The following is a 57,671-nucleotide window of genomic DNA, read 5'->3' as shown; positions in this document are numbered from 1 at the left end:
TCCGGCATGACACAAAAAAGATCGCAGCCTCCGGCAGCTCCAGGTTCGATGTACGCCGCATATCACGGTCAAACACAATCCCGGGCAGGAGCTGCCGAAGGCTGCGATCTTTTGATCTATGCCTTGACCGGCTCCAGCGCCAACTCCACCGTCTCAGGCCGTTTGAGCACCGAATACGTCACCGCCGTCAGCAAACTCCCGGCCACGATCGCCAACAGATACAACAGCGCATGGTTGATCGCATTCGGAATCAGCATCACGAACAACCCACCGTGGGGCGCCATGAGTTTGCAACCGAAGTACATCGACAATGCACCGGTCAGCGCGCCGCCGGCGATGCTCGCCGGAATCACCCGCAGCGGGTCTTTGGCGGCAAACGGAATGGCGCCCTCGGAGATAAAGCACAACCCCAATACCAGCGCCGCTTTACCGGCCTCGCGTTCAGTCTGGGCGAACTTGCGCCGGGCAATGAACGTGGCGATGCCCAGGCCAATCGGCGGCACCATACCAGCAGCCATGGTCGCGGCCATCGGTGCATAACTTTGCGACGCCAGCAGCCCCACCGAAAACGCGTAAGCCGCTTTGTTGATCGGCCCGCCGAGGTCGACGCACATCATGCCGCCCAGCAGCACACCGAGCAGAATGGCGTTGGTGGTGCCCATGCTGTCGAGGAAGTGCGTGAGCCCCGCGAGCATCCCGGCCACCGGTTTGCCGACCACGTAGATCATCACCAGACCGGTGAACAGGCTCGCCAGCAATGGGATGATCAGGATCGGTTTCAGCGCCTCAAGGCTCTGCGGCAAGCGCGCATAACGATTGATCGCCTGCGCCGCATAGCCGGCGATGAAACCGGCAATGATCCCGCCGATGAAACCGGCGCCCAGGGTGCTCGCCAGCAAACCACCGATCATCCCCGGCGCCAGGCCCGGGCGGTCAGCGATCGAGTAGGCGATGTAGCCCGCCAGCAGCGGCACCATCAGTTTGAACGCGGTCTCGCCGCCGATCTGCATCAGCGCGGCCGCGAGCGTACCCTCCTCCTTGAACGCGGTGATGCCGAACACGAAGGACAAGGCGATCATCAGGCCGCCCGCCACCACCATCGGCAACATGTACGACACGCCGGTCAGCAGGTGTTTGTAGAGGCCGGTTTTCTCTTGCTTGGCCGGGCCTTTGGCGCCGGTCGAAGCGCTTTCCTGCTTGCCTTCGGCCAAGGCTTTGTTCAGCGTCGCTTCGGCTTGTTTCAGGGCGATACCCGTGCCACAGCGGTAGATTTTCTTGCCGGCGAACCGCTCGGTGGCGACTTCGATGTCTGCCGCCAACAGCACCACGTCGGCATCGGCAATCGCCGCTGCGCTGAGTGGATTACGCGCGCCGACCGAGCCTTGGGTTTCCACTTGCAGGTCGTAGCCCAGACGCTTGGCCGCTTGCTGCAAGGCTTCGGCGGCCATGAAGGTATGAGCGACGCCGGTCGGGCACGCGGTGACAGCCACCAGGCGTGGCGCATTTTTAACCACGGCAGCCGGCTCGGCGGCGGCTTCGGGCGCGACGTAAACCTCGGCCTCCTCCACCCCGCGACGCAGCACCGCTTCGACATCTTGCAGGGCCTGGGCCGGGGTGCTCTGGAAGACGCGTTTGCCGACGAACCGCGACATATCCACCGGCGCGCTGGTGACTAGCAACACCCACTCGGCGGCCTCGAGGGTCGCGGCCGACAGTTGGCGTTCCGGATGGGCCGCATCAACGACTTCGACACTGGTGCTCCAGCCTTGACGCTGGGCCGCTGCATCGAGCAGACGAGCACACAGCACACTGGTGACCATGCCGTTCGGGCAGGCCGTAACAATGGCTAATTTCATTGCAAACCCTCTTATTGTTCTGTCAGGGGGCGCAGGCGCACGCCCTGTTCGAGGTGCGCCAGTTGCGTGGCGTCACCGATGCCGAAACCGATCTGGGTCACGGCCATGGCGGCAATCGCGGTGGCGGTGCGCAAGGTCTGTTCGGGCGTGTCGGCACTGAGCAAACCGTGGAGCATGCCCGCCAGCAACGAATCCCCCGCACCGACGGTGCTGACCACACTGACCTTGGGCGGCGTGGCGTGCATGGCCGAGCCGACACTGAACCAGTTCACCCCGTCGGCACCGTCGGAAATCACCACGTGCTCAATGCCATGCGCATGCAAACGGCTCGCCGCCTCGGCTTGAGCGCCCACGGAAGCCACCTCGCAATCCAGCGCTTGGGCCAGTTCTTCGGTGTTGGGTTTGATCAGCCACGGGCCGGCCGCCAGACCTGCGCGCAAGGCTTCACCGCTGGTGTCGAGCGCCACTTTCAAACCGCGCTTTTTCAAGCGCTGGATCAGCTCCCGCAACCATTGAGGGTTGACGCCACGGGGCAAACTGCCGGCCACGACGACCGCGTCATGCCCGGGAGCAATCTGGTCGAGACGATCGAGCAAAGCCTGCTGCGCCGCTTCACTGACCCTCGGCCCCGGGCCGTTGATATCGGTGATGCGCCCATCGCTTTCCGCCAGTTTGATATTGCTGCGGGTCTCGCCGGGGACACGGACAAACGCGTCGGTAAAACCGCGTTTGGCGAACAGGGTTTCGAACGCCTGAAGGTTATCTTCCCCGAGAAAACCGCTGACGGTCAGCTGATGCCCGAGGTCAGCCAGTACCTGCGCCACGTTCACCCCTTTGCCGGCGGCGTGGGTGTGCATTTCATCACTGCGATTGACCTGACCGGGTGCAAGTACCGGCAACTGAACGGTGAGGTCCAGCGCCGGGTTAAGGGTCAGGGTTAAGATTTTGGCCATTACAGGGCCTCCACTAATGCACGAACGTCGTTCGCGCTGCCCACGGCCAGGGCCTGTTGGGCAAGGGTTTGAGTCTGGGTCAGGTTGAGTTCACGAATGCGCGCCTTGACCTCGGCAATGCTGCGGCCCGACACGCTCAACTCATCCACACCCAGGCCCACCAGCACCGGCACCGCCAGCGGATCGGCCGCCAGTTCACCGCACACGCCGACCCACTTGCCATGAGCATGAGCCGCACGCACGGTGATGTCGATCAGTTGCAGCACCGCCGGATGCAAGCCGTCGGCCTGGGCCGACAAGGTCGGATGACCACGGTCGATGGCCAGGGTGTATTGCGTCAGGTCGTTGGTGCCGACGCTGAAGAAATCCACTTCCTTGGCCAGAAAAGGCGCCAGCAAGGCGGCCGATGGCACTTCAATCATGATCCCCAGTTGCAGGTCCGCCACCGGGATTTCCAGGCGCAGGCGTTCGGTCATGTCCCGGGCCTGACGCCACTCATCGACGCTGCCGACCATCGGGAACATGATCCGCAATGGACGGTTGTCCGCCGCACGCAGCAAGGCGCGCAACTGCGCTTCCATGACCTGCGGACGTTGCAGGGTCAGGCGAATGCCACGCACGCCGAGGAACGGGTTTTCTTCTTTCGCGATCGGCCAGTACGGCAGCGGTTTGTCACCACCGACGTCAAGGGTGCGCACCACCAGCGGTCGACCGGCCAGGCCATCGAGCACACGACGGTATTCAACTTCCTGAGTCGCCTCGTCCGGCGCTTGCGAGTGGGCCATGAAAATCAGTTCGGTGCGCAGCAGGCCAATGCCTTCGGCGCCCTGCTCCACCGCACTGGTGACGCCGGCGCTTTCGCCGATATTGGCGAACACTTCCACTGCGTGGCCATCGGTGGTCAACGCCGGTTGATGGCGTTGTTCGGCGGCGGCTTTCAAGCGCAGTTCGCGGGTGTCGCGTTCTTCGGTGGCGCGCCGCAAGGTGGCGGCATCGGCGTCCACGTGCAGGCGACCACGTTGACCATCGATCAACAGCGGCGTGCCCGGTTTCAACAGCAACACCGCGGCACCTGCGCCCACTAGCGCCGGAATGCCCAAGGCCCGGGCGACAATCGCGCTGTGGGCCGTGGCGCCACCGCGAGCGGTGAGGATGCCGGCGACGCGCGCCGGATCAAGACGCGCCACGTCGGACGGGCCGACTTCGTCCATCACCAGAATGTACGGCTGCTCTGGCTCGGCCGGCGTTTCGACGCCACTCAATTGCGCCAGCACCCGACGGCCAATGTCACGCAAATCGGCGGCACGTTCGGCGAGCAAGGCGTCCTGCAACGATTCCTGCTGTTTGGCGGCGGCTTCAATCACTGTCATCCACGCCGCTTCGGCGCTTTCGCCTTGCTTGAGGCGGGTGTCGACTTCGTCGGTCAGTTCCGGGTCGTCGAGCATTTCCTGATGGGTGATGAAAATCTCGCGAATCGCTTTGGCCTTGCTGCGCTCGATCAGGCCTTCGATGTCGCGACGCACATCCGCCAACGCTTGCTTGAGGCGTTCGCGCTCGATGGCGGCAGACTCACCGCGCAGCGGGTAATCGATGACTTGCAACACTTGAATATGTGCCGGGCCGATGGCAATTCCCGGGGCAGCAGCAATCGCCTGAATCAGACTGCCGGAGGCCGGTGCAAGCAGCACTTCGGCGACATCGATGATTACTTCACGCTGTTGGCTCACGACCGGCAGCGGCTCGACTTCTTCACCGAGGCCTTCTTCGATGGCCGCCAGCAAGGCTGGCAAAGCATCGGCGGCGATGGTTGGCTCAGCGATGAACTCCAGCACCTGACCGCGACGGGCGCCGAGGCTGAGCAGTTTGCTCAAACTCTTCACCGACACCGCGCTGTCGTGGCCATCGACGATGCGCACGCGGACTTCGCCTTCAAAACTTTTCGCCAATTGCGCGAGGATCTTCGCCGGGCGCGCATGCAAACCGTGGGCGTTGGCCAAGGCAATGCGTGCACTTGGCCAATCCGCCGGCACTTCACCGCCGAGGACTTCCAGCACCGCGCGGCTGCTGGTGGCACGGCCCAATTCATGACCACGGCCTTCGATCAGCAACGCGCAAAGGCGTTCAAGCAGCGCCTGATGGGCTTCACCGAGGCTGGCCAGGCAAAACAGACCGCTCAACGGCTGACCGAGGTAGCGTATGGGTTTGTCCGGAGTAACAAACGCCAGGCCCGGACGCTTCACCGTTTGTTCGCTGTGCAGCCACCACAGGCCATCGCCCAGCGGCAGTGCTTCGACCTGCTGCAAGACGCCGGCAAAACCGTTGCTCACGCAATCGGCCTGACGCAGCAAACGGGCGCCGCGCCAGACCAGTTCTTCAAAGTCATCGGCAGAAACACTGAGGCCGATCATCTGTGCGTCCAGCGCCAATTCCTGTGGCGCGCCTTGCAGCAGTTTCAGCAAGGCTTCGGCGGAACTGGCGCGGCGCAGGGCCTGGCCCAGATCGGTTTCACCGAGGGCGCGGGTCAGCAGTTGCAGCAGGCGCAGGTGTTCATCGGATTTGGCGGCGATACCAATCGCCAGATAAACGATCTGGCCATCGCCCCAATCCACGCCGTCAGGAAACTGCATCAGGCGCACGCCAGTGGCGAATACCTGATCGCGGGTTTGCGGGGTGCCGTGGGGGATGGCGATGCCTTGGCCGAGAAAGGTCGAGCCCTGGGCTTCCCGGGCCTGCAAGCCCGCGAGGTAACCATCCGCCACCAGGCCATCGGTCACAAGTCGGTCAGCGAGTAATTGCAGGGCGGTGGCTTTATCCATAGCCGACTGGCCCATGGATATCTGCTCTATGGTGAGCTCGAGCATGCTTTCTCCTTTTTGGCGCCATCTGACGCCAGGTATTGTTTTGATTGATTCAGCTTAGGCCCTTGAAAGCGCCTTTTCAGGGGGTAGTTTTGGCAGTTTCGCGGCAGAACCGACCAAAGCGACCTACAACGTAGAAAATACGCCTGCTGAAACGTTTAATCTAGAATGTTAGGCACGTTACTCGATAATGTCTCATCCTTGAAGTCCAATTGTCGGACGAGCTGCGACAATGGTCGCCTACCTGAATCGGGTAGGATTGGCGAAAATGTCGGGGCAAGCTCGAAAAAACAAGGAAAACCGGGTTGAAACTCAGTGATATTGCACAGTTGGCCGGCGTCTCCGTGACCACCGCCAGTTATGTCATCAATGGCAAGGCCGAACAGCAGCGCATCAGCAGCGCCACTGTCGAACGCGTGCGTGCCGTGGTCGAACAGCATGGCTTCACACCCAACCCTCAGGCCGCCGGGCTGCGCAGTCGACATACTCGCACCTTGGGCTTCATTCTGCCGGACCTGGAAAACCCCAGTTACGCACGGATCGCCAAACTGCTGGAACAAGGCGCCCGGGCTCGCGGCTATCAGTTGTTGATCGCCAGTTCCGACGATGCGCCGGACAGTGAACGGCAATTGCTGCAACTGTTCCGCGCCCGGCGCTGCGACGCATTGATCGTCGCCAGTTGCCTGCCGGCCGGCGATGACAGTTATCGTCAGTTGCAGGCCAAAGGCATTCCAATCATCGCCATCGACCGGGTGATGGAGCCCGAGCACTTTTGCTCGGTGATCAGCGACGACCGCGAAGCGAGTCTACTGCTGACCTGCAGCCTGCTGGATCCATTGCCCAAACAGATCGCGCTGATCGGTGCCCGTCCCGAGTTGAGTATCAGCCAGGAACGGGCCGCTGGTTTCAAGGAAGCGCTGAACGGTTTCACAGGCGAGGCGCTGATCGAACACGGCGAGTCGTTCAGCCGCGAGTGCGGCAAACAATTGATGGAAGCGTTGCTTCAGCGCCTGGGCCATTTGCCGGACGCGCTGGTGACCACTTCCTATGTGCTGCTGCAAGGCGTGTTCGATGCCTTGCACGACTTCCCGCTGAAGAATCGCCCGCTGCGCCTGGGCACCTTCGGTGATACGCAGTTGCTGGACTTCCTGCCGCTGCCGGTCAACGCCATGTCCCAGCAACATCAACTGATCGCCGACAAGGCACTGCAACTGGCGTTGGCAGCCATTGAACAGGCCGAGTACCAACCCGGCGTGCAGGCCATCGCGCGGACTTTCAAGCAGCGTATTCTTCAGGACTGAGCCGTGGAACTGATCGACACCCACACTCATCTGGATTTCCCGGATTTCGATGGGGATCGTCAGGCGCTGCTGGCCGAGTGCCGCGCCCTTGGCGTGCGGCGGATCGTGGTGCTGGGGGTTTATCAGGCCAATTGGCAGCGGGTCTGGAACCTGGTGCAGAGCGATCCCGATCTGCACGCGGCGTTTGGTTTGCACCCGGTCTATCTGGATGATCATCGCCCTGAGGATTTGACCGAACTCGGTGACTGGCTGACGCGTCTGGCGGGCCATCGACAGCTATGCGCGGTGGGTGAGATCGGGCTGGATTACTTCATCGAAACCCTGGATCGTGAGCGCCAGCAAGCATTGTTCGACGCCCAACTGCAACTGGCGGCGGACTTCAATCTGCCGGCGCTGATTCATGTGCGACGCAGCCATGCGACGGTGATTGCTACGCTCAAACGATTTCGCTTGAAACGCGCGGGGATCATTCATGCCTTCGCCGGTAGCCAGGAAGAGGCGCGCGAATACATCAAGCTCGGTTTCAAACTTGGCCTCGGCGGCGCCGCGACCTGGCCGCAAGCCCTGCGCATGCACCGGGTGCTCGCCGGTTTACCCCTTGAATCGGTGGTACTGGAAACCGACTCACCGGACATGGCCCCCGCCATGTTTCCCGGCCAACGCAATAGCCCGGCCCACTTGCCAGCGATTTGCGAAGCGCTGGCCGCCCTCATGACAGTCAGCCCCGAACGATTGGCTGCCGCCAGCACTGCCAATGCGTGTGAGTTGTTCAACTGGTAATCAGTCGCCACACACATTCCCTGTGGGAGCGGTGCGGTATCAAACCCGGAACGCGCTGATCAATTGCTTGAGTTCCACCACCTGCGCCGATAACGCTCGGCTGGCATTTTCAGTCTGGTGCGCGCCGTCGGCGGTACGCTCGCCGGCGCGATTGATCTCGACGATGTTCTGGTCGATGTCGTGAGCCACGGCGGTTTGCTGCTCTACTGCGGCAGCGATCTGCTGGTTCTGGTCGACGATCATGCCGACGGCGCCGAGGATGTTTTCCAGCGCCTGCTGGACCTTTTCCGATTGCCCGACCGTGCCGCTGGCCATCTGATGGCTGGTGCCCATCGCCTTGACCGCCGCCCCGACACCGCCGTGCAGCTTGGCGATCATCAGCTCGATTTCTTCGGTCGATTGCTGGGTGCGCTTGGCCAGGGTCCGGACCTCGTCCGCCACCACCGCAAAACCACGGCCCTGCTCGCCCGCGCGCGCGGCTTCGATGGCCGCGTTGAGGGCCAGCAGATTGGTTTGCTCGGCAATGCTTTTGATCACTTCCAGCACACGGCTGATGGACTGGCTGTCGCTGGCCAGTTGATTGATCACCCGCACCGACTGATCGATCTCACTGGCCAGTGCAGCGATGCTGCCCTGCTGGGACTCCACCAGGCCGCGCCCGCTGATGGTTTCGTCGTTGACGCTGTGGGCGCTGCTGACGGCCGCCGCGGCACTGCGCGCCACCTCCAGAGACGTGGCTGACATCTGGTTCATCGCGGTGGCGACCTGCTCGATCTGCGTACGCTGCCCCGCCACTGCCTGATTGCTCTGGGCGGACACGTTTTCAACCTGGCCGGCCTGGCGTTCGACCTCACTGACGGTTTGGCCCACGCGCTCGATCAGGTCATGGATCTTCTTCACAGTGCCGGTGAACACCTCGCCCAACTCGCCCAGTTCATCGCGGCTGTTGGCGCTGAACGTCACGGTCATGTCACCGGCCGCCACCTTGTCCATCACCGCGCCAAGACGCTTGAGGGTGGTGCGGGTCGAGGCGTAGAAACCGCCATAGAGGTAAAAAATCAACACAAACACCAGTGCCAGCGCTACTGCCTGCAGGATCATGTGAGTGCGGTGCTGCTCCAGCCGCTGCTGCAACTGGGTACCGAGAAATTTCAGAGTGGCTTCGTTGAGTTGGTAGGTCTGGTCGATCAGGCCCGTAACCTGATCGTAAAAGGTCTGCCACGGTGCATCGAGGGTGTCAGCCATCACCACTTGCTCTTCGAACAGTTCACTGGCCTTTTTCAGAGAAGCCTTACTGCTTTCGGCCTGAGCGACCAGGGTTTCGTGCGCCGCTTTACTGGAACCCAGAGCATCCTTCAACTTCAGTCCGTACTCAGCCTGAAGCTTTTCGATCTGCGCCAGCAACTCATCGAAACGAGTGCTCGACGCCGAATTGAGAAAGCCCTGCCCCAACGAGTAAGAACCCATCGCCCGGCCCTCACCGAGCATTTGGGTGACGGCCGGCGTGACGTTGGTAATGAGTTCGCTCAACTGACGCATGTCGCTCTGGCTGTCGCGGCTCAGGCCGGCCTGACTGGCGATGATCTGGCTGAAAATCTGCGCATTGCCGAGCAACTTGCCGATCAGCGCACTTTTGCTTTGCAGGGAATTTTCCGCTTGCTGAGCCTTGAACGCGGCGATCATTTCATCGCGTTTGCCATCGAAAAAACTGATTTGTTCCGGGTCAGTGGTCATCGCCGCCAGCCCTTGCAAACGGGTCAGAACGCTTTGCTCCAAGGCACTGATAGTCGATTCAACATTGCCTGCCTTGCCGGACTGGCCAAGGGTGACGTTGATCTGCACCAGGTTGTTCAGGGTTTCCAGATCCCGACGCAGGCTCAGGCCACTGCCCAGCAGGTCGAGGCTTTGCAGTTCGATCCGAGTGCCTTGAAATTCGCGATAGGCATCGCGCACCAGATAGAAGTTGGTCACCAGCATTGGCACGAGGAACAGCACGCTGATCAGGCTGAACTTCATGCCGAAGCTCAGGCGATTCATCAGCGCGACGGCGGGATAGAGCAAGCGCTTCACTGTGAAGTCTCCCTTTGAATTCTTATTTTTATGGCGGGCGCGCAGATACAGCAGATAGCCACTATTGGCGCTGTCTCTGTATAGCCTAAATCGACGGAGGATTTTGTAACTTAAGGTTAACGACAGGAAGCCGTTGTTGGAGCGCATGAGCCCCCTATGGCGAGGGAGCTTGTCGGAACGCCGCACCGTCCCGCTCGGCTGAGAAACAGTCGTAACCGGACATAGTCTGTCTGGATGGGCGCAGGGGGCCGCTTCGCGACCCAGCGGGAGCAAGCTCCCTCGCCACATGTGTTGTGGCTTAGGACAAAACAGTCCACAACGCAAACCCGGCATACCAAAGCACCGCCGCGCGCAGCTGCAGTTCCCAGATCCGGTCGAGGCTGTTGATGCCATCCGGCCCGACCACCGGTGCAGGAATTTCACCGGCCACCAGCCCGACCTTCTCGATCAATTGGGCGGCGCTGATGTTCCAGTTCAGCAGCTCATGCAGCATCACCCGGCTGACCGCGACAAAGTTGCCGACCAGCGCAAAGCTCACCGCCAGCAGTCGCACCGGCATCCAATCGAACGCATGACGCAGCTGTGCCGCTCGCTCGACCACCGCCGGGTTCTGCCCGTGCTCTTCGGCCAATGCCAGCAGTCGATAGCTCAACGCGGCAACCGGGCCCAGCAGGAAGTACCAGAAGATCACCGCAAAAAAGCTTTGATACGCCTGCCACAGCAGATGCCCTTCAACTCGCTCCAGCAGTTGCTCGCCGCTGTCAGCGCAAATATTCAGATCACGTTTGGCCACATGGGCGGCGGCTTGCAGGTCTTCCCGGCGCCAGGCATCGCGAAACGGTCCGAGGCCGGCCAGTAGATCACCACGGCCCAGACTGTAAATCACCACCAGCAGGTGAACCGGTAACGCCAGCAAACCGTAGGCCACCGGCTCCAGCACCACCAATAGCAAACCCAGCAGCGCCACCGGCAACAACACCAGCACAACCAGTATCAGCCATGGACGGTTTGTCATGCGTGGGTTGGCTTCAAGCTTGTTCAGCTCGCGTACCCAACCGCCATCACGTTGAACCCGATGGCGCAGGGCCGAAAACTTCTCGATCCACACCGCCAACAGCAGCACCAGAAAACTCATCGTTGCTCCTTTTTTTCCAGAGTGGCGTTTGTCAAAGCCGCTCGATAGCGTGCCCAGTCGAACGCCGGTCCCGGATCAGTCTTGCGCCCGGGTGCAATGTCGCTATGCCCGCAGATGCGTTGTGCGGTGATGCCTGTGAAGGCGCTTTGCAGCTGTCGCGTCAGGGCCGTCAACGCTTGATATTGGGCGTCGGTGAACGGCAGATCATCCGTGCCTTCGAGCTCGATGCCCACGGAAAAATCGTTACAGGTGTCCCGCCCATCGAAACACGAGACGCCGGCGTGCCAGGCGCGCTCAAGACAAGAGACAAACTGAGTGACAGTGCCGTCACGTTCAATCAGAAAGTGCGCAGACACCCGCAGGTCGGCGATCCCTGCAAAGTAGGGATGTTCCGTGACATCCAGGCGATTCTGGAAAAATTCCTGCACCTTGCCGGTCAGAAACTGCGCGGGCGGCAGACTGATGTTGTGAATCACCAGCAGGGAAATTTCGCCCTCGGGGCGCGCATTGAAGTTGGGCGAAGGGCATATGCGCACGCCCTGACACCAACCGCTCGCGGGGTCCAACTGCATACAGGTTCCTTCAACGAAGACTGTGTTGGCGCCCAGTATGCCGCGATAGACCCTCCGCGCGCGATCACTTGCCGTGATTGAGCCGTCGCAAGTTGCCCAGCACCGACTCCAGCGCCCGATCGAACAGCAAGGTGTCGTCCAGCGTTCGCACCGTGCCATGCCGGAACTCCAGAGCCAGACCGGTACGGCTGTGCTCCAGCACTTTCATCCCGGTACGGTTGACGAAGATGTGCTTGCCAGTGGCTTTAATGATCGCCGCCAGCTTGCAGCGCAGGGTGTTTTCCTCGTCTTCCTGAAACTCGACCCAGCAGCCAAGGCGCAGCTGATCAACCTGAAGCAGCGCAACATCGCCCTCCGGCACACGTAGCGAAGCCCTTTCGACCGGGCCTTCGTCAGCGGTGCGAAGCACGATTTCCTGCCGCACTTCGATCATCTTCGGCCCGTTAACAGGCTGGTTCTTCTGAGCCGGTCGTTCGAACAGCTGAACGTGCAAAGCTTCCAGCTCGCTGAAAAACTCACGGGTGGCAAAGGGATCGTATGCCGAGCGGCTCAAGCCATCGCGCAACGACTTGAGCAACCCCGGCACCAGCGACAACAAGCGCAGGCTCGCGTCGGGTTCGTCATGGCGCTGCACGCTCCAGATCAGTTGTGCCATGGTCTGCACATCGGCATGCCATTCGGCGGACTGATCACCGTGCTTGAGGCCGGTCAGCAACAACACTTTGCTCCAGGCCGCGTGGACAAACGCCACCACGCTGTGCGGCAGCACTTTGCCCATCAACGCCAGGTTCAGCACCTGCTCGACACGCTGGCGCGCCAGTTCGGTCCTGGCGCGGCCTTCTTCGGCGTCGCGGGTGCGCTGCTCGAGCAATTCGCTACGACGGCGCTCATCGCTGGTGAAGGCGAGGAAATCCGCCAGCAGTTCGGAAAAGATCGTCGGGTCATCGACAAAATCGTTCAACAAGCGCGCCACCACTTGCTCGATGCGCAGGTACAGGCTATCGCGCTGATGGTCATCGCACTCGCCCCAGCCCATGGCTGCAGCGGCGATTTCGTTGAGTAAACGCCGGGCGGGATGGCTGCCGCGGCTGAAAAAACTCTTGTCGAGCACCGCAACTTTCAGCATCGGGATCTGCAAACGGCCGATCAGTGCCTTGAGCGAGTCCGGCAGGTTGCGGTCATCGAGGATACATTCGAAGAGCATGGCAATCAGATTGATCACGTCTTCGTCGGCTACCCCCACCACACGCGACTTGCCACTTTTGACGCTGACCCGGGTCAGCAGTTGTTCGAGCTGGTTACGCAAATCGAAGTCGTCCTGAGCCGCCAGCGCCGGGACGTATTGCTGCAAGTGCGAAAGCAGACGCAGCAAGTCGCGAGTAGAAATGGGCTGGGGCTGTGCACTGACTTCCAGGGTCGGCGCAACGCTGCCACGCACGTGCAACAGCAATTCCTGCAATGCGGCGAAGACCTCCAGCACGCTATTGTCGATCGGCGTATTGCCAGTTCGCACGCCTGTCTCGTCGGGAGAACCCCGAACACACGCCGCCGCCCGATCAATGGCGCGTCGCGCCGGTGCGGGCTTGAGGTCGGGCAGCACGCCGGTGGCAATCAGCAATTGATTGGCTTCGGCGTACAGCTGGTCAGCATTGCTGAGCACATACCGTTCGAACAGTTTGAGGATGATCAGCTTGACCTTGATCTCCATGCCCAGGTTGCGCCCGGCCTGCAAGAAATACTCGCAGAGCAGCGTCGGCCCCATGGGGTTGTGCTGTTCGACCAGCATCTTGCCCAACAGTGTGCTGAGTCGGGCGGTGAGCTGGTCGAGGGCGAAACCGTCGCGGCTCAGTACTTTGCCGACCATCGCCTCTACCGCTACGTTGCGCTCTGTGTCGTCATCAGGCATCGACGCCAAGGCATCGAAAGCCAATGCCCTGGGCAAGGCAGTTCGAGAAATGTCGTACTGCATGAGGTTGACGAAAGCTTCGAAGAATTGCTCGAGAAAACCGCGCTCGATGCTTTTGCGCTTTAGACGCAAATCGCGCATCGCCTCGAAGAAGATGTTTTGCTCGACATCGTTTCGGGCCCGGTCGGCCATTTCGAACAGGGTGTCGTCGGCGTTGTCGAACAGCGCCTGCAAACCTTGCTTGAGCTGTTGAGCGGCCTTGTCGCGAACCTGAAGCAGAATCACAGGCAGGCGGGCGAGCGGCGAGTGAGTCGCCTGATCGGTAGTCGCCCTGTGCAAAGGCACTACATTCCCGTCGTTGTGCATCCAGGCCTCCTGAAAGGGTGATTCTTCATTTCGGTGCGGTCAGAAAGTCCGAGCACGCAAGCCATACAGCAGGCGCTCAACGGGGACTGTCATCACCCGTTGTCATTCAAAAACCGGGAACCCAAAGCTACGTCAAAGCTATGACGTCAAATGCAAGGCGAATTATCTGCAAAAGACGCTCCTTGTGCCAGCAGACTGCGCCCTTCCATCAGAAATAGACGCTTATGAGAGCCCTTACTGGCTGAGGGAATCGATCAAATGCAGGATGGCTAACGATGGAATGGCCGTTGATGCCTTGGGTTGCCTCGCACCATGGCCCTATAATCGGGCCACTTTGTTTGTGGAGCCCGTTATGCCGAATCTACGTCTCGCCGATTTGACCGCCGAAATCGAAGCCAACGTGCGCCGTGCGTTGCTCGAGGACATCGGCAGCGGCGACATCACCGCGCAACTGATCCCGGCCGAACGCCTGGCCAAAGCGACCATCATCACCCGCGATGCGGCTGTCATAGCGGGCACCGCGTGGGTCGACGCGGTTTTTCGGCAATTGGACCCGCGGGTTGCCGTTCATTGGCAGGTGCGCGACGGCGAGCGGGTGAAACCCAATCAGGCGTTGTTCCACCTCGAAGGCCCCGCGCGCTCGCTGCTGACGGGTGAACGCAGCGCTCTGAATTTTTTGCAAATGCTGTCCGGCGTGGCCACTCGTGCGCAGTACCTGGCCGATTTCGTCGCCAAGACTCAGGTCAAGCTGCTCGACACCCGCAAAACCCTGCCGGGGCTGCGCCTGGCCCAGAAATACGCCGTGACCTGCGGCGGTTGCCACAACCACCGCATCGGCCTGTATGACGCCTTCCTGATCAAGGAAAACCATATCGCCGCCTGCGGTGGCATTCCTGAGGCTATCGCGGCTGCACACAAGATCGCCCCGGGCAAACCGGTGGAGATCGAAGTGGAAAGCCTGGCGGAACTGAAGGAAGCACTGGCGGCGGGTGCCGACATCATCATGCTCGATGAACTGAGTCTGGCTGACATGCGCGAAGCTGTGCGTTTGAACGCCGGCAAAGCAAAACTGGAGGCCAGCGGCGGTATCAACGAAAGCACGTTGCTGCCAATCGCCGAAACCGGGGTGGATTATATTTCGATTGGTGCGATGACCAAGGATGTGAAGGCTGTGGACCTGTCGATGCGACTGAGTATCTGAAGACTGCGCGCAATAAAAAACGCCAGCCCGGTTGAGGCTGGCGTTTTTGTTTCACACCACTAGATTGTTCATCTCGCAGTACTCTTCCCACTCGACGCCCAATACCTCGGCCGCCTCCTTGTGCAGTTCCAGACGCTTGGCCTCGAACTCCTCCGGCGTGCTCGTGTACTTGAGCGTCAACTCCCACGGCTGCAAGCCCTGCGCTTCCGCCTCATCCTCGAACGCCCACTGGATTTGGTCTTTCTGATCGTCGGCGGGCAAGTCCTTGATCTCTTCCAGCAACTGGGGGGCGTCCAGCACGTACTTTTTCAGGGCTTCTTCGTGTCTGGCTTCTTGGGTCAACTCTTTAACGGTCATGGCGTTCTCGCTGATCTGGGGAATGGAAGATGGATCTGGATCATCAAGGATCTCTCTGACGCAGAAAAACCGTTTGAAGCCCGGTTTGTCTGGCCTTCAGAACCATTCGGGATCATCTGAAAACTGCTGGGCGATGCTCATGCAGACAACGAATATAGGACGTTTTGTCGACGATTTACACGGGTCTTTACATCTATCCCATAAAAAGCCACGTGCATCACACACATAAGGTGCAGGAAGTCTTGGAAACATGAAATAAGCGAGGAAAGTGGTGCCCGAGACAGGAATCGAACCTGCGACCTTCGCGTTACGAGTGCGCTGCTCTACCGGCTGAGCTACACGGGCGGTGGGCTAAACCTAGCACTGGCTATGGAGTCAGGCAACTTCGCGCACCGCAAAATCAAAAGATCTTTCTGTATACAAAAAAAATGCCCCGCCGTTTTTACGGCGGGGCATTTCTATAACGTTGAAGCGGTCAGGCGGAGGGGGTGATTAAACGCCCGATGCCTTGGCTGCGGCTACGTCTTTGATGGACAGCTTGATACGGCCGCGGTTGTCCACGTCCAGCACCAGTACTTCCACTTCCTGGCCTTCTTTCAGGATGTCGGTCACTTTTTCAACGCGAGCATCGCTCAGCATCGAGATGTGAACCAGACCGTCCTTGCCCGGCAGGATGTTGACGAATGCGCCGAAGTCGACGATGCGTTCAACCTTACCGACGTAGATCTTGCCGATTTCAGCTTCTGCGGTGATGCCCAGAACGCGCTGACGTGCCGCTTCAGCCGCTTCCTTGGTTTCGCCGAAGATCTTGATCGAACCGTCGTCTTCGATATCGATCGAAGCCTTGGTTTCTTCACAGATCGCACGAATGGTCGCGCCGCCTTTACCGATGACATCACGGATTTTGTCGGTGTCGATTTTCATCGCGATCATGGTCGGAGCGTTTTCCGACAGCTCGGTACGCGACTGGCCAATGATCTGGTTCATCTGACCGAGGATATTCAGGCGCGCTTCAAGGGCTTGGCCCAGAGCGATTTCCATGATTTCTTCGGTGATGCCCTTGATCTTGATGTCCATCTGCAGCGCGGTAACACCTTTGGCGGTACCGGCTACTTTGAAGTCCATGTCGCCCAGGTGATCTTCGTCGCCCAGAATGTCGGTCAGAACAGCGAATTTCTCGCCCTCTTTAACCAGACCCATGGCGATACCGGCAACCGGTGCCTTCATCGGAACGCCGGCATCCATCAGCGCCAGGGAAGCACCGCAGACCGAAGCCATGGAGCTCGAACCGTTGGACTCGGTGATTTCCGATACAACACGGATGGTGTACGGGAACACGTCAGCAGCAGGCAGCATGGCCTGAACCGAACGACGGGCCAAACGGCCGTGACCGATTTCGCGACGACCAGCGCCACCCATGCGACCACACTCACCTACCGAGAACGGAGGGAAGTTGTAGTGCAGCATGAACGGGTCTTTTTTCTCGCCTTCCAGGGTGTCCAGCAGCTGTGCGTCACGGGCAGTACCCAGAGTGGCGACTACCAGGGCCTGGGTTTCGCCACGGGTGAACAGCGCCGAACCGTGGGTCTTCGGCAGAACGCCGACTTCGATGTTCAGCGGACGTACGGTCTTGGTGTCGCGACCGTCGATACGTGGCTTGCCGTTAACGATGTTTTCGCGAACGGTGCGGTATTCGATTTCACCGAAAGCCGCTTTGACTTCAGCGGAAGTCGGCTGACCTTCTTCACCGGACAGGTTGGCAACAACCTGGTCTTTCAGCTCGCCCAGACGTGCATAACGGTCGGCTTTGACGGTGATGGTGTAAGCCTGGGAGATCGCTTCGCCGAACTCGGCGCGGATAGCACCCAACAGAGCGGTGGCTTCTGGCTGCGGAGCCCAGGTCCAGGTTGGCTTGGCAGCTTCAGCGGCCAGTTCCTTGACGGCGTTGATCACCACCTGGAACTCGTCGTGAGCAAACAGTACAGCGCCCAGCATCTGGTCTTCGGTCAGCTCTTTGGCTTCCGATTCAACCATCAACACGGCTTCCGAAGTACCGGCAACGACCATGTCCAGGCTCGAAGCTTTCAGCTGTTCGTAAGTCGGGTTCAGCAGGTAGCCGGTGCTTTCATGGAACGCAACGCGGGCAGCGCCGATCGGGCCATCGAAAGGAATACCGGAGATGGCCAGGGCAGCCGAGGTACCGATCATCGCAGCGATGTCCGGATCGGTTTTTTTGCTGGTGGAGACGACGGTGCAGACAACCTGCACTTCGTTCATGAAGCCTTCTGGGAACAGCGGACGGATCGGACGGTCGATCAGTCGGGAAGTCAGGGTTTCTTTCTCGGAAGGACGGCCTTCACGCTTGAAGAAACCGCCAGGGATCTTACCGGCAGCGTAAGTCTTTTCCTGGTAGTGAACGGACAGAGGGAAGAAGCCCTTGCCTGGATCGGCTTGTTTGGCACCGACAACGGTCACCAATACGCTGACGTCGTCGTCAACGGTGACCAATACTGCGCCGGAGGCCTGACGGGCGATACGGCCAGTCTCGAGGGTAACGGTCGACTGACCGAACTGGAATTTTTTGATTACCGGGTTCACGGTGTCCTACCTTCTTTTGTGGCTCTTGGGGAACTTGTCTTCTTGCGAAATTCTTGGGCAATGTCGGGAATCGGCCCAACGCCTGTCCAGGGTAAAACCTATATCCAGATAAAACTTGAGGCTGGGAGCCTGCCATGCGCCAGCGGGAAAACCCACTGACGCACGACAGACAACCAACCTCTAGCGCAATCGCTTATTAGCGACGCAGACCCAGGCGACCGATCAGAGCCTGATAACGACCCAGATCCTTGCCTTTCAGGTAGTCCAGCAGCTTACGGCGCTGGTTTACCATGCGGATCAGACCACGACGGGAGTGGTGATCTTTACCGTTGGCCTTGAAGTGACCTTGCAGTTTGTTGATGTTGTGGGTCAGCAGTGCAACTTGCACTTCTGGCGAACCAGTGTCACCAACAGCTTGCTGGTAGTCAGCTACGATTTGAGCTTTTTCTTGAACGTCGAGAGCCATGAGGCAATCCTTTTATCAGGAAACTGTTTCATAGAAACAGCTTCAACAGGCCAGGGACAAATCCCTGTATCTAAAAATGAGTAGTGACCGTGCCTGTTAACAGCCACCCTCGTTCGGTCATTCTGACCGAATCAGTCGACGCGGCGCGATGCGCCCGTCTTCGCTCACTTCACCGATACCGATGAAGCGACCGTTGTGATCCTGTACCCGTACCATGCCAAACTTCGGTGCATCCGGGGCGCGTACCGGTTGGCCGTTAAGCCAGTAGAACGCGCTGTGCTCCGAGAAATGCAACAGTGGCCAGTCCAGCAGGCCGCTGTCCGATGGCATCAGGAAGCGATCGACCGCTTCGTTGCCGCCTTCGGCATGTACCGCTTCAAGCTCTTCCAGAGTGACGGTCTGTGCAAGCGTAAAAGGCCCGGCCTGGGTACGTCGCAATTCAGCCACGTAAGCGCCACAACCGAGTTGCTCACCGATATCCTCCACCAGGGTGCGGATATAGGTGCCTTTGCTGCAATCCACCGCAAGCCGCGCAGTATCACCCTCAAAGGCCAGTAATTCCAAGCGCGCAATAGTAACAGAACGCGGTTCGCGCTCCACTACTTCGCCTGCACGGGCCAACTTGTACAGCGGCTGGCCATCACGCTTGAGCGCCGAGTACATCGGCGGTATCTGACTGATTTGCCCACGAAATTTCGGCAGCACAGCTTCGATATCGGCGCGACCAACGGTCACCGGACGCTCCAGCAAAACATCACCCTCGGCATCGGCCGTGGTGGTGGTCTTGCCCAGTTGCGCCAGGGTTTCGTAACCCTTGTCGGAATCGAGCAGGTATTGCGAGAACTTGGTGGCCTCACCGAAGCACAACGGCAGCACGCCGGTGGCCAACGGATCGAGACTGCCGGTGTGCCCGGCCTTCTCGGCATTGAGCAACCAGCGAACCTTCTGCAATGCCGCGTTGGAGGTGAACCCCAGCGGCTTGTCGAGCAGGATGATGCCGCTGACGTTACGACGGATACGTTTGACCTGAGCCACCGATTACTCCTTGGCGTCTTCGGGTTCAGCCGCTACCGGATGCTGATTGTCTTCAGCCACCGCACGCTCGATCAGGGCCGACAGGTGCGCGCCACGCACGACGCTTTCGTCGTAATGGAAGTGCAACTGCGGAACGCTGCGCAACTTCATTTCGCGAGCCAACTGCATACGCAGGAAACCGGCAGCTGCGTTGAGCACCTTGATGCTTTGCGCGATGTCGTCGCGGCTGTCCTGGCCCATCACGGTGATGAAGATCTTGGCGTGACCGACGTCACGGCTGACTTCAACAGCGGTAATGGTGACCAGGCCGACGCGCGGGTCTTTGACTTCACGACGGATCAGCTGTGCCAGCTCACGCTGCATCTGATCGCCGATACGTTGGGTACGGCTATATTCTTTTGCCATGTCTTGTTACCTGTTACTGCCCCACGGTGAAACCCGTGTGGTCTGAAAGCGGCAAACGCCCGGCCTGACAAAAGCCAGACCGGGCGTTGCGTTTAGAGTCCGACTGATGCGCCGCGCAGTTGCATGCGGCTGGCCATCACGGCTCTTGAAGTGCGCGAGTTAGAGGCTGCGAGCAACCTGAACCTTCTCGAAGACTTCGATCTTGTCACCGACTTTGACGTCGTTGTAGCTCTTCACGCCGATACCGCATTCCATGCCGGCACGTACTTCGGAAGCGTCATCCTTGAAGCGGCGCAGGGATTCCAGCTCGCCTTCGAAGATAACGATGTCTTCACGCAGTACACGGATTGGACGGTTACGGTGAACAACACCTTCGATAACCATGCAACCGGCGATCGCGCCAAACTTCGGCGAACGGAACACGTCACGCACTTCAGCGGTACCCAGGATGTTCTCGCGAACATCGCTGCCCAGCATACCGGTGAGGGCTTTCTTGACGTCTTCGATGATGTCGTAGATCACGTTGTAGTAACGCATATCCAGACCTTCCTGCTCGACGATCTTGCGAGCGCCAGCATCGGCACGCACGTTGAAGCCGAACAGTACAGCGTTGGAGGCCAGCGCCAGGTTGGCGTCGGACTCGGTGATACCACCGACACCGCCACCGACCACACGCACTTGCACTTCGTCGTTACCCAGGCCATTCAAGGCACCGTTCAACGCTTCCAGCGAACCACGGACATCGGATTTGAGGACGATGTTGAGCGTCTTCTTCTCTTCCTGACCCATGTTCTCGAAGATGTTTTCAAGCTTGCCGGCGTGAGCACGGGCCAGTTTGACTTCGCGGAACTTGCCTTGACGGAACAGAGCCACTTCACGGGCTTTCTTCTCGTCGGCAACAACGCTCATCTCGTCGCCAGCGTCCGGGGTACCGTCCAGGCCGAGAATCTCGACAGGGATGGAAGGACCGGCTTCCTTGATTGGCTTGCCGTTCTCGTCGAGCATGGCGCGAACGCGACCATAGTTCGAACCGACCAGCACCATGTCGCCTTGGCGCAGGGTACCGTCTTGAACCAGAACGGTTGCAACCGGGCCACGACCTTTGTCAAGACGCGATTCAACCACAACGCCACGGCCAGGAGCCGAAGGGGTCGCTTTCAGTTCGAGAACTTCAGCTTGCAGCAGAACAGCTTCGAGCAACTCGTCCACGCCAGTACCGACTTTCGCCGAAACCGATACGAACGGGGTGTCGCCGCCCCACTCTTCCGAAGTCACGCCGTGAACCGACAGTTCGCTACGGATGCGATCAAGATCGGCGCCCGGCTTGTCGATTTTGTTCACTGCAACAACCAGCGGAACACCAGCAGCCTTGGCGTGCTGAACGGCTTCAACGGTCTGCGGCATTACGCCGTCATCCGCTGCAACCACCAGGATCACGATGTCGGTCGCCTTGGCACCACGGGCACGCATGGCGGTAAACGCGGCGTGACCAGGGGTGTCGAGGAAAGTGACCATACCGCGATCAGTTTCAACGTGGTACGCACCGATGTGCTGGGTGATACCGCCGGCTTCGCCAGCCGCTACCTTGGCACGACGGATGTAGTCGAGCAGCGAGGTCTTACCGTGGTCAACGTGGCCCATTACGGTCACAACCGGTGCACGGGAGAACGCTTCACCTTCAAACTTCAGAGACTCGGCCAGGGAATCTTCCAGGGCGGTGTCGCTGACCAGGGTCACTTTGTGGCCCAGCTCTTCGGCAACCAGTTGGGCAGTTTCCTGATCCAGTACCTGGTTGATGGTCGCTGGAGTACCCAGTTTGAACATGAACTTGATGATTTCAGCAGCCTTGACCGACATCTGCTGGGCGAGATCGCCAACAGTGATGGTCTCGCCGATCTTCACTTCGCGCACAACAGGGCCGGTTGGGCTCTGGAAACCGTGGGCGTTGCGTTTCTTCAGCTTGGCCTTGCCGCGACCACCACGACGGAAGCCATCGCTTTCTTCGTCGGTAGTACGTGGCGCAACACGTGGAGCAGGCGCTTTTTCCTTGACCGAAGCACGATGCGGAGCGTTCTTGCGCTCGCCATCGCCACTGCCACGACGATTGCTATCGTCGGCACGTGGTTTGTCCGGACGACGCTGTTCGTCGCGTTTGCGAGTGTCAGCCGCTGGTGCTGGCGCAGCTGCAACTACCGGCGCGCTTTCACGCACTGGTTGGGCAACTGCAGCAGGCGCTGCAACGGCGTCGTTAGTAGCGGTTTGCGCAGCAGCAGGCTGGCGACGCGCTTCTTCTTCGGCGCGACGCTTGGCTTCTTCTTCAGCCTTCTGACGTGCAGCATTTTCTACTGCGCGACGTTCTTCCAGTTCGCGTTTGCGCTCGGCTTCGATTTCTTCCGGGCTGCGTTGCACGAAGACTTTCTTCTTGCGTACTTCAACGCTGATGCTCTTGCTACCAGCAACACGCAGGGTGCTGGTGGTTTTGCGCTGCAATGTAATCTTGCGCGGTTCTTCCACTTTCGCCTTGTGGCTGCTCTTCAAGTGAGTCAGCAAAGATTGCTTCTCACTATCGCTCACACCTTCATCGGCGGCGGTGTGCGGCAGACCTGCCTCACGCATCTGCTGCAACAGGCGCTCTACCGGTGTTTTGACCTCATCGGCCAGTTGTTTCACCGTGACTTGCGTCATGCACTTCTCTCCTCAGGCCGCGCCTAATTACTCGAACCAATGGGCTCGGGCGGCCATGATCAACTTGCCGGCACGATCATCGTCAATGCCGTCGATGTCGAGCAGGTCGTCAATAGACTGCTCGGCCAGGTCTTCGCGGGTAATTACGCCGCGCACCGCCAGTTCCATCGCCAAATCCTTGTCCATACCCTCAAGCGAGAGCAGGTCTTCGGCCGGATGGGCGTCTGCCAGCTTTTCCTCAGTAGCGATGGCTTTAGTCAACAAACGATCCTTGGCCCGAGCGCGAAGCTCGTTGACGGTGTCTTCGTCAAAGCCATCGATGTTGAGCATTTCTTCCAACGGTACGTAGGCAATCTCTTCCAGGCTGGTGAAGCCTTCATCTACCAGCACCTGTGCCAGATCTTCGTCGACTTCCAGCTCGTCGATGAAGTTGCGCAGGATGTCGCCAGTTTCTGCTTGCTGCTTAGCCTGGATGTCCGATTCGGTCATCACGTTCAGGGTCCAGCCAGTCAACTGGCTAGCCAGACGCACGTTCTGACCACCGCGACCGATGGCCTGAGCAAGATTGTCTGCGCCAACGGCGATGTCCATTGCATGGGCATCTTCATCGACGATAATTGCCGCCACTTCAGCCGGCGACATTGCATTGATCACGAACTGCGCCGGGTTATCGTCCCACAGGACGATGTCCACACGCTCACCGCCCAACTCGCCGGACACTGCCTGGACGCGCGAACCGCGCATACCGATACAAGCGCCTTGCGGGTCAATGCGCTTGTCCTTGGAGCGGACCGCGATCTTGGCGCGCGAACCCGGGTCGCGGGACGCAGCCATTACTTCGATCAGGCCTTCAGCGATTTCCGGCACTTCGATGCGGAACAACTCGATCAGCATTTCCGGCGCGGTACGCGACAGGATCAGCTGAGGGCCGCGGTTCTCGGTGCGGATTTCCTTGAGCAGCGCACGCAGACGCACGCCAACCCGGAAAGTTTCGCGAGAAATGATGTCTTCACGGGCCAGCAACGCTTCAGCGTTGTTGCCCAGGTCAACGATCACGTTGTCGCGGGTGACTTTCTTCACGGTGCCGGAGATGATTTCCCCCAGGCGCTCGCGATAGGCGTCAACGACTTGAGCACGCTCGGCTTCGCGAACTTTCTGCACGATGACTTGCTTGGCAGTCTGTGCAGCAATGCGGCCGAACTCGATGGACTCGATCTTCTCTTCGACAACGTCACCAACCTTGGCACCAGGATGCGTTTCTGCAACCTTGCTCGGCCAGGTTTCGATGGCCGGATCGTCCAGGTCTGCTTCTTCGACAACCGTCCAGCGACGGAATGTCTCGTAAGCACCGGTGTGGCGATTGATTTCCACACGCAGATCGACTTCGTCCTCAAAACGCTTTTTGGTCGCAGTGGCCAGAGCCAGCTCCAGCGCTTCAAAAATTACGTTTGCCGGTACGCCCTTTTCATTGGATACCGACTCAACAACCAGCAGTACTTCTTTGCTCATCGTACGCCTCGCCTTTCGCAAGCCATTGGATCCGCGGGATCCGCGTCTCAGTCAAAACTGGGAATAATGTTGGCCTTGTCGATCATATCGATCGGCAACAGGAACTCATGGTCTTCAACCTGCACCACGACGTCCTGCTCTTCTACACCGCGCAGAAGGCCCTGAAAGTTGCGCCGACCTTCAAAAGGCGAGCGCAGCTTGATCTTCACTTGTTCACCGGCAAATTTTGCAAACTGCTCAATAGTGAACAGTGGGCGTTCCATGCCAGGCGAGGAAACTTCGAGGGTGTATTCAACGGCGATCGGATCTTCAACATCCAGTACACCGCTGATCTGACGGCTGACAATGGCACAATCGTCCACCAGCACGCCGCCCTCTTTATCAATATAAACGCGCAACATTGAGTGGCGACCTTGAGCCGAAAACTCAATACCCCAGCATTCATAGCCTAGGGCCACGACCACCGGGGCCAGCAAGGCCTGCAACTCTTCTAGCTTGCTCGACACCTGAACCCCCTCGTGCATGTATGTGCATGCTGTGCAAAATAAAAAAAATGGGCGAAACGCCCATCCTTGAAACGCCGTTGAATAGCGGCGTTGAAAGTGTCCAGCTAACAAAAAGCCCCTGAAAAGGGGCTCCTTAAACTGGTTGCGGGGGCCGGATTTGAACCGACGACCTTCGGGTTATGAGCCCGACGAGCTACCAGACTGCTCCACCCCGCGACAAAGCTGGGGCGGAAGTATACGACCGATCCCTGACAGGGTCAATGTAACCTTCCACCTACAAGAAAGCCCGCAACAGCGGGCTCTCCTGATAATTGGTACCGAGAAGGGGACTCGAACCCCTACACCCTATGGGCACAACCACCTCAAGGTTGCGTGTCTACCAATTCCACCACCTCGGCAATACTACGTTTGAAACTCTTCTTACTTCTGCTCTTGAGCTGGAGGCACGTCAGTCGCTGGAGTAGCCGACTTTTGCTCTTGAAGCACCGGGACATCATCAGAAGCCGGTTGTTGCTTTGGAACTTCCAACACTGCCGGGTTTGGCAAACCTACTTGAGTCAGCTCATGAGCCTTCTCTTTAGCAAAGTAACCTAACCCCAAGCTGGTTATGAAGAAACCGGCGGCAAGTATAGCAGTAAACTTACTAAGAAAGGTAGAGGAACCTTGGCTTCCGAACACAGTATTTGAAGCACCTGCTCCGAAAGACGCGCCAGCATCCGCACCTTTACCCTGCTGCAGCAAAACCAGAGCAACTACGCCCAATGCACCCAGCAGATGAAAAACGACTACGACTGTTTCCAGCATTTTTTCAGTTTCCCGCGGCGCGACAAATCGCACCGAACTCATCTGCATTCAGGGAAGCCCCACCAATGAGCCCCCCATCGATATCCGGCATGCCGAACAGTTCGACCGCATTGGCCGCCTTCACGCTGCCGCCGTATAGAAGCCGCACACCTTGTGCGACTTCAGAATTCTCTGCCGCCAACTGAGCGCGAATGGCTGCGTGCACATCCTGCGCCTGTTGCGGCGAAGCAGTCAGCCCGGTGCCAATGGCCCAGACCGGCTCGTAAGCAATTACTGCCTTTGCAAAGACACCTACACCCAGCTTCTCAATGATACTGCCAAGCTGACGCCCGACAATCTCAAGAGTTTTTCCAGCTTCGCGCTCTTCAAGGGTCTCCCCCACGCACAACACAGGAATCAAGCCGCACGCCTGTGCCGCCGCGAACTTGCGAATCAGCATTCCGCCCTGCTCGCCCATAATCTGGCGGCGCTCGGAGTGCCCGACAAGCACCAGGGAACAACCCGCATCCACCAATTGACTCGGCGCAATCTCACCTGTCAACGCACCTTGCATGGATTCAATCGCAGAGTTCTGCGCGCCGACCGAAATCGACTGGCCTTTCAAGCCATCAATCACTTGATTGATATACAAGCAAGGCGGGAACACCGCGATATCAACATCGCCTGGCAAGGCCAGATGACGAAGGCCGTTGATCAGCTCAGCGACGCTGGCGCGGGTACCGTGCATCTTCCAGTTACCAGCTACCATAGGGCGACGCATGCTGTACCTCGTCGGTCAAAGTGGGCGCAGATGTTACCCAACACAATCATGGCTGGCAAGCCGAAATCAGGCAGAAACTTCAGTTACCAGTTTTGCCAGCTCTTCGGCGTAACCGCGAACCTGTATTTCGTCCTCGCCCTCGACCATGACTCGCACCAGCGGCTCTGTCCCGGACTTGCGCAACAGCACACGCCCGCGACCGGCCATCGCCTGGGTGACACGGTCACTGGCCGCCTTGACTGTCGGATGTTCGATCGGATTCGCACCACCGCCAAACCGGACATTGATCAGCACCTGAGGACACTTGCGCAGCGCCTGACGGGACTGAGCCAGGCTCTCTACGCGCCTCTTCAACGCCATTAGAACCTGCAATGCAGCAATGATCGCATCACCAGTGGTGGTGTGACTGAAGCAGACAATGTGCCCCGAGTTTTCCCCACCCACCAGCCAATCGCGCTCCAGCAACTCGGAGATCACATAACGGTCGCCAACGTTGGCGCGCACAAAAGGAATCGCCAGATCTGCCAGGGCCAATTCCAGCCCCAGATTACTCATCAGCGTACCGACCACGCCGCCCTGCAACTTGCCGCGCTCTTGCAGATCGCGAGCAATGATAAACAACAACTCGTCGCCATCGACGACAGCGCCCGTGTGATCGACCATCTGAACCCGGTCACCATCACCGTCAAAGGCAATACCCAAATCGGCGTGCTCGGCCAATACGGCCGCTTGCAGCGGCCCCATATGGGTTGAACCGCAATTCTCATTGATGTTCAGGCCATTGGGATGAGCAGAAAGCACAACGACATCGGCTCCCAGCTCACGGAACACGCTAGGCGCCACTTTATAGGCCGCACCGTGGGCGCAGTCGATCACGATCTTCAGCCCGGCAAAACTGGTGCCGGTCGGGACGCTGCTCTTGCAGAATTCGATATATCGACCTGAGGCATCATTGATTCGCGACACCTTGCCGATCTTGCTCGACTCAACCACGGTCATCGGGGTGTCGAGCAACTCTTCGATCATCAGCTCGACTTCATCCGGGAGCTTGGTACCCTTCCCGGAGAAAAATTTGATGCCGTTATCGTCATGAGGATTGTGCGAAGCGCTGATCACGATACCGGCTTCGGCATGAAAGGTACGTGTCAGATAGGCGATGGCCGGCGTCGGCATCGGCCCCAAGAGCATCACATCGGCACCCGCCGAAGTCAGCCCGGCCTCAAGCGCCGACTCGAACATGTAACCGGAGATCCGGGTGTCCTTGCCCACGAGCACCTTACAGGCACCCATGCTGCGGAATGCCATACCTGCCGCCCAACCAAGCTTGAGCATGAAATCAGGAGTAATCGGGTATTCACCGACCCGACCACGAATGCCGTCGGTGCCAAAGTATTTCTTGCTCATAAGTACTCCATCATTCTTATTCGGCTGATTCTACTGCTGCGATCATTCGCACTACGTCGACCGTTTCAGCCACATCATGGACGCGCAATATACGCGCCCCCTTGATTGAAGCCAGTGCCGCGAGCGCCAAACCGCCATGCAGGCGCTCTCCCACCGGCCGATTCAAGGCCTGCCCGATCATGCTCTTTCGCGAAACCCCAACCAACAGGGGCCGCCCCAAGGCATGCAAGACCTCTATATGCTTGAACAGGCTCAGGTTGTGCTGCAAGGTTTTCGCGAAGCCGAAGCCCGGATCGAGGATGATCCGCTCAGCGGGGATACCCACCGACGCGCACTGAACCATGCGTTCAGCGAGAAACTCGCCGACCTCTTTCGTTACATCCTGGTAGTGCGGATTGTCCTGCATGTCGCCCGGCTCGCCGAGCATATGCATCAGACACACCGGCAAGCCGGTGGCCGCTGCTGCATCCAAGGCTCCGTCTCGGCGTAACGAACGCACATCATTGATCAAGCCCGCCCCCAGCCTTGCGGTTTCACGCATGACCGCCGGCGTGGAGGTATCGACCGAGATAATCACATCGAGTTCACGACTGATACGCTCAACGATAGGCGCTACACGCTCGAGCTCTTCAAGCGGTGAAACCGCCCTGGCACCCGGCCGGGTCGATTCGCCACCAACGTCGATCAGCGTCGCGCCAGCCGCCACCATCGCCTCGGCGTGGCGCAGCGCCGCATCCAGCTGGCTGTATTGGCCGCCATCGGAAAAAGAATCGGGAGTGACATTGAGAATGCCCATGACATGCGTCTGGGCCAAATCAAGAACCCGGTTGCCGCAAGGCAACCGGATCGAGGACTGAACAGAAGTCATTTCAAACCTTATACGTCAGCAGCCGGGCCACCGATTGGCGTTTCCGGACGCCCATCCTGCACCGCCGGAGGCGTGCCGGAAGTATCACTGCCGCCAGACCAGTCGCGAGGTTCGCGAGGCGCACGGCCCGCCATGATGTCATCGATCTGATCAGCATCGATCGTCTCGTACTTCATCAAGGCATCCGCCATGGCGTCAAGCTTGTCACGGTTATCCGTAAGGATCTGTTTGGCCGTGCCGTAGCACTGGTCAATGATGCTACGTACTTCGGAGTCGATCAGTTTGGCTGTCTCGCCGGAGAAGCTGGCATGTTGACCACCGCCGCCACGACCGAGGAACACTTCGCCCTCTTCTTCGGCGTACATCAACGGGCCGAGCTTTTCCGACAAGCCCCACTTGGTCACCATATTCCGTGCGATCTGGCTGGCACGCATGATGTCGTTGGATGCACCAGTGGTGACACCGTCGAAACCCAGGGTCATTTCTTCAGCGATACGACCGCCGTACAGCGAGCAGATCTGACTGATCAGCGCACGCTTGGACAGGCTGTAGCGATCTTCTTCCGGCAGGAACATGGTCACACCGAGCGCGCGACCGCGCGGGATGATCGACACTTTGTAGACCGGATCATGCTCAGGGACGACGCGACCGACGATAGCGTGACCAGCTTCGTGATAAGCAGTGTTCTGCTTCTCTTTCTCGGACATGACCATGGATTTGCGCTCGGCACCCATCATGATCTTGTCTTTGGCCAGTTCGAACTCTTTCATCTCGACGATGCGCTTGCCGGCACGGGCTGCGAACAACGACGCCTCGTTCACCAGGTTGGCCAGGTCGGCACCGGAGAAACCAGGAGTACCACGTGCGATCACGGCCGGAGCGACGTCGTCACCCATTGGCACTTTGCGCATGTGGACTTTGAGAATCTGCTCGCGACCACGGATATCCGGCAGACCGACCACGACCTGACGGTCAAAACGGCCCGGACGCAGCAATGCAGGGTCCAGTACGTCCGGACGGTTGGTTGCTGCAATGACGATGATGCCGTCATTCATTTCGAAGCCGTCCATCTCTACCAGCAACTGGTTGAGTGTCTGTTCGCGCTCGTCGTGACCGCCGCCCATGCCGGCACCACGGTGGCGACCGACGGCGTCGATTTCATCGATGAAGATGATGCAGGGCGCGTGCTTCTTCGCCTGCTCGAACATGTCACGAACACGACTGGCACCGACACCGACGAACATTTCGACGAAATCGGAACCGGAAATAGTGAAGAACGGCACTTTGGCTTCGCCGGCAATCGCCTTGGCGATCAAGGTTTTACCCGTACCAGGAGGACCGACCATCAGCACGCCACGAGGAATGCGACCGCCCAAACGCTGGAACTTGCCCGGATCACGCAGGAATTCGACCAGCTCGCCAACTTCTTCCTTGGCTTCGTCGCAACCGGCAACGTCAGCCAAAGTGGTTTTTACCTGATCTTCGGAGAGCAGGCGTGCCTTGCTCTTGCCGAAGCTCATCGGCCCGCCCTTGCCACCGGCACCGCCCTGCATCTGCCGCATGAAGAACATGAAGACAGCGATGATTACGAGGATCGGGAAGCTTGCGACCAGGAGTTGAGTCCAGATGCTTTGCTGCTCAGGCTGCTTGCCTTCGACTACCACGTGGTTATCCACGAGATCGCCGATCAGGCCATTGTCCTGGATTGCCGGACGAATGGTCTTGAAGCTGTCGCCATCGTTGCGCTTGCCGGTAATCACGTAGCCATCAACCGCTACGCGCTCGACCTTGCCATCCTTGACCTGCTGGATGAAGTCGGAATAGTTGAGGGTCTGCGGCTCGTTAGGGCTGGAGAAGTTGTTCATCACCGTCACCAGGACAGCCGCGATGATCAACCACAGGATCAGATTCTTTGCCATATCGTTCAATTAACTACCCTCTGAAGCAAGCTCCGCTAATGGCGCGTGCTTCGCATGATATTCACCGGCCTAACTTACTACATTACCTACGGCTCTGGCAGGCGCCGTCTGTAACCCTTTGTGAAACACTTTCTACACAATATTCGCTAATGCTCACGGGACGAAATACGAAAATCCTATCGACCCGCAAAAAAACCTCGATTTACTCACTACGGCCGCGGTAGCCCCAAGCCAGCATGTATTGCTCGCGGGAACTGCCACGGGAAGAGTCCGGCTTGATCATCTGGACCTTGTCGAATTTCTGACGAGCGTCCTTCACGTAAGCATCAAACCCTTCGCCCTGAAACACCTTGATCACGAAATTACCACCCGGCTTGAGTATCCGAGCCGCCAGATCAAGAGCCAGCTCACATAGAAACATGGCTTTTGGCATGTCCACCTCAGGCGTACCACTCATATTGGGGGCCATATCGGAAATCACAAGGTCCACCTGCGAATTACCCACGGCTTCAAGGATCTGAGCGAGCACTTCGTCCTGGGTGAAGTCACCCTGGATGAAAGTCACGTCCGGAATGCTGTCCATTTCCAGGATGTCCGAGGCGATCAGACGCCCCTGACCACCGATCAGCCGACTAGTGACCTGCGACCAGCCGCCGGGCGCCGCACCCAGGTCGACAACGCTCATACCCGGACGGATCAGCTTGTATTTCTCCTGGACCTCCAGAAGCTTGTAACTCGCACGCGAGCGGTAACCATCCTTCTGCGCCTGCTTCACATAGGGATCATTGACATGTCTTTTCAGCCAACCAAGGCTTGTCTTGGAACGCGCCATTGGGCACCTCGATGATAAGGGTCGTGATTAATTGGGCGGATCCACGAACCCTCGGGTAAAATGGCCGCCATTTTACAGAATCCAGACTAAAGGGTCAGATTATGCCGCTCACTCAAGAGCAGAAGAAACAGTACAAATCCATTGGCCACCATCTGAAACCAGTTTTGACTGTGGCTGACAACGGTTTGACTGAAGGTGTGTTAGCCGAACTTGAACGCGCTTTGGCGGATCATGAGCTAATCAAAATCAAGCTCAATATCCTCGATCGCGAATCGCGCCTGGCATCCATTGCAGAGCTCTGCAAGGCCGGCAAAGCCGATCTGGTTCAGGTCATCGGCAAGATGGCACTGATTTACCGCAAAAACTTCAGCGTCAACAAGCAGCTGTCGAACGTCCATCGCTTCAAGTGATGACAAGGGCCAAGGGTGTGCTTCGCGCACCCTGACACTCCATCCCGGCACCGGTTGCATCACCAGTATCAGCCCGGAAAATCCCAGAACAAGATAGCTGAACAGCTGCCAATGCGCCGCCTGCGGCCAGCCAACATGGACCGCGAAATACATCGCGCCCCCATACAGCGCCATCATCAGCAGTTGCCCGCGAATATCGCGCCATAGACTGGCAAGGCCCTCGGCCTGAACCAGCACCAAAGCCTGCAAAATCACACACGCCGTGGCAAATCCCACCATCAGCGTATTCAGCATGCCTGCAATTTCGTCGATCAGCAGCGGTGCCAGGCCTATTCGCCCCAGCACCGGCAGCAGACCGATGTGCAACAACCACATGCCCCCAACCCACAACATTTGGGTCAGCTGCCAAAGCATGGCGCCCGCACATAGCGGGCGCCTTCTTTCAGATATGGCGAACTTCGACAATCTCATACTCGATAACGCCACCCGGCGTTTTCACGGCAACCACATCACCCTCTTCCTTGGCAATCAAGGCGCGAGCCAGTGGCGAACCGACAGAGATCTTGCCAAGTTTGAAGTCAGCCTCATCCTCACCCACGATGTGGTAAATGACGCTTTCATCAGTCTCGACGTTGGCGATTTCAACGGTAGTGCCGAAAATCACTTTGCCAGTGTGAGGAATGGTCGTGACATCGATGATGACCTGATTCTGAATCCGGCCTTCGATGTCGCGAATCCGCGCCTCGACCATCCCCTGCTGCTCGCGAGCAGCGTGGTATTCGGCGTTTTCCTTCAAGTCACCCAACTCGCGGGCCGTGCCGATGTCCTGGCTGAGCTTCGGGCGGACGACCTTGGTCAGATGAGCGTGTTCTTCTTCCAGGGCTTTCGCGCCCTGGACGGTCATTGGGTATTTGATCATGCCTTCAATCCTGCGTGTAGATCCTGCAAGCGGCGCACGGTCTTCTCGGGACCGAACTTCAGCGCTTCGCAGATAGCTTCGCCAGCAGCAATGGTCGTGGTGCAGTAGATCTTGTGCTGCAAGGCATTACGACGAATGGAGTAGGAATCGGCGATCGACTGGCGACCTTCGGTGGTATTGATGATCAGGGTGACTTCGTCATTCTTGATCATGTCGACCACATGCGGACGACCCTCAGTCACCTTGTTCACACGACGCACTTTCAGGCCTGCGGCTTCGATCAGCTTGGCAGTACCGGCAGTGGCGACCACTTCGAAGCCCAAGTTGATCAGATCACGAGCCACGCCTGCAACCAGTGGCTTGTCATCGTCACGCACACTGATGAACGCGGTGCCGCCAGTCGGCAGCACTTCGCTGGCACCCATTTGGGCTTTGGCAAAAGCCTCGCCAAAGGTGTCGCCCACGCCCATCACTTCACCGGTGGACTTCATCTCTGGGCCCAGGATCGGGTCCACGCCAGGGAATTTGGCGAATGGGAACACCGCCTCTTTCACGCTGTAGAAGTTCGGAATGATTTCTTTGGTGAAACCGATTTCCTTCAGGGTTTTACCGGCCATCACGCGAGCCGCGATCATTGCCAGGGAAACACCGATGCACTTGGACACGAACGGCACGGTACGGGAAGCGCGCGGGTTGACTTCGATGACGTAGATGTCTTCGCCTTGCAGCGCCAACTGAACGTTCATCAGGCCGACAACGCCCAACTCCAGGGCCATTTTCTTGACCTGTTCGCGCATCTCGTCCTGGATGTGAGCAGGCAGCGAGTACGGCGGCAGGGAGCACGCGGAGTCACCGGAGTGAACGCCGGCCTGCTCGATGTGCTGCATGATCGCGCCGATCACCACGTCGGTGCCGTCGCAGACTGCATCCACGTCCATTTCGATCGCGCAATTGAGGAAGTGATCGAGCAGCACCGGGCTGTCGTTGGACACTTTCACCGCATCACGCAGGTAGCGCTTGAGCTCTTCTTCTTCGTAGACGATTTCCATCGCGCGGCCGCCCAGTACGTAGGACGGACGAACCACCAGCGGGTAACCGATCTTGGCGGCGGCACGAATTGCTTCGTCTTCGCTGCGCACGGTGGCGTTTGGCGGCTGACGCAGGTTCAGACGCTCAACCATTTGCTGGAAGCGCTCACGGTCTTCGGCACGGTCGATGGCATCAGGGCTGGTGCCGATGATTGGCACGCCGGCTTCTTCCAGGGCACGCGCCAGTTTCAGCGGAGTCTGGCCACCGTACTGGACGATCACGCCTTTCGGCTTCTCGACGCGGACGATTTCCAGTACGTCTTCCAGGGTCACTGGCTCGAAGTACAGGCGATCGGAGGTGTCGTAGTCGGTGGAAACGGTTTCCGGGTTGCAGTTGACCATGATGGTCTCGTAACCGTCTTCGCGCAGGGCCAGTGCCGCGTGTACGCAGCAATAGTCGAACTCGATGCCCTGGCCGATACGGTTTGGACCGCCACCCAGGATCATGATCTTGTCGCGACCCGATGGCGCAGCTTCGCACTCTTCCTCGTACGTCGAGTAGAGGTAAGCGGTGTCGGTGGCGAACTCGGCCGCGCAAGTGTCAACGCGCTTGTAGACCGGGAAGATTTCCAGCTTGTGACGGTGGCGACGCAGAGCCTTCTCGGTCACGCCCAGCAGCTTGGCCAGACGCATGTCGGAGAAACCTTTGCGCTTGAGGCGGAACATCATGTCGCGGTCGATGCTGGCCAGACCCAGGGTCTTGACCTTCTCTTCTTCCTTGATCAGATCTTCGATCTGCACCAGGAACCACGGATCGATCATGTTCATGCCGAAAATATCTTCGACCGACAGGCCAGCGCGGAACGCATCAGCGACGTACCAGATACGCTCGGCACCCGGCACGGTCAGTTCGCGCTTGAGGATGCTCATGCTTTCCGGGTTGCTCAGGTCGAGCTTCTCGTCCAGACCACAAACGCCCACTTCAAGACCGCGCAGGGCTTTCTGCAGGGATTCCTGGAAGGTTCGGCCGATGGCCATGACTTCACCGACCGACTTCATTTGAGTGGTCAGGCGCGCGTCGGCTTTCGGGAATTTCTCGAAGGCGAAGCGTGGCAGCTTGGTCACGACGTAGTCGATGGACGGTTCGAAGGACGCAGGAGTAGCGCCGCCGGTGATTTCGTTCTGCAGCTCATCCAGGGTGTAGCCGATCGCCAGCTTGGCAGCGATACGCGCAATCGGGAAACCAGTGGCTTTCGAGGCCAGTGCCGAAGAGCGGGATACACGCGGGTTCATCTCGATCACGACCATACGGCCAGTGTCTGGGCAGATGCCGAACTGAACGTTGGAGCCGCCGGTTTCCACGCCGATCTCACGCAGTACCGCCAACGAGGCGTTACGCATGATCTGGTATTCCTTGTCCGTCAGGGTTTGTGCCGGAGCAACGGTGATCGAGTCACCGGTGTGCACGCCCATCGGGTCAAAGTTTTCGATCGAGCAAACGATGATGCAGTTATCCTTCTTATCGCGGACAACCTCCATCTCGTACTCTTTCCAGCCGATCAGCGATTCGTCGATCAGCAGCTCTTTGGTCGGCGACAAATCCAGACCGCGAGCGCAGATCTCTTCGAACTCTTCACGGTTGTAAGCGATACCGCCACCCGTACCGCCCATGGTGAAGGACGGACGGATGATGCACGGGAAGCCGAGCTTTTCGAGGACCGCGTTGGCCTCTTCCATGCTGTGAGCGATACCCGAACGCGGGCAGTCCAGACCGATGGATTTCATCGCCTTGTCGAAGCGCGAACGGTCTTCGGCCTTGTCGATGGTGTCAGCGTTGGCGCCGATCATCTCTACGCCGAACTTCTCCAGAACGCCTTCGCGCTCCAGGTCCAGGGCGCAGTTCAGAGCGGTCTGGCCACCCATGGTGGGCAGCAGCGCGTCCGGACGCTCTTTCTCGATGATCTTGGCAACGGTCTGCCACTTGATCGGTTCGATGTAGGTGGCGTCGGCCATGGCCGGGTCGGTCATGATGGTCGCCGGGTTGGAGTTCACCAGGATGACGCGGTAACCCTCCTCGCGCAGGGCTTTACAGGCCTGGGCGCCGGAGTAGTCGAATTCGCAGGCCTGGCCGATCACGATCGGGCCAGCGCCGAGAATCAGGATGCTTTTAATGTCTGTACGTTTTGGCATGGGTTGTCACTCAAATCCGCAGGTCAGTCGGCAAGCCGTCTTGTTCAATCTCTGAAGCCTTGAGGGGGTCACCGGTTTCGGGACCGCCCTCAGGCTTTGCTACATCAGGGCGAGCGATTAGCGCCGCTTGGCCATTTCGTTGATGAAGCGATCGAACAGTGGTGCTACGTCGTTCGGGCCAGGGCTGGCTTCAGGGTGTCCCTGGAAGCTGAAGGCACTCTTGTCGGTAAGCTCGATACCTTGCAGGGTGCCGTCGAACAGCGATTTGTGAATCGCCCGGACGTTGGCTGGCAAGGTTGCTTCGTCTACCGCAAAACCGTGGTTCTGGCTGGTGATCATCACAACACCGGAATCCAGATCCTGGACCGGGTGGTTGGCACCGTGGTGGCCATGACCCATTTTCAGAGTCTTGGCGCCAGCGGCCAGAGCCAACAGCTGGTGACCGAGGCAGATGCCGAACACCGGAATCTCGGTCTCCAGCACGTCCTTGATTGCCTGGATCGCGTAGTCGCACGGCTCAGGGTCGCCCGGGCCGTTGGACAGGAACACGCCGTCCGGTTTTAATGCCAGCGCTTCGGCGGCCGGGGTCTGTGCAGGTACCACGGTCACGCGGCAACCGCGCTCGACCAGCATGCGCAGGATGTTCAGCTTGACGCCGTAGTCGTAGGCCACCACGTGGTATGGCAGCTCGGAGGCTTCCAGAGTCGCGTGGCTGTCGGTTTTCAGATCCCAGACAGTCGAGCGCCACTCGTACTGCTCTTTGGTGCTGACGACTTTTGCCAGGTCCATGCCTTTCAGGCCAGGGAAGCCCTGAGCGGCGGCGATGGCGGCCTCTTCGGAAATGTTGTCACCGGCCATGATGCAGCCGTTCTGCGCGCCTTTCTCACGCAGGATGCGTGTCAGGCGACGAGTGTCGATACCGGCGATTGCCACCACATTGTTGGCTTTCAGGTAGTCGGACAGCGACATCGTGTTGCGCCAGTTGCTCGCAACCAGTGGCAAGTCACGAATGACCAGGCCTGCGGACCAGACGCGGTCGGACTCGGCGTCCTCTGGCGTGGTACCGGTGTTGCCGATGTGCGGATAAGTCAGGGTAACGATCTGTTGGGCATAGGAAGGATCGGTAAGGATTTCCTGATAGCCGGTCATTGCGGTGTTGAACACCACCTCACCAACGGTTTGACCGTCGGCTCCAATGGCTTCGCCGCGAAAAATGCTGCCATCAGCAAGGGCGAGTATGGCTGGCTTAGTCAAGAAGACCTCCCGTAAATATAAAGCCTGAAAGGGCGATCGCAGGTTGTAAAAAAGCGGAGTGACGTATGGACACGTCACCCCGCTTGTTCACTGAATTATTCTGCGCGCTTTTAGTGGACACACTAAAGCTGTAGCTTACAGAAAAAGGCATTTTTGGTCTACCGCCAATGAGCCCTAAAGGCCAGGGAATGCGACAGGACGTCGCTTGGCGGTTTAAAACCGGGCTCAAACGCTACGTTTGAACCCGGTTTCGGGCACATCTTACCGCAGGTCGAGCACGTCTTGCATGTCATAGAGGCCCGGCTCACGACCGTCCAGCCACAAAGCTGCGCGCACCGCTCCCTTGGCAAAGGTCATTCGGCTGGATGCCTTGTGCGTAATCTCCAGTCGCTCGCCCTCACAGGCGAACAGCACCGTATGATCACCGACCACATCACCACCGCGAACAGTCGCGAAGCCGATCGTTTCACGCTCGCGCACGCCGGTGTGGCCTTCACGACCATAGACCGCGACCTTCTGCAGATCACGATCCAGCGCACTGGCGATCACTTCGCCCATGCGCAGAGCCGTGCCTGAAGGCGCATCGATCTTGTGCCGATGATGGGCCTCGATGATTTCGATATCAGCCTCATCGCCCAGCACACGAGCCGCCATATCGAGCAGCTTCAGCGACAGGTTTACACCGACACTGAAATTGGCCGCGAACACGATCGCAATATCTTCGCTCGCCTCGACCAGCAACTGCTTCTGCGCGGCGTCCAACCCCGTCGTGCCGATCACCATGGCCTTGCCCGCCTTGCGGCAGAACGCCAGGTTTTTCAGCATGACTTCCGGGAGCGTGAAGTCGATCAACACATCGAACTCATCGGTCACCGCATCCAGCTTACCGGACAGCGGTACACCGATTCGTCCCAGCGATGCCAGCTCACCGGCATCCACGCCAATCAGCGTGCTGCCGGGGCGCACGATGGCTGCCGTCAGGCCGGTCAGCGGTGCGCGTTGCTGCACCGCCTCGACCAGAATCTTGCCCATGCGCCCGGCAGCGCCCATCACAGCTATACGTCGCATGCCGACTCCTTACAAATCGCCGAAGAAGCGCTTCACGCCTTCGAACCAACCGGTGGTTTTCGGCGAATGACTGTTGTCACCCGCCAGGGAGCTGCGCAACTCCTCCAGCAATTCGCGCTGACGACGACCCAGGTTGACCGGGGTTTCGACCGCCACACGACACATCAGGTCACCAGCACCGCCACCACGAACCGGCGCGACGCCTTTACCGCGAACACGGAACTGCTTACCGGTCTGAGTCCCTTCAGGGATCTTCAGTTTGACCCGACCATCGAGGGTCGGAATCTCCAGCTCGCCGCCCAGCGCTGCGTCGACAAAGCTGATTGGCACTTCGCAGAACAGGTGCTTGCCGTCACGCTGGAAGATCGCGTGCTCGCGCACATTGATCACCACGTACAGGTCGCCGGTCGGGCCACCCTGGGCACCCGCCTCGCCTTCGCCGGACAGGCGAATACGGTCACCAGTGTCGACACCGGCGGGCACTTTCACCGACAGGGTCTTGTACTCTTCAACACGACCTTCACCGTGGCACGAATCGCACGGATCGGAAATGATCTTGCCCTGGCCATGGCAACGCGGGCAGGTCTGCTGCACCGAGAAGAAGCCCTGCTGCATGCGGACCTGACCGATACCGCCGCACGTCGGGCAGGTGATCGGCGCGGAGCCTTTCTTGGCGCCCGAGCCGTCGCACGGCTTGCAGTTGACCAGTGTCGGAACGCGGATACTCACGGTCGTACCGCGCACCGCTTCTTCCAGGTTCAGCTCCAGGGTGTAACGCAGATCGCTGCCGCGCTGAGCGCCGCCACGAGCACCGCCGCGACCGCCACCGAAGAAATCACTGAAGACATCGCCAAAGATATCGGAGAAGTTCTGACCGCCAAACCCGGCACCGCCGCCACCCATGCTCGGGTCGACACCGGCATGACCGTATTGGTCATAGGCCGCGCGCTTGCTGGAATCGGACAGCACTTCGTAGGCCTCGTTGGCCTCCTTGAACATATCTTCCGACGCTTTGTCATCGGGATTACGGTCCGGGTGGTGCTTCATCGCCAGGCGACGGTAGGCCTTTTTCAGGTCCGCTTCGCTTGAACCACGCTCAACACCCAATACTTCGTAATAGTCACGCTTTGCCATAAGTCTTTGCACTCTTAAGGACGTTCGGCAAACCTCTCCTGAGCCTCGCCAAACTCGTTGAGCCCCAATACAGGCCCGGACCCAACTCACGTCAATTCAACGATCCTGGTCTTTGATTCGATGCGGTATCTGTAGACCGAAAAGCAGGAGCATTCTCGACCATACCGCCAACATCCGAGCGCTGTCGCATGCTGTAAAAATTCGCTTACTCCAGACACGCCAACGCGGGAGCAAGCTCCCGCGCGGCGACATCCTACCAGTCACCGCCTGAAGGCAGTCAACCGGGCGACCAACAACTTACTTGTGGTCTTTGACTTCTTCGAACTCAGCATCGACGACGTCATCAGCCTTTTCAGCCGATTCTTCTTTCGGTGCAGCGCCTTCAGCTGGCTGAGCCTGGTCGGCGTACATTTTCTGAGCCACTGGCGCGGAGACCTTGGACAGCTCTTCAACCTTGGCTTCGATAGCGGCCTTGTCGTCGCCTTTGATGGCGGTTTCCAGGGCAACTACAGCGGCTTCGATTGCAGTTTTCTCTTCAGCGCTCACTTTGTCGCCAGCATCAGCGACCATTTTGCGCGTCGAGTGAACCAGGGCATCGCCTTGGTTACGGGCGCTGGCCAGCTCTTCGAACTTGCGGTCTTCTTCAGCGTTCACTTCAGCATCGCGAACCATCTGCTGAATTTCTTCCTCGGACAGACCGGAGTTGGCCTTGATCACGATCGACTGAGTCTTGCCGGTAGCCTTGTCTTTCGCGCCGACGTGCAGGATGCCGTTGGCGTCGATGTCGAAGGTCACTTCGATTTGTGGCACGCCACGTGGTGCTGGTGGAATCTCGGCCAGGTCGAACTTGCCCAGGGACTTGTTCTGTGCGGCTTGCTTACGCTCACCTTGCAGTACGTGAATAGTCACTGCGCCCTGGTTGTCGTCGGCAGTCGAGAACACTTGCGATTTCTTGGTAGGAATCGTGGTGTTTTTCTCGATCAGCGCGGTCATCACGCCGCCCATGGTTTCGATACCCAGGGTCAGCGGGCTGACATCGAGCAGCAGAACGTCTTTCACGTCACCGGCCAATACCGCGCCCTGGATAGCAGCACCCATGGCAACAGCTTCGTCAGGGTTGACGTCTTTACGTGCTTCTTTACCGAAGAAATCGGTCACCAGCTTCTGAACCAGTGGCATACGGGTCTGACCGCCGACCAGGATCACGTCGTTGATCGCACCAATCTCGATACCGGCATCTTTCATGGCGATACGGCAAGGTTCGATGGTGCGCTGAACCAGGTCTTCAACCAGCGCTTCGAGCTTGGCGCGGGAGATTTTCACGTTCAAGTGCTTAGGACCGGTAGCGTCTGCGGTGATGTACGGCAGATTCACGTCGGTCGACTGGCTCGAGGACAGTTCGATCTTGGCTTTCTCAGCGGCTTCTTTCAGGCGCTGCATGGCCAGCGGATCACCTTTGAGGTTCATACCGCTTTCTTTCTTGAACTCGTCAACGAGGTAGTCGATCAGACGAATGTCGAAGTCTTCACCGCCCAGGAAAGTGTCACCGTTGGTGGCCAACACTTCGAACTGGTGCTCGCCATCGACTTCAGCGATTTCGATCACGGAAACGTCGAAAGTACCGCCGCCCAAGTCGTAAACGATCACGGTGTGATCGCCTTTGGCCTTGTCCATACCGTAGGCCAGTGCGGCTGCGGTTGGTTCGTTGATGATACGTTTAACGTCCAGACCCGCGATGCGGCCGGCGTCTTTGGTGGCTTGACGCTGGCTGTCGTTGAAGTAGGCCGGAACAGTGATCACCGCTTCGGTCACTGGCTCGCCGAGGTAGTCTTCGGCGGTCTTCTTCATTTTCTTCAGAATTTCGGCCGAGATTTGTGGCGGTGCCATTTTCTGGCCGTTCACTTCAACCCAGGCGTCGCTGTTGTCAGCCTTGACGATCTTGTAAGGGACCATCTGGATGTCTTTCTGTACGACTTCTTCGTCAAAACGACGACCGATCAGACGCTTCACCGCGTACAGGGTGTTATGCGGATTGGTCACTGCCTGACGCTTGGCCGACTGGCCAACCAGGATTTCACCATCGTTGGCGTAAGCGATGATCGACGGCGTGGTACGCGCGCCTTCAGCGTTTTCAATCACTTTGGCTTTGCCGTTTTCCAGCACGGAGACGCAGGAGTTGGTAGTCCCCAGGTCGATACCGATAATTTTGCCCATGTTCACTCTCCCGAAACTTTGGATTTGGATGCCGCAGCAGTGGTGGCTGACTGCGGTAGCACTTAAACGCTTGACTTCTAAATGGGGGCCTTGCGGCTAATTTCAAGCCTGCTCGTCAATCGAAGGCGAAACCGGTGCAGGTGCCTTGCTGACCACGACCATGGCCGGGCGCAGCAGGCGACCGTGGAGCTGGTAGCCCTTCTGAAACACCTTGAGCACGCTGTTTGGCTCGACATCGGCGCTTTCCTGCATGGCCATTGCCTGGTGATGCGAGGCGTTGAAGGGTTCGCCTTCAGGATCGATCGCTTCCAGGTGATAGCGCTTCAGGGTGTCCTGGAACATTTTCAGGGTCAGCTCGATCCCTTCGCGCATCGGACGAATGTTTTCGTCGTCAGGGTTGGATAGCTCCAGACCACGTTCCAGGCTGTCGATGATCGGCAGCAGGTCGCCAGCGAACTTTTCCAGGGCGAATTTGTGAGCCTTTTCAACGTCCTGCTCGGCACGGCGGCGGACGTTCTGCAGATCGGCGGCTACACGCAAAGCCTGATCCTGCGCACCAGCCAATTGCTCTTCGAGCACTTGTACACGAGCCGCCAAGTCTTCACCCGAAGCCTCGGGGCCTTGGTTGGCGTCTAGATTTTGCGTATCCACTGTCTGTTCGTCAGCCATAGATTTCTCCTTCCAATATCGTCCGCGAGCTCAACTCGCGCTTCTGCCCCGGTATATGGGGCCGCAAAATTCAGCTTCAAGGGCTATTTGATGATTACCCCTACAAAAAACAGCCGCATTGTCATTCCCAAGTGCGCTAAGGATTTCTTCATATCAAGCAAATCGACCTAAGAGAAGGCATTGTCAGCCAGAAACAAAACACTGTATAAATAACCAGACCTAAAGCCTGGGAGCGGCCTTTATGCTGGTGCACCTGTCCGTACATAACTACGCCATCGTTGAACATCTCGATCTCGAACTCGATCGCGGGATGAGCGTGATCACAGGGGAAACCGGTGCCGGCAAGTCGATCATGCTCGATGCCCTGGGCTTGACCCTGGGCGATCGCGCCGACAGCGGCGTGGTCCGCCCGGGCGCCGACAAGGCCGATATCCTGGCCACCTTCGACCTGATCGACATTCCGGAAGCCAGCGCCTGGCTGGCCGAGCGCGACCTCGAGAACGACGGTCCGTGCATTCTGCGCCGAGTGATCACTGCTGAAGGGCGCTCGCGCGGCTACATCAACGGCACTCCCTGCCCCCTCGGGGATCTGAAAGCCTTGGGCGAATTGCTGATCGACATTCACAGCCAACACGAACACCAATCCCTGCTCAAAACCGATACCCACCGCCGCCTGCTCGACGAATATGCCGGCGCCACGGACCTGGCCCGCCAGGTACAGCTAGCTGCCCAACGCTGGCGCCAGACCCGTCAGGAACTGGAACGCCTTTCCAACTCCGGCGACGAACAGCGCGCCCGTCATCAGTTGCTCAGCTATCAACTCGAAGAACTGGAAAACCTCGGCCTCGGCGAGAACGAACTGGAGCAGCTGGAACAGGAACACAAAAACCTGACCAATGCCGAAACCCTGCTGGGCATTTGCCGGCAAGTGGTCGAACAATGCAGCGAAAGCGATTCCGGCAATGTATTGAACGCACTCACCGCCAGCCTTAACCGCCTATCGAGCGTGAACAACTCGATTAGTGCCCTGGGCGAAGCCAGCAGCCTGCTGACCAGTGCGCAGATTCAGGTTGAAGAAGCCGTGGGCGAGCTGAACCGCTTTCTCGACAATTTCGACGCCGACCCGGCCCGCCTTCAATACCTGGAAGAACGCCTCGATGCCATCTACACCCTGGCGCGCAAACATCGCATCCAGCCAACCGAGGTCGCCGAGATGCAGCAGAGGCTACTCGATGAAATCGAAACTCTGAACGCCAACGACGAATCCATCGAACGATTGAGCGATGAACTGGCCTCCTATGCCCGTCATTATCAGGAGAAGGCTCGGGAGCTGAGCGACTTGCGGCATCGAGCCTCGAGCAGCCTGGCCAGTGCCGTGGAACAGGAAATCCAGCGCCTGGGCATGCCCGGCGGCCGCTTCACCATCGAACTTCGCCCCAACAGCAACGACGAACTGCTGCCTAACGGGCTCGAACAGGTAGAACTGCTGGTGAGCGCCAACCCGGGGCAACCGCTCAAAGCCCTGGCAAAAGTAGCATCGGGCGGCGAGCTGTCGCGTATCAGCCTGGCCATTCAGGTGATCACCGCACAGACCTCGCGGGTACCGACCCTGGTGTTCGACGAAGTGGACGTCGGTATCGGCGGCCCGACCGCCGAGATTGTCGGCCAATTGCTGCGACGCCTTGGGGAACGCGGACAGGTTCTGACCGTGACCCACTTGCCCCAAGTGGCGGCGCAGGGGCATCAACATCTATTTGTACACAAGGTCCGCGGTGAAGACGCCACGCGTACGGCCGTCTCCAAACTGAGCAAGACCGATCGTGTCGAAGAAGTGGCACGGATGCTGGGCGGCATCGATCTCACCAAGGAATCACTGGCTCACGCGAAAAAGATGGTCGTTACCGCGAAAATTTAAGAACGGCAGAAAGCACGAAGGCGACCCTGGGGTCGCCTTCGTTCGTTTCGCGAACCTGAAGTTCGCGCGACATGCTTACTTTTTCTTGCGCACGTACAGTACAAGATTGTGATCAACCATCTCGAAGCCATACTTGTCGACGATTGCTTTCTGCAGCCGCTCGATTTCTTCGTCGAAGAATTCGATCACTTCGCTGGTTTCGACGTTGACCATATGGTCGTGATGCTTGCCGTCGTCCAGCTCGAAGACCGCATGGCCTCCGTCGAAGTTGTGCCGCACCACAAGGCCAGCTGCCTCGAACTGGGTCAGAACACGGTAAACCGTGGCCAGACCGACGTCCTCACCAGCCTCCATCAGCGCCTTGTAGACATCTTCGGCACTCATGTGGCGTTGCTCGGCGGAATCGAGCATTTGCAGAATTTTGACCCGTGGAAGGGTCACTTTGAGGCCGGCTTTGCGTAGTTCGCTATTTTCAACCATGGTCAGCTTTCTCGCGATGCTGCTTCGCAGCTTCTCTTAATGCGGGTATGATCGGCGTTTACGTTGTCCCAGCCAAGATAGTGGAAGTCGCCCACCGATGCAAAACACCAAGCTCTTGCTAACCAGTTTCACCTTTGTGGGACTGCTCGCACTCGCCGGTTGTTCATTCCCCGGGGTTTACAAAATCGACATCCAACAGGGCAATGTCGTCACGCAGGACATGATAGACCAGTTGCGCCCGGGAATGACCCGCCGGCAAGTACGGTTTATCATGGGTAACCCTCTGCTGACCGACACGTTCCATGCCGATCGCTGGGATTATCTGTACAGTCTGCAACCGGGCGGCGGTGAACGCCAACAGGAACGCATCAGCGTCATCTTCAACCCAAATGATCAACTTGTCAGCCTCTCTGGCGATTTCATGCCAGGTGTGAGCCGCGACGAAGCCATTCTCGGCAAGGACAGTGGCACTACCGTGACCGCACCTGCAGAAAACGCCGAGAAGCCGAAGCCAGAAAAACCGCTCAAGCCAGGCTCGTTGCTGGACCAGATCCAGAAGGACGTGGACAACGTAGAAACCGTCCCAGTCCCGACGCCAGAACCGCTGGAAACCTCGCCGCAATAATTTGTGACGCAATAAAAAACCCGGATATTCCGGGTTTTTTATTGTCTGGCGACCAAGGGAATCACTGGTCCCGGGCTTTGGCCTCGGCAGCCTTGGCGGCACGTAACCGGCGAACTTCTTTCGGATCGGCAAGTAACGGCCGGTAAATCTCGAGGCGATCCCCTGCCTGAACCGGACGAATGCCCGGCTCAGCGATCACCTTGCCGAAGATTCCAACCGGACAACTGCCCAGATCCAATTCAGGGAACTGGCCGTTCAGGCCGGAGCGGAGCAACGCATCCCGCACCGTTGCGCCCACCGGCACCGTTACGCTCAGCAGTACCTGACGATCAACAGCGGCATATACCACTTCGACCTTGATCATTGCCTCAACCATGCATCTGTTTCGCACGCTGGCAAAACGCGTCCATCAGTGTGTTCGCCGCCTGATTGAACAAAGGCCCCAACGTCGCACGCACCAGCGGCCCCGAATAGTCGAACGACAAGTCCAGACTGATCTTGCAGGCCTTCTCGCCCAACGGCTTGAACACCCAGACGCCGTGCAACTGGCTGAACGGGCCTTCCTCGAGGTTCATCTCGATCGAGCGCCCAGGCACCAAGGTGTTACGGGTCACGAAATGCTGACTCACCCCCCCCTTGGCCACACCGACGCTTGCACGCATAAGCTCAGGCGTGCTTTCCAGAACTTCGGCCGACGAGCACCACGGCAGGAATTCCGGATAGCGGGCCACGTCGTTGACCAGGTCATAAAGCGCTTGTGCCGGATACGGCAGCAGGGCCGAACGTTGAATGTGTGTCGTCATGTCAGCGTTACTTCCACAGCTGGGCGGCAAACACTACGAGAATGCCGATGGGCGCCACATAGCGCATCAAGAACAGGGACAAGGCGAACAGAACCGGACGACGGATCGACAATTCGTCGCGCACAGCTTCACGCCCCATCACCCAGCCCGCAAACATCACGAAACACAAACCACCGAGTGGCAACATGATCCGCGAGGTGAAGAAATCGATCACACCGAAGAAGTCCAGACCACCGGCTGCTCCCCATTGATAGAGGTGGAACATCCCGCCTTCGTTCACGAAAAACTTGGCTTCCTTCCAGATATTGAAGGAGAACACGGTGCCCAGACCGACGAACCAGCAGGTGAATGCCAGCCAGAAGGTGACCCAGGCGCGGCTGATCTTCGTGCGCTCAACCAGGTAAGCCACCATCGGCTCAAGCAGGGAAATCGCCGAACTCCAGGCCGCAATCGCTACCAGCACGAAGAACACTACGCCCATCAACTGGCCGAACGCTACGTTACCAAAGGCAAATGGCAGGCTGACGAACATCAGGCCAGGACCTTCGCTCGGGTTCAGGCCCGCGGCAAACACAATCGGAAACAATGCCAGACCAGCTACCAGGGAAACGAAGGTATCGAGCAGCGCCACCCCGACCACAGTCCCGGAGATCGACGAGTTCTTTGGCATGTAAGCGCCGTAAATCATGATCGAGCCGACGCCCACGCTCAGGGAAAAAAAAGCGTGCCCCATCGCCGGCAGCAAGCCGTCGAGCACTTTTTCCGGATGAAAGTCGAACATGAAATGCACGCCTTCCATGAAGTGGCCGGTGGTCATGCTGTAACCCAGCAGTACCAGGATCATTACGAACAGCAGCGGCATCATGATCCGCAGACTGCGCTCCAGGCCAGCGACCACGCCTTTGGCAATCACCACGGCGGAGAGGAGCATGAAAATCGTGTGCCAAAGTGTCAGGCGCCATGGATCAGCAATCACATTGCCGAAGTACGCGCCGACCTGATCAGGTGTCACACCCTGAAAGTCACCGCGCCCCATATCAATGATGTAATCCAGCGACCAACCGCCGACCACACTATAGAAAGACAGGATCAGCAACGCCGTGATCATCCCGGCAAATGCGCCCCAAGACCACTTCGCTGAGTGTCCCGCTTCCAGCGCCAGGACCTTCAAGGCATTGGCCGGGCTCTGCCGCGCGCGACGGCCAATCAGGGTTTCGGCCAGCATCACGGGCATACCGATCAACGCGATACAGGCCAGAAACATCAGCACGAAGGCTCCGCCACCGTAGACGCCGACCATGTAAGGGAATTTCCAGATACTACCCAGCCCCACGGCCGAACCGGTCGCGGCGAGTATGAAGACCCAGCGGCTAGCCCAACTGCCGTGGACAGAAACCTTGTCTGTCGACATCGTTATCACGCCCAAGCGTTCAAAAAAGAGGCCGCATTGTCCGGGATTCAATCAACCTGCTCAAGCACGTAGCGATACCGTAGCCGACTCGCTTGCAACTCCCTATAATGCCGCCCCTATGGCTAAACAGAAGAAACACCCAACAGGGACCATCGCGCAGAACAAAAAGGCGCGACACGATTACTTCATCGAGCATAAGTTCGAGGCTGGTCTGGTCCTGGCCGGCTGGGAAGTAAAAAGTTTGCGGGCAAGCAAGCTACAACTGGTCGACAGTTACGTACTGCTCAAGGATGGCGAAGCCTGGCTGCTCGGCAGCCACATTACGCCGTTGATGACTGCCAGCACCCACGTCATCGCTGATCCGACCCGCACCCGAAAATTGCTGCTCAACCGGCGCGAGCTGGAAAAGCTGGCCGCTGCCGTGCAGCAAAAAGGTTACGCCTGCGTATGCCTGTCCTGGTACTGGAGCAAGCACATGGTCAAGTGCGAGATCGCTCTGGGCAAGGGTAAGAAGGAATACGACAAGCGTGATACCGAACGCGAACGCGACGCCGGTCGTGAATTGCAGCGTGCGGTGCGAAACAAGGGCAAGGAAGATTAATTTTTCGGCCTGATCGTGATCATTCCCACGCTCTGCGTGGGAATGATCATCATCCAAACCTACATCCCCTTGCGCCGCTCCGCCCGAGCCACGCGCTGCACTTCCTGACGCACTTCTTCCAGCACTTCCTGCACATACAAAATGTGCCGACTGGAAACTTCCCGCGCCTGCTCTGCCTTGCCTTCCATGATCGCCTGATACAACTCCCGATGCTGCGCAATCAGCATGTCGCGGGTTTCAGCGCGCTGCTTGTACATCCCGCCGATGTTGGTCACCACGTTGCGTTTGAGCAGGTCGAACAGCCCACGAATGGTGTGCAGCAACACTGCGTTATGACTGGCCTCGGCGATCGCCAAATGAAATTTCGCATCCGCCGCACCCTCTTCCGCCCGACCCACTTCGTCATGACGCGAATAGCAGTCTTGCAACTGGTCGAACGCCGCCGTCAGCCGCTCGCGATCCACGTCCGTGGCACGCAATGCCGCGTAATAAGCACAGGATGCTTCCAGCGTATGACGAAACTCCAGCAAATCACGCTGGGCCTCGGGGTTGCTTTCCAGCAAATGCAACAGTGGATCGCTGAACGTCGAGCCCAGGGATTCCACCACATAGTTACCGCCGCCCTGACGGCTGACCAGCAATCCTTTGGCGGCCAGTTTCTGAATCGCTTCGCGCAACGAAGGGCGTGACACGCCGAACTGCTCGGCCAACGCACGCTCCGCCGGCAATCGTTCGCCGGCCTTCAACGTGCCCTCGAGAATCATCCCTTCAAGTTGCTCGACAATATCGTCAGACAAACGGCGCTGCCGAATCTGATCAAACCCCATGACTCAATTCTCCACGATCCCGGCGGCTCGCCGGGCTCTCTATTCTGGCCTATCGGCGCTGCGCCAGCACCTACCAGACGACGCTCGATCGAACAGATCAGATGCGTTCTGCACCGCTCATTCGACAAAAGTTTTAGGGCGGCAAATTGACACACCGCATACAAGGCTTTTACCCTAGCCAACAGCGATTGTAAATTGGTATTACCAATTATCCAAGAACGCTGACCAGTGCCTGACCAACAACAATTAGGGGCCACCCCATATGCAAACCTGGCAACAGCTCTACAGCCCGCTCGGCAGTCTCGGCGTGTCCGCACTCGCGGCCGTCATCCCCATCGTATTTTTCTTCCTGGCTTTGGCCGTGTTCCGCCTCAAAGGCCACGTGGCCGGCAGCATTACCTTGGCGCTGTCAATTGCCGTGGCAATCTTCGCGTTCCAGATGCCGGTCGATATGGCCTTCGCGGCAGCCGGCTATGGTTTCGCCTACGGCTTGTGGCCGATTGCGTGGATCATCGTGGCAGCGGTGTTCCTGTACAAACTGACGGTCAAGAGTGGCCAGTTCGAAGTGATCCGCAGCTCGGTGCTGTCGATCACCGACGACCAACGCCTGCAAGTACTGCTGATCGGCTTTTGCTTCGGCGCGTTCCTGGAAGGTGCCGCCGGTTTCGGCGCCCCGGTCGCGATTACCGCCGCGCTGCTGGTAGGGCTGGGCTTCAACCCGCTGTATGCCGCTGGCCTGTGTTTGATCGCCAATACTGCGCCGGTGGCCTTTGGCGCATTGGGGATTCCGATCATTGTCGCCGGGCAAGTCACCGGTATAGACGCGTTCAAGATTGGCGCCATGGCCGGTCGGCAACTGCCATTGTTGTCGGTGTTCGTGCCGTTCTGGCTGGTGTTCATGATGGACGGCCTGCGCGGCGTTCGGGAAACCTGGCCGGCGGCGCTGGTGGCCGGCTTGAGCTTCGCCGTCACCCAATACTTCACCTCGAACTTCATCGGCCCGGAACTGCCGGACATCACCTCGGCGCTGGCCAGCCTGATTTCCCTGACGCTATTCCTGAAAATCTGGCAGCCAAAACGCGCCGCAGGCGCACACATCGTCGGCGCCGTCTCGGCTTCCGTGGTGGCCAGCACCGGTGGTTTCGGCCAACCGCGCAGCACCGTGCCTTCGCCTTACAGCCTGGGGGAGATTTTCAAAGCCTGGTCGCCGTTTCTAATCCTCACCGTGCTGGTCACGATCTGGACGCTGAAACCGTTCAAGGCCATGTTCGCTGCAGGTGGCTCGATGTATAGCTGGGTGTTCAACTTCGCGATTCCGCATCTGGATCAAATGGTGATCAAGGTCGCCCCAATCGTGACCGCCCCGACGGCGATTCCGGCGGTGTTCAAACTCGATCCAGTTTCCGCGACCGGCACGGCGATTTTCTTCTCCGCGCTGATCTCGATGCTGGTGCTGAAGATCAACCTGAGAACTGGTCTTACCACTTTAAAAGAAACCTTTTACGAACTACGCTGGCCAATCTTGTCCATCGGCATGGTGCTGGCCTTCGCCTTCGTCACCAACTACTCGGGCATGTCGTCGACCATGGCGCTGGTACTGGCAGGTACGGGTGCGGCATTCCCGTTCTTCTCGCCGTTCCTCGGCTGGCTGGGGGTTTTCCTGACCGGTTCCGATACTTCGTCCAACGCGCTGTTCAGTTCGCTGCAAGCAACCACCGCGCACCAGATCGGCGTCAATGACACCTTACTGGTGGCGGCGAATACCAGCGGCGGCGTGACCGGCAAGATGATCTCGCCGCAATCGATCGCCGTGGCCTGCGCCGCGACTGGTTTGGTGGGCAAGGAATCAGATCTGTTCCGCTTCACCCTCAAGCACAGCCTATTCTTTGCAACGATCGTCGGCCTGATCACGTTGGCTCAGGCCTACTGGTTCACCGGCATGCTGGTGCACTAAGAACTACACGCGACACGGAAAAAACCGACGCTGGGTTACGCCCCCGGCGTCAGCTATTCACAACCGGGTCTGCAAGGCTGCTGAAAGCTTCCCTCACTATATTCAGCAGCCTCAGCGGACGGATAACCGGGACCACCCGGAGACACGCCTGATGAGCGAGCTTTTTTACAACGCTGTGCCGAACGCGACCCGCGTCGCCCCGCCACTGCCCGAGCCTCGGCAATACCCCAGCGAGAAACCGTCACGGGTCTACCTGTTCGGGACTTGCGTGGTGGATTTGTTCTACCCGGAAGCCGGGATGGACGCGATTCATCTGCTGGAACGCGAAGGCATTCGTGTCGAATACCCGCAAGGGCAAAGCTGCTGCGGACAACCGGCCTACACCTCGGGTTACACCGAACAGGCCCGGACCGTGGCGCGCTCGCAACTGGCGCTGTTTGCCGGTGATTATCCGGTGGTGGTGCCGTCGGGGTCTTGCGCGGGCATGTTGCGCGAACACTACGCCGACTTGTTCAAGGACGAGCCGCAAACGCTGAAACAGGTTCAAGCCCTGGCCGCCCGGACTTATGAGCTGGCCGAGTTTCTGCTGTTTGTCTGCAAGGTGCAGCTCAAGGACAGCGGCGAACCGGTAAAAGTGGCGTTGCACACGTCGTGTTCGGCACGCCGTGAAATGAACACCCACCTGCACGGCCGTGAGTTGTTGGCGCAGCTGAGCAACGTGGAGCGAGTCGACCACAGCCACGAAAGTGAATGCTGTGGCTTTGGTGGGACTTTCAGCGTCCGTATGCCAGATATTTCCGGCGCGATGGTGGCTGACAAGACGCGTGCGTTGAAGGAGTCCGGTGCGCACAAGGTACTCAGTGCCGACTGCGGTTGCCTGATGAACATCAATGGCTCGTTGGAGAAACAGCAGGAAGCGTTGCGCGGTCAGCATCTGGCCAGTTTCCTGTGGCAGCGTACCGGAAGTGCCCAATGAGCACTTCCACGATTATTCCTACGGTTGCCGTAGAAGAAGATTTTCGCGCCCGGGCTCACAAGGCTTTGGCTGACACGCAACTGCGAAACAACTTTCGCAGCGCAATGGATTCACTGATGAGCAAACGGGCAGCGTCCTTCAGCGATGCCTTTGAGCGAGAACATTTGCGAGTGCTGGGCAATGCTGTCCGCGCCCGTGCTTTATCCAAGTTGCCCGACCTGCTCGAGCAGCTTGAACAGAACCTGACCCGCAACGGTGTGACAGTGCACTGGGCGGAAACGGTGGACGAGGCCAACGGCATCGTCTTATCGATCATCCGCGCTCACGAGGCGCGGCAAGTGATCAAGGGCAAATCGATGGTCAGCGAAGAGATGGAGATGAACCATGTCCTCGCGGCTCAAGGCATTGAATGCCTGGAGTCGGACATGGGCGAATTTATCGTCCAGCTCGACCACGAGAAGCCTTCACACATCATTATGCCGGCGATCCACAAGAATGCCGGTCAGGTCGCGTCCTTGTTCCACGACAAACTTGGCGTGGAGTACACCAAGGACGTAGACCAACTCATTCAGATCGGTCGCAAAGTCTTGCGACAGAAATTCTTCGAAGCAGACATCGGCGTCTCCGGCGTCAACTTCGCCGTGGCCGAAACCGGTACCCTGCTACTGGTGGAAAACGAAGGCAACGGGCGCATGTCGACCACCGTGCCGCCCATACACATTGCCGTCACGGGCATCGAGAAAGTCGTCGAAAACCTGCGCGACGTTGTACCGCTGTTGTCGCTGCTGACCCGCTCGGCTCTCGGCCAACCGATCACCACCTACGTCAACATGATTTCCGGCCCGCGCAAGGAACATGAGCTCGACGGCCCGCAGGAAGTGCACCTGGTATTGCTCGACAACGGTCGCAGCCAAGCCTTCGCCGACAGCGAATTGCGCCAGACCCTGAACTGCATCCGCTGCGGCGCCTGTATGAATCATTGCCCGGTCTACACCCGAATCGGCGGCCATGCCTATGGGGAGTTTTACCCTGGGCCTATCGGAAAAATCATCACCCCGCACATGGTCGGCCTGGCGAAAGTCCCCGACCACCCGAGTGCGTCTTCGTTATGTGGCGCTTGCGGTGAAGTCTGCCCGGTAAAAATTCCGATCCCCGCCTTGCTGCGTCGCCTACGGGAAGAGAACGTCAAAGCCCCGGACAGCCCGCATCAAGTGATGCGCGGTCAGGGCAGCAAGTACTCGCGCAAAGAACGGTTTATCTGGAACGCCTGGGCGAAGCTCAACAGCTCGCCAACGCTCTATCGCCTGTTCGGCTTCTTCGCCACTCGCCTGCGCGCGCTGACCCCGAGCAACGTCGGCCCGTGGACCCAGAACCACAGCGCACCAAAACCCGCCGCCCGCTCACTGCATGACATGGCCCGCGAGCATCTGGCCAAACAGGGAGACCGCTGATGAGCGCCAAGCAAAATATCCTCGGCAAATTGCGCAACAGTCTGACAGGCACCACGCCGGTGGCTGACAATTTCGATGTCGAATTGGTGACAGAGCCCTACACCTACACGCCAGAGCAACGCATCCCGCAATTGCGCAAACTGATGGAAGCGGTGCACACCGAAATTCATCTGACGTCCGGAGAAGGCTGGCCCAAATTGCTGGCGCAACTGCTGCAAGATCGCCAGTTGCCGAGCCTGTTGATTGCGCCGACGACACCTCACGGTCAACGCATCACTCAGCATTGGGAGAAAAATCCTGGCCTGCCAGCGCTCAAAGCCTACGACCGTCCGGTCGAGGAGTGGAAAGCCGAGTTGTTCAACGACACACCGGCCAGCCTGACCACCACCCTCGGCGCGATCGCCGCGACAGGTAGTCTGATTCTCTGGCCGACGCGGGAAGAACCGCGCCTGATGAGCCTGGTGCCGCCGGTGCATTTCGCCCTGCTCAAGGCCAGTGAAATCCGCGACAACTTCTATCAGGTGCAGCAGGAGTTCGAATGGGCCCAAGGCATGCCGACCAACGCGTTGCTGGTGTCCGGCCCGTCGAAGACTGCCGACATCGAACAAGTACTGGCCTACGGCGCCCATGGCCCCAAAGATCTGGTTGTTCTGATTCTGGAGGACCAATGAGTCTACCGGCGGCTTTCCTGCGAGATGTGCAGCAACTGATTCCTCAGGCACGACGTTTCGACGATCCGCTGTCGACGTTGGCCTTCGGCACCGACGCCAGTTTCTACCGGCTGATTCCGAAGCTGGTGATTCGCGTCGAGTCCGAAGATGAAGTGGTGGCGCTGCTCAAACTGGCGCAACGGGATAAAGTCCCGGTGACCTTCCGCGCCGCCGGCACCAGCCTGTCTGGCCAGGCCATCAGCGATTCGGTGCTGATCGTGCTGGGCGATAACTGGAACGGTCGCGAGATTCGCGGGCAAGGAACACAGATCCGTCTGCAACCGGGCGTGATCGGCGCCCAAGCCAACGCCTGGCTGGCACCGTTCGGACGCAAGATCGGCCCGGACCCTGCATCGATCAACGCCTGCAAAATCGGCGGCATCGTCGCCAACAATGCCAGTGGCATGTGCTGCGGCACCGCGCAAAACACATATCACACGCTGGCCGGAATTCGTCTGGTACTGGCCGATGGCAGCCGTCTCGATACCGAAGACGCCGCCAGCGTGGCGGCCTTCCGTGAGAGCCACGCCGAGCTGCTGGAACGTCTGGCGACATTGGGCCGCGAGACCCGCGACAATGCCGAACTCGCGGGGAAAATTCGCCACAAGTATCGTCTGAAAAATACCACCGGGCTGTCACTCAATGCGCTGGTGGATTTCGACGAGCCTGTGGATATCTTGAGCCACTTGCTGGTGGGCTCCGAAGGCACGCTCGGGTTCATCAGCGCGGTGACCTACGACACAGTGATCGACCATCCGAACAAAGCGTCGGCGCTGATCGTGTTCCCGGATGTAGAAACCTGCTGCAACGCCGTCACCGTGCTGAAAAGCCAACCGGTGTCGGCGGTGGAATTGCTGGACCGTCGCAGCCTGCGCTCGGTGCAGGACAAGCCCGGCATGCCGGCTTTCGTACAACAATTGTCGACCCATGCCTGCGCCCTGCTGATCGAATCCCGCGCCGCCTCTTCCACTTTGCTGCAGGAACAACTGACGCAAATCATGGCGTCGCTGACTGGGTTCCCGGTGGAGAAGCAAGTCGACTTCACCGAAGACCCGGTGGAAAACGCCCGGCTCTGGGCGATCCGCAAGGACACTTTCCCTGCCGTCGGCGCGGTGCGCAAAACCGGCACCACGGTGATCATTGAAGACGTAACTTTCCCGGTGGAACAACTGGCCAGCGGCGTGAACCGCTTGATCGAGCTGTTCGACAAACATCACTACGACGAAGCGATCCTTTTCGGACACGCCCTGGAAGGCAATCTGCACTTCGTCTTCACCCAAGGCTTCAACAACGCGGAAGAAGTCGCACGCTACCAGGCGTTCATGGACGACGTCGCGCACTTGGTGGCCGTTGAATTCGGCGGCTCGCTGAAGGCCGAACACGGCACCGGTCGCAACATGGCGCCCTTCGTCGAACTGGAATGGGGTAGCGATGCCTACCGGTTGATGTGGCAGCTCAAACGACTGCTCGACCCTAACGGCATTCTCAACCCGGACGTGGTACTCAGCGACGATCCGCAGATCCACCTCAAGCACCTGAAACCCCTGCCCGCCGCCGATGAGATTGTGGATAAGTGCATCGAGTGTGGTTTCTGCGAACCGGTGTGCCCGTCGAAAGGCCTGACGCTGAGCCCACGCCAGCGCATCGTGATCTGGCGTGACATCCAGGCGAAGAAACGCGCCGGCACAGACACCGCCAAACTGGAAAAAGCCTACGAGTACCAGGGCATCGAAACGTGCGCCGCCACCGGCCTGTGTGCACAACGTTGCCCTGTAGGAATCAATACCGGTGAGCTGGTGAAAAAGCTCCGCGGCCGGCAAGCAACGCATACGAAAACTGCCAACTGGATTGAAGGAAATTTCGCCACCGCGTTGCAAGGCGCGCGCTTCACCCTGCACGTCGCCAACGGTGCGCGGATGCTGTTGGGAGCGCCACGCTTGGCAAAGCTGTCAGCAACGTTGACGCGCTTATCCAAAGGCCAGGTCCCACAATGGACCAACGCCATGCCACAGCCGGAAAGAGCCATCCGTTTCAGCCCGACCGTGTCGGACGAGCGGCCTCGGGTGGTGTACCTGGCGGCCTGCGTGTCGCGAGTCATGGGCCCGGCAGCGGGCGATAAAGAGCAAATGTCGCTGTACGAAAAAACCCGTGGCCTGTTGGAAAAAGCCGGTTACCAGGTAGTTTTTCCGGACAACCTGGACAACCTCTGCTGCGGGCAACCGTTCGCCTCCAAGGGCTACGCCGAACAGGCCGAACACAAGCGACAGGAACTGATCGGCGCACTGCTACACGCCAGCCGCGGCGGGCTCGACCCGATCTACTGCGACACCAGCCCTTGTACCTTGCGGCTGGTTCAGGACTTGGGCGAGGTGCGGCTGGACCTGTACGACCCGGTGCGTTTCATCCGCACTCACTTGATGGATCGTCTCGATTTCACACCTCAGGAGGCGCCGATCGCGGTGCACGTCACGTGCAGCACTCAGCATCTCGGTGAGAGCCAGGCGCTGATCGATCTTGCGCGCAAATGCAGTAAAAACGTGGTCATCCCGGAAGGCATTCATTGCTGCGGTTTTGCCGGTGACAAGGGCTTCACCACCCCGCAATTGAATGCCCATTCGTTACGCACGCTCAAGGACGCGGTACAGCAATGCAGTGAGGGGATTTCCACCAGCCGTACCTGTGAGATTGGTCTGACGCAACACGGCGGAATTGACTACCACGGGCTGGTCTATCTGGTGGATCGAGTGACGCAGGCCAGGGCGACCTGAAGAAAAATAGAACCCTGACGCATCGTCGCAGTCCACCGATCAAGTCCCGCAAACGTGGGACTTTCTCCCAAATTGGCAGCCCGTCCTGATGGCCAGCGATGCCTGGCCCCTCAGTTCAAGGAGGTACCCATGAAACGTTCTGTACTGTTAGGTCTGTTCGTTACTGCCTCAATGCTGGCGTCTCCTTCGTTTGCCGCCGGCGACGATCTCTGTGCGACCAATCTGCAAGCCATCGCCAACGCCAAGTCCCAGACTCTGTCTCCTGAAATCAATGCTCGCGTCGAGGCCAGCGTCCAGCAAGCCAAGGCCTATCAAGCGCAAAACACCGAGGAAGGCACCAAAAAATGCATCTCCGAGACCACTCAGACCCTGCAGGAGATCCAGAACGCGGGCAAAGGTGATAAAGGCTAATAACTACTGAAGGCCAACCTTCGGGTTGGCCTTCAGAGCCATGTAAACCCTAAGCTTGCGGAGCATCAGGCAGACTCACGACTGCTTCGCAGCCTCGCGAGCTCGGCAGCTGCAACAGGCGTTTCTTGTCCCTTTTTCGCACCCGCCTCCCGGAAAAATCTTTCACCCTAACGCCCGCAAAAACAGAACCCTTGCACGCCATCACAGTCCATTTGTTAAGCCCCCATCAGCGCGGCCCATCCCCACCCCCGTTCCAGGAGATACCCATGAAGCGTTCCGCCCTGGCTGGACTGCTCATCGCTGCAACAATGCTGGCCTCTTCCGCAAACGCCTCAAACGATAGCGATCAATGCGTAATGAAGCTCCAGGAAGTCAACAGCAAGCTGTCCAGCGCAGCCATGCTGGACGCTGCCACCAAAGGCGTCGTCATCACCAAAACCGAACAAGCCAAGGCCGCCCACGCTGCGAACAATGACAGAGAGTGTGTATCCCTGACGCAGCAAGCGATTCAAGACATTCAAAGCCATATGAATGGCCAATAAGGCGGGGCCAAAGCCCCTCCGGCGTTGGCTCTGATACGCCGATACGGACAGGAGGTCGACTCACCGCCCGCATTGGCGTACACTGCGCTTGCCTGCTGGTTACACACAGCAGGTTCGGGGCCGTTTAGGATTCGACGCCGGTTGCGAAACTTTAGGTGCATGCCG

At 58.7% G+C, this 57,671-nt stretch carries 47 protein-coding genes, 3 tRNA genes, 1 other RNA gene and 1 pseudogene (1 of these 52 cut by a window edge); 15 read left to right on the top strand and 37 right to left on the bottom strand.

Going from position 1 to position 57,671, the window contains the following annotated elements; all coding sequences use genetic code 11:
• Positions 1-116: 116 nt before the first annotated feature.
• From LOY56_RS03820 to ptsP, 3 genes are read right to left on the bottom strand one after another with little or no spacing between them, the layout of a single operon-like run.
• Positions 117-1,856 carry a PTS fructose-like transporter subunit IIB gene (locus LOY56_RS03820; protein WP_258620030.1) on the bottom strand — a complete coding sequence of 580 codons (1,740 nt, stop codon included), beginning with the start codon at positions 1,854-1,856 and terminating at the stop codon, positions 117-119.
• Between the two features lie 11 nt (positions 1,857-1,867).
• On the bottom strand, positions 1,868-2,809 hold the full coding sequence (pfkB, locus tag LOY56_RS03815) for a 1-phosphofructokinase (protein ID WP_258620029.1): 942 nt from the start codon (positions 2,807-2,809) through the stop codon (positions 1,868-1,870).
• Entirely contained in the window at positions 2,809-5,670 is a 2,862-nt protein-coding gene (gene ptsP, locus LOY56_RS03810; RefSeq protein WP_258620028.1) for a phosphoenolpyruvate--protein phosphotransferase, read from the bottom strand. The genes pfkB and ptsP overlap by 1 nt, the downstream gene beginning before the upstream one ends.
• A gap of 302 nt (positions 5,671-5,972) precedes the next feature.
• On the opposite strand from ptsP, the gene cra reads away from it, so the two are divergent.
• Both cra and LOY56_RS03800 read left to right on the top strand, forming a co-directional pair.
• The gene (gene cra / locus LOY56_RS03805) at positions 5,973-6,968 is read left to right on the top strand and encodes a catabolite repressor/activator (protein WP_258620027.1); all 996 of its coding nucleotides are present in this window, start codon (positions 5,973-5,975) and stop codon (positions 6,966-6,968) included.
• A gap of 3 nt (positions 6,969-6,971) precedes the next feature.
• The gene (locus LOY56_RS03800; RefSeq protein WP_258620026.1) at positions 6,972-7,748 is read left to right on the top strand and encodes a TatD family hydrolase; all 777 of its coding nucleotides are present in this window, start codon (positions 6,972-6,974) and stop codon (positions 7,746-7,748) included.
• 39 nt (positions 7,749-7,787) lie between these two features.
• On the opposite strand, the gene LOY56_RS26960 is transcribed toward LOY56_RS03800, so the two are convergent.
• The 4 genes from LOY56_RS26960 to LOY56_RS03780 form a co-directional block, all read right to left on the bottom strand.
• Positions 7,788-8,492: a methyl-accepting chemotaxis protein gene (locus LOY56_RS26960; RefSeq protein ID WP_408980373.1), complete on the bottom strand. Its 705-nt coding sequence runs from the start codon at positions 8,490-8,492 to the stop codon at positions 7,788-7,790.
• A 1,624-nt stretch (positions 8,493-10,116) separates the two neighbouring features.
• Positions 10,117-10,953, bottom strand: a complete 837-nt coding sequence (gene ampE / locus LOY56_RS03790; RefSeq protein WP_258620023.1) for a regulatory signaling modulator protein AmpE — start codon at positions 10,951-10,953, stop codon at positions 10,117-10,119.
• Positions 10,950-11,525 carry a 1,6-anhydro-N-acetylmuramyl-L-alanine amidase AmpD gene (gene ampD, locus LOY56_RS03785; protein ID WP_258620022.1) on the bottom strand — a complete coding sequence of 192 codons (576 nt, stop codon included), beginning with the start codon at positions 11,523-11,525 and terminating at the stop codon, positions 10,950-10,952. Before ampD ends, ampE begins: the two co-directional genes overlap by 4 nt.
• A 64-nt stretch (positions 11,526-11,589) precedes the next feature.
• Positions 11,590-13,797, bottom strand: a complete 2,208-nt coding sequence (locus LOY56_RS03780; RefSeq protein WP_258620021.1) for a DUF1631 domain-containing protein — start codon at positions 13,795-13,797, stop codon at positions 11,590-11,592.
• 352 nt (positions 13,798-14,149) lie between these two features.
• Here LOY56_RS03780 and nadC point away from each other — a divergent pair, with 352 nt between their 5' ends.
• Positions 14,150-14,998 (top strand): carboxylating nicotinate-nucleotide diphosphorylase, encoded by an 849-nt coding sequence (gene nadC / locus LOY56_RS03775; protein WP_258620019.1) that lies wholly within the window; start codon positions 14,150-14,152, stop codon positions 14,996-14,998.
• 51 nt (positions 14,999-15,049) lie between these two features.
• Here nadC and LOY56_RS03770 read toward each other — a convergent pair whose 3' ends face one another.
• From LOY56_RS03770 to rlmE, 17 genes are all read right to left on the bottom strand, one after another.
• Entirely contained in the window at positions 15,050-15,355 is a 306-nt protein-coding gene (locus tag LOY56_RS03770; protein ID WP_258620015.1) for a DUF6388 family protein, read from the bottom strand.
• Between the two features lie 269 nt (positions 15,356-15,624).
• Positions 15,625-15,700: transfer RNA gene (locus LOY56_RS03765), tRNA-Thr, on the bottom strand.
• A 147-nt stretch (positions 15,701-15,847) separates the two neighbouring features.
• Complete coding sequence (pnp, locus tag LOY56_RS03760; protein WP_052965657.1) at positions 15,848-17,953, bottom strand: polyribonucleotide nucleotidyltransferase; 2,106 nt, start codon at positions 17,951-17,953, stop codon at positions 15,848-15,850.
• Between the two features lie 196 nt (positions 17,954-18,149).
• Positions 18,150-18,419: a 30S ribosomal protein S15 gene (rpsO, locus tag LOY56_RS03755; RefSeq protein WP_003176135.1), complete on the bottom strand. Its 270-nt coding sequence runs from the start codon at positions 18,417-18,419 to the stop codon at positions 18,150-18,152.
• Between the two features lie 117 nt (positions 18,420-18,536).
• On the bottom strand, positions 18,537-19,454 hold the full coding sequence (gene truB / locus LOY56_RS03750) for a tRNA pseudouridine(55) synthase TruB (RefSeq protein WP_258620011.1): 918 nt from the start codon (positions 19,452-19,454) through the stop codon (positions 18,537-18,539).
• Positions 19,455-19,457: 3 nt separating this feature from the next.
• Positions 19,458-19,859 (bottom strand): 30S ribosome-binding factor RbfA, encoded by a 402-nt coding sequence (gene rbfA / locus LOY56_RS03745; RefSeq protein WP_063341585.1) that lies wholly within the window; start codon positions 19,857-19,859, stop codon positions 19,458-19,460.
• Positions 19,860-20,018: 159 nt separating this feature from the next.
• Positions 20,019-22,544 (bottom strand): translation initiation factor IF-2, encoded by a 2,526-nt coding sequence (infB, locus tag LOY56_RS03740; protein ID WP_258620003.1) that lies wholly within the window; start codon positions 22,542-22,544, stop codon positions 20,019-20,021.
• 27 nt (positions 22,545-22,571) lie between these two features.
• A complete protein-coding gene (nusA, locus tag LOY56_RS03735) occupies positions 22,572-24,053 on the bottom strand; it encodes a transcription termination factor NusA (protein WP_008057419.1) in 1,482 nt (493 codons plus the stop codon).
• A gap of 47 nt (positions 24,054-24,100) precedes the next feature.
• Complete coding sequence (gene rimP, locus LOY56_RS03730) at positions 24,101-24,559, bottom strand: ribosome maturation factor RimP (RefSeq protein WP_010463487.1); 459 nt, start codon at positions 24,557-24,559, stop codon at positions 24,101-24,103.
• A gap of 139 nt (positions 24,560-24,698) precedes the next feature.
• Positions 24,699-24,775 (bottom strand) — tRNA-Met (locus LOY56_RS03725).
• 96 nt (positions 24,776-24,871) lie between these two features.
• Positions 24,872-24,957, bottom strand: a tRNA-Leu gene (locus tag LOY56_RS03720).
• A gap of 22 nt (positions 24,958-24,979) precedes the next feature.
• Positions 24,980-25,363, bottom strand: coding sequence for a preprotein translocase subunit SecG (gene secG / locus LOY56_RS03715; protein ID WP_030128079.1), 384 nt, complete (start codon positions 25,361-25,363; stop codon positions 24,980-24,982).
• 4 nt (positions 25,364-25,367) lie between these two features.
• Positions 25,368-26,123 carry a triose-phosphate isomerase gene (tpiA, locus tag LOY56_RS03710; RefSeq protein ID WP_258620002.1) on the bottom strand — a complete coding sequence of 252 codons (756 nt, stop codon included), beginning with the start codon at positions 26,121-26,123 and terminating at the stop codon, positions 25,368-25,370.
• A 66-nt stretch (positions 26,124-26,189) separates the two neighbouring features.
• Positions 26,190-27,527 carry a phosphoglucosamine mutase gene (gene glmM, locus LOY56_RS03705; RefSeq protein ID WP_258620000.1) on the bottom strand — a complete coding sequence of 446 codons (1,338 nt, stop codon included), beginning with the start codon at positions 27,525-27,527 and terminating at the stop codon, positions 26,190-26,192.
• A 16-nt stretch (positions 27,528-27,543) separates the two neighbouring features.
• Positions 27,544-28,395 (bottom strand): dihydropteroate synthase, encoded by an 852-nt coding sequence (gene folP / locus LOY56_RS03700; RefSeq protein WP_258619997.1) that lies wholly within the window; start codon positions 28,393-28,395, stop codon positions 27,544-27,546.
• An 8-nt stretch (positions 28,396-28,403) separates the two neighbouring features.
• Complete coding sequence (gene ftsH, locus LOY56_RS03695; protein WP_030128083.1) at positions 28,404-30,314, bottom strand: ATP-dependent zinc metalloprotease FtsH; 1,911 nt, start codon at positions 30,312-30,314, stop codon at positions 28,404-28,406.
• A gap of 202 nt (positions 30,315-30,516) precedes the next feature.
• Positions 30,517-31,146, bottom strand: coding sequence for a 23S rRNA (uridine(2552)-2'-O)-methyltransferase RlmE (gene rlmE / locus LOY56_RS03690; RefSeq protein ID WP_007900501.1), 630 nt, complete (start codon positions 31,144-31,146; stop codon positions 30,517-30,519).
• Positions 31,147-31,247: 101 nt separating this feature from the next.
• Here rlmE and LOY56_RS03685 point away from each other — a divergent pair, with 101 nt between their 5' ends.
• A complete protein-coding gene (locus LOY56_RS03685; protein WP_258619993.1) occupies positions 31,248-31,556 on the top strand; it encodes a YhbY family RNA-binding protein in 309 nt (102 codons plus the stop codon).
• A gap of 12 nt (positions 31,557-31,568) precedes the next feature.
• Here the strand turns inward: LOY56_RS03685 and LOY56_RS03680 are convergent.
• The 8 genes and pseudogenes from LOY56_RS03680 to grpE all read right to left on the bottom strand — a co-directional run.
• A pseudogene (locus tag LOY56_RS03680) lies at positions 31,569-31,970 on the bottom strand (MFS transporter); the annotation flags it as partial.
• Positions 31,971-31,998: 28 nt separating this feature from the next.
• Positions 31,999-32,475, bottom strand: a complete 477-nt coding sequence (gene greA, locus LOY56_RS03675; protein ID WP_258619992.1) for a transcription elongation factor GreA — start codon at positions 32,473-32,475, stop codon at positions 31,999-32,001.
• A complete protein-coding gene (gene carB, locus LOY56_RS03670; protein WP_258619989.1) occupies positions 32,472-35,693 on the bottom strand; it encodes a carbamoyl-phosphate synthase large subunit in 3,222 nt (1,073 codons plus the stop codon). The genes greA and carB overlap by 4 nt, the downstream gene beginning before the upstream one ends.
• Before the next feature lie 117 nt (positions 35,694-35,810).
• On the bottom strand, positions 35,811-36,947 hold the full coding sequence (gene carA / locus LOY56_RS03665; RefSeq protein ID WP_258619984.1) for a glutamine-hydrolyzing carbamoyl-phosphate synthase small subunit: 1,137 nt from the start codon (positions 36,945-36,947) through the stop codon (positions 35,811-35,813).
• Between the two features lie 261 nt (positions 36,948-37,208).
• Positions 37,209-38,015 (bottom strand): 4-hydroxy-tetrahydrodipicolinate reductase, encoded by an 807-nt coding sequence (gene dapB / locus LOY56_RS03660; protein WP_258619982.1) that lies wholly within the window; start codon positions 38,013-38,015, stop codon positions 37,209-37,211.
• 9 nt (positions 38,016-38,024) lie between these two features.
• The gene (gene dnaJ, locus LOY56_RS03655) at positions 38,025-39,149 is read right to left on the bottom strand and encodes a molecular chaperone DnaJ (protein ID WP_258619979.1); all 1,125 of its coding nucleotides are present in this window, start codon (positions 39,147-39,149) and stop codon (positions 38,025-38,027) included.
• Between the two features lie 297 nt (positions 39,150-39,446).
• Entirely contained in the window at positions 39,447-41,363 is a 1,917-nt protein-coding gene (dnaK, locus tag LOY56_RS03650; RefSeq protein ID WP_258619978.1) for a molecular chaperone DnaK, read from the bottom strand.
• A 102-nt stretch (positions 41,364-41,465) separates the two neighbouring features.
• Positions 41,466-42,032 (bottom strand): nucleotide exchange factor GrpE, encoded by a 567-nt coding sequence (gene grpE / locus LOY56_RS03645; RefSeq protein ID WP_007900531.1) that lies wholly within the window; start codon positions 42,030-42,032, stop codon positions 41,466-41,468.
• Between the two features lie 241 nt (positions 42,033-42,273).
• Here grpE and recN point away from each other — a divergent pair, with 241 nt between their 5' ends.
• The gene (recN, locus tag LOY56_RS03640) at positions 42,274-43,947 is read left to right on the top strand and encodes a DNA repair protein RecN (protein ID WP_258619975.1); all 1,674 of its coding nucleotides are present in this window, start codon (positions 42,274-42,276) and stop codon (positions 43,945-43,947) included.
• A 75-nt stretch (positions 43,948-44,022) separates the two neighbouring features.
• On the opposite strand, the gene fur is transcribed toward recN, so the two are convergent.
• Positions 44,023-44,427: a ferric iron uptake transcriptional regulator gene (gene fur, locus LOY56_RS03635; protein ID WP_003197684.1), complete on the bottom strand. Its 405-nt coding sequence runs from the start codon at positions 44,425-44,427 to the stop codon at positions 44,023-44,025.
• A gap of 97 nt (positions 44,428-44,524) precedes the next feature.
• On the opposite strand from fur, the gene LOY56_RS03630 reads away from it, so the two are divergent.
• Positions 44,525-45,052: an outer membrane protein assembly factor BamE gene (locus tag LOY56_RS03630; RefSeq protein ID WP_258619974.1), complete on the top strand. Its 528-nt coding sequence runs from the start codon at positions 44,525-44,527 to the stop codon at positions 45,050-45,052.
• Positions 45,053-45,113: 61 nt separating this feature from the next.
• On the opposite strand, the gene LOY56_RS03625 is transcribed toward LOY56_RS03630, so the two are convergent.
• Genes LOY56_RS03625 through LOY56_RS03615 form a run of 3 tightly spaced genes read right to left on the bottom strand, consistent with a single transcriptional unit; the run spans position 45,114 to position 47,266 of the window.
• A complete protein-coding gene (locus LOY56_RS03625; RefSeq protein WP_258619973.1) occupies positions 45,114-45,428 on the bottom strand; it encodes an RnfH family protein in 315 nt (104 codons plus the stop codon).
• Entirely contained in the window at positions 45,421-45,855 is a 435-nt protein-coding gene (locus LOY56_RS03620) for a type II toxin-antitoxin system RatA family toxin (RefSeq protein ID WP_258619972.1), read from the bottom strand. The genes LOY56_RS03625 and LOY56_RS03620 overlap by 8 nt, the downstream gene beginning before the upstream one ends.
• Positions 45,856-45,862: 7 nt before the next feature.
• Positions 45,863-47,266: a sodium-dependent transporter gene (locus LOY56_RS03615; RefSeq protein ID WP_258619971.1), complete on the bottom strand. Its 1,404-nt coding sequence runs from the start codon at positions 47,264-47,266 to the stop codon at positions 45,863-45,865.
• A gap of 118 nt (positions 47,267-47,384) precedes the next feature.
• Between LOY56_RS03615 and smpB the strand changes: the two genes are divergently transcribed.
• On the top strand, positions 47,385-47,867 hold the full coding sequence (gene smpB / locus LOY56_RS03610) for an SsrA-binding protein SmpB (protein ID WP_007900551.1): 483 nt from the start codon (positions 47,385-47,387) through the stop codon (positions 47,865-47,867).
• Between the two features lie 59 nt (positions 47,868-47,926).
• On the opposite strand, the gene LOY56_RS03605 is transcribed toward smpB, so the two are convergent.
• Positions 47,927-48,694 (bottom strand): FCD domain-containing protein, encoded by a 768-nt coding sequence (locus LOY56_RS03605; protein WP_258619970.1) that lies wholly within the window; start codon positions 48,692-48,694, stop codon positions 47,927-47,929.
• Between the two features lie 262 nt (positions 48,695-48,956).
• Between LOY56_RS03605 and LOY56_RS03600 the strand changes: the two genes are divergently transcribed.
• From LOY56_RS03600 to ssrA, 8 genes are all read left to right on the top strand, one after another.
• Positions 48,957-50,648 (top strand): lactate permease LctP family transporter, encoded by a 1,692-nt coding sequence (locus tag LOY56_RS03600; protein WP_258619969.1) that lies wholly within the window; start codon positions 48,957-48,959, stop codon positions 50,646-50,648.
• Positions 50,649-50,799: 151 nt separating this feature from the next.
• Positions 50,800-51,624 (top strand): (Fe-S)-binding protein, encoded by an 825-nt coding sequence (locus LOY56_RS03595; RefSeq protein ID WP_258619968.1) that lies wholly within the window; start codon positions 50,800-50,802, stop codon positions 51,622-51,624.
• A complete protein-coding gene (locus LOY56_RS03590) occupies positions 51,621-53,075 on the top strand; it encodes a LutB/LldF family L-lactate oxidation iron-sulfur protein (RefSeq protein ID WP_258619967.1) in 1,455 nt (484 codons plus the stop codon). Before LOY56_RS03595 ends, LOY56_RS03590 begins: the two co-directional genes overlap by 4 nt.
• Complete coding sequence (locus tag LOY56_RS03585; RefSeq protein ID WP_258619963.1) at positions 53,075-53,746, top strand: lactate utilization protein; 672 nt, start codon at positions 53,075-53,077, stop codon at positions 53,744-53,746. The genes LOY56_RS03590 and LOY56_RS03585 overlap by 1 nt, the downstream gene beginning before the upstream one ends.
• The gene (locus LOY56_RS03580; RefSeq protein ID WP_258619962.1) at positions 53,743-56,553 is read left to right on the top strand and encodes an FAD-binding and (Fe-S)-binding domain-containing protein; all 2,811 of its coding nucleotides are present in this window, start codon (positions 53,743-53,745) and stop codon (positions 56,551-56,553) included. Before LOY56_RS03585 ends, LOY56_RS03580 begins: the two co-directional genes overlap by 4 nt.
• Positions 56,554-56,682: 129 nt before the next feature.
• On the top strand, positions 56,683-56,964 hold the full coding sequence (locus LOY56_RS03575) for a hypothetical protein (RefSeq protein ID WP_258619959.1): 282 nt from the start codon (positions 56,683-56,685) through the stop codon (positions 56,962-56,964).
• A gap of 266 nt (positions 56,965-57,230) precedes the next feature.
• Complete coding sequence (locus tag LOY56_RS03570; protein WP_258619953.1) at positions 57,231-57,506, top strand: hypothetical protein; 276 nt, start codon at positions 57,231-57,233, stop codon at positions 57,504-57,506.
• Positions 57,507-57,622: 116 nt separating this feature from the next.
• Positions 57,623-57,671: a transfer-messenger RNA gene (gene ssrA / locus LOY56_RS03565) on the top strand (it continues 345 nt past the right edge of the window).

The sequence above is a fragment of the Pseudomonas sp. B21-048 genome, from assembly GCF_024748615.1.
Classification (GTDB): domain Bacteria; phylum Pseudomonadota; class Gammaproteobacteria; order Pseudomonadales; family Pseudomonadaceae; genus Aquipseudomonas.
The sequence above is the reverse complement of the archived record's forward strand: the minus strand, read 5'-3'. Positions and strand labels throughout refer to the sequence as shown.

What these genes read in the sequence shown, in the direction of transcription:
- nusA (WP_008057419.1), bottom strand. Translation starts at nt 24,053, where the DNA reads ATGAGCAAAGAAGTACTGCTGGTTGTTGAGTCGGTATCCAATGAAAAG.
- nadC (WP_258620019.1), top strand. Translation starts at nt 14,150, where the DNA reads ATGCCGAATCTACGTCTCGCCGATTTGACCGCCGAAATCGAAGCCAAC.
- LOY56_RS03575 (WP_258619959.1), top strand. Translation starts at nt 56,683, where the DNA reads ATGAAACGTTCTGTACTGTTAGGTCTGTTCGTTACTGCCTCAATGCTG.
- secG (WP_030128079.1), bottom strand. Translation starts at nt 25,363, where the DNA reads ATGCTGGAAACAGTCGTAGTCGTTTTTCATCTGCTGGGTGCATTGGGC.
- LOY56_RS03620 (WP_258619972.1), bottom strand. Translation starts at nt 45,855, where the DNA reads ATGACGACACACATTCAACGTTCGGCCCTGCTGCCGTATCCGGCACAA.
- greA (WP_258619992.1), bottom strand. Translation starts at nt 32,475, where the DNA reads ATGATCAAATACCCAATGACCGTCCAGGGCGCGAAAGCCCTGGAAGAA.
- LOY56_RS03625 (WP_258619973.1), bottom strand. Translation starts at nt 45,428, where the DNA reads ATGGTTGAGGCAATGATCAAGGTCGAAGTGGTATATGCCGCTGTTGAT.
- ftsH (WP_030128083.1), bottom strand. Translation starts at nt 30,314, where the DNA reads ATGGCAAAGAATCTGATCCTGTGGTTGATCATCGCGGCTGTCCTGGTG.
- carB (WP_258619989.1), bottom strand. Translation starts at nt 35,693, where the DNA reads ATGCCAAAACGTACAGACATTAAAAGCATCCTGATTCTCGGCGCTGGC.
- recN (WP_258619975.1), top strand. Translation starts at nt 42,274, where the DNA reads ATGCTGGTGCACCTGTCCGTACATAACTACGCCATCGTTGAACATCTC.
- LOY56_RS03685 (WP_258619993.1), top strand. Translation starts at nt 31,248, where the DNA reads ATGCCGCTCACTCAAGAGCAGAAGAAACAGTACAAATCCATTGGCCAC.
- ampD (WP_258620022.1), bottom strand. Translation starts at nt 11,525, where the DNA reads ATGCAGTTGGACCCCGCGAGCGGTTGGTGTCAGGGCGTGCGCATATGC.
- rbfA (WP_063341585.1), bottom strand. Translation starts at nt 19,859, where the DNA reads ATGGCAAAAGAATATAGCCGTACCCAACGTATCGGCGATCAGATGCAG.
- rpsO (WP_003176135.1), bottom strand. Translation starts at nt 18,419, where the DNA reads ATGGCTCTCGACGTTCAAGAAAAAGCTCAAATCGTAGCTGACTACCAG.
- LOY56_RS26960 (WP_408980373.1), bottom strand. Translation starts at nt 8,492, where the DNA reads ATGTCAGCCACGTCTCTGGAGGTGGCGCGCAGTGCCGCGGCGGCCGTC.
- glmM (WP_258620000.1), bottom strand. Translation starts at nt 27,527, where the DNA reads ATGAGCAAGAAATACTTTGGCACCGACGGCATTCGTGGTCGGGTCGGT.
- infB (WP_258620003.1), bottom strand. Translation starts at nt 22,544, where the DNA reads ATGACGCAAGTCACGGTGAAACAACTGGCCGATGAGGTCAAAACACCG.
- LOY56_RS03770 (WP_258620015.1), bottom strand. Translation starts at nt 15,355, where the DNA reads ATGACCGTTAAAGAGTTGACCCAAGAAGCCAGACACGAAGAAGCCCTG.
- LOY56_RS03780 (WP_258620021.1), bottom strand. Translation starts at nt 13,797, where the DNA reads ATGCACAACGACGGGAATGTAGTGCCTTTGCACAGGGCGACTACCGAT.
- dapB (WP_258619982.1), bottom strand. Translation starts at nt 38,015, where the DNA reads ATGCGACGTATAGCTGTGATGGGCGCTGCCGGGCGCATGGGCAAGATT.
- smpB (WP_007900551.1), top strand. Translation starts at nt 47,385, where the DNA reads ATGGCTAAACAGAAGAAACACCCAACAGGGACCATCGCGCAGAACAAA.
- LOY56_RS03595 (WP_258619968.1), top strand. Translation starts at nt 50,800, where the DNA reads ATGAGCGAGCTTTTTTACAACGCTGTGCCGAACGCGACCCGCGTCGCC.
- LOY56_RS03630 (WP_258619974.1), top strand. Translation starts at nt 44,525, where the DNA reads ATGCAAAACACCAAGCTCTTGCTAACCAGTTTCACCTTTGTGGGACTG.
- LOY56_RS03615 (WP_258619971.1), bottom strand. Translation starts at nt 47,266, where the DNA reads ATGTCGACAGACAAGGTTTCTGTCCACGGCAGTTGGGCTAGCCGCTGG.
- LOY56_RS03585 (WP_258619963.1), top strand. Translation starts at nt 53,075, where the DNA reads ATGAGCGCCAAGCAAAATATCCTCGGCAAATTGCGCAACAGTCTGACA.
- LOY56_RS03600 (WP_258619969.1), top strand. Translation starts at nt 48,957, where the DNA reads ATGCAAACCTGGCAACAGCTCTACAGCCCGCTCGGCAGTCTCGGCGTG.
- fur (WP_003197684.1), bottom strand. Translation starts at nt 44,427, where the DNA reads ATGGTTGAAAATAGCGAACTACGCAAAGCCGGCCTCAAAGTGACCCTT.
- ptsP (WP_258620028.1), bottom strand. Translation starts at nt 5,670, where the DNA reads ATGCTCGAGCTCACCATAGAGCAGATATCCATGGGCCAGTCGGCTATG.
- folP (WP_258619997.1), bottom strand. Translation starts at nt 28,395, where the DNA reads ATGACTTCTGTTCAGTCCTCGATCCGGTTGCCTTGCGGCAACCGGGTT.
- dnaK (WP_258619978.1), bottom strand. Translation starts at nt 41,363, where the DNA reads ATGGGCAAAATTATCGGTATCGACCTGGGGACTACCAACTCCTGCGTC.
- LOY56_RS03605 (WP_258619970.1), bottom strand. Translation starts at nt 48,694, where the DNA reads ATGGGGTTTGATCAGATTCGGCAGCGCCGTTTGTCTGACGATATTGTC.
- LOY56_RS03580 (WP_258619962.1), top strand. Translation starts at nt 53,743, where the DNA reads ATGAGTCTACCGGCGGCTTTCCTGCGAGATGTGCAGCAACTGATTCCT.
- LOY56_RS03590 (WP_258619967.1), top strand. Translation starts at nt 51,621, where the DNA reads ATGAGCACTTCCACGATTATTCCTACGGTTGCCGTAGAAGAAGATTTT.
- LOY56_RS03570 (WP_258619953.1), top strand. Translation starts at nt 57,231, where the DNA reads ATGAAGCGTTCCGCCCTGGCTGGACTGCTCATCGCTGCAACAATGCTG.
- ampE (WP_258620023.1), bottom strand. Translation starts at nt 10,953, where the DNA reads ATGAGTTTTCTGGTGCTGCTGTTGGCGGTGTGGATCGAGAAGTTTTCG.
- grpE (WP_007900531.1), bottom strand. Translation starts at nt 42,032, where the DNA reads ATGGCTGACGAACAGACAGTGGATACGCAAAATCTAGACGCCAACCAA.
- tpiA (WP_258620002.1), bottom strand. Translation starts at nt 26,123, where the DNA reads ATGCGTCGCCCTATGGTAGCTGGTAACTGGAAGATGCACGGTACCCGC.
- rlmE (WP_007900501.1), bottom strand. Translation starts at nt 31,146, where the DNA reads ATGGCGCGTTCCAAGACAAGCCTTGGTTGGCTGAAAAGACATGTCAAT.
- LOY56_RS03820 (WP_258620030.1), bottom strand. Translation starts at nt 1,856, where the DNA reads ATGAAATTAGCCATTGTTACGGCCTGCCCGAACGGCATGGTCACCAGT.
- dnaJ (WP_258619979.1), bottom strand. Translation starts at nt 39,149, where the DNA reads ATGGCAAAGCGTGACTATTACGAAGTATTGGGTGTTGAGCGTGGTTCA.
- pfkB (WP_258620029.1), bottom strand. Translation starts at nt 2,809, where the DNA reads ATGGCCAAAATCTTAACCCTGACCCTTAACCCGGCGCTGGACCTCACC.